Source organism: Prosthecobacter sp., from assembly GCF_044232965.1.
Taxonomy (GTDB): Bacteria; Verrucomicrobiota; Verrucomicrobiia; order Verrucomicrobiales; family Verrucomicrobiaceae; genus Prosthecobacter.
This window is the reverse complement of record NZ_JBIIKX010000050.1, coordinates 1-45485: the sequence shown is the minus strand read 5'-3', so window position 1 is coordinate 45485 and position 45485 is coordinate 1. Positions and strand designations below refer to the sequence as shown.

The 45485-nt window shown below is 60.9% G+C and carries 41 protein-coding genes; 11 read left to right on the top strand and 30 right to left on the bottom strand.

All coding sequences use genetic code 11. From position 1 onward, the window contains the following. The 5 genes from ACILSI_RS18670 to ACILSI_RS18650 all read right to left on the bottom strand — a co-directional run. On the bottom strand, positions 1-559 hold a 559-nt coding region (locus ACILSI_RS18670), incomplete at its 3' end, for a hypothetical protein (RefSeq protein WP_395723422.1). Between the two features lie 111 nt (positions 560-670). After that, complete coding sequence (locus ACILSI_RS18665) at positions 671-1861, bottom strand: sialidase family protein (protein ID WP_395723421.1); 1191 nt, start codon at positions 1859-1861, stop codon at positions 671-673. A 27-nt stretch (positions 1862-1888) separates the two neighbouring features. Continuing rightward, on the bottom strand, positions 1889-3112 hold the full coding sequence (locus ACILSI_RS18660) for an MFS transporter (RefSeq protein WP_395723420.1): 1224 nt from the start codon (positions 3110-3112) through the stop codon (positions 1889-1891). An 18-nt stretch (positions 3113-3130) separates the two neighbouring features. Next, positions 3131-3889, bottom strand: a complete 759-nt coding sequence (locus ACILSI_RS18655) for a creatininase family protein (RefSeq protein WP_395723419.1) — start codon at positions 3887-3889, stop codon at positions 3131-3133. Between the two features lie 85 nt (positions 3890-3974). After that, positions 3975-5228 (bottom strand): SGNH/GDSL hydrolase family protein, encoded by a 1254-nt coding sequence (locus ACILSI_RS18650; protein WP_395723418.1) that lies wholly within the window; start codon positions 5226-5228, stop codon positions 3975-3977. A gap of 286 nt (positions 5229-5514) precedes the next feature. Between ACILSI_RS18650 and ACILSI_RS18645 the strand changes: the two genes are divergently transcribed. Both ACILSI_RS18645 and ACILSI_RS18640 read left to right on the top strand, forming a co-directional pair. Continuing rightward, positions 5515-6456 carry a tetratricopeptide repeat protein gene (locus tag ACILSI_RS18645; RefSeq protein ID WP_395723417.1) on the top strand — a complete coding sequence of 314 codons (942 nt, stop codon included), beginning with the start codon at positions 5515-5517 and terminating at the stop codon, positions 6454-6456. 490 nt (positions 6457-6946) lie between these two features. Beyond that, positions 6947-7531, top strand: a complete 585-nt coding sequence (locus ACILSI_RS18640; RefSeq protein ID WP_395723416.1) for a class I SAM-dependent methyltransferase — start codon at positions 6947-6949, stop codon at positions 7529-7531. An 82-nt stretch (positions 7532-7613) separates the two neighbouring features. Here the strand turns inward: ACILSI_RS18640 and ACILSI_RS18635 are convergent, their stop codons facing one another. After that, positions 7614-8186 carry a hypothetical protein gene (locus tag ACILSI_RS18635; RefSeq protein ID WP_395723415.1) on the bottom strand — a complete coding sequence of 191 codons (573 nt, stop codon included), beginning with the start codon at positions 8184-8186 and terminating at the stop codon, positions 7614-7616. 148 nt (positions 8187-8334) lie between these two features. Continuing rightward, positions 8335-9765, bottom strand: coding sequence for a sulfatase (locus tag ACILSI_RS18630; RefSeq protein WP_395723414.1), 1431 nt, complete (start codon positions 9763-9765; stop codon positions 8335-8337). 82 nt (positions 9766-9847) lie between these two features. On the opposite strand from ACILSI_RS18630, the gene ACILSI_RS18625 reads away from it, so the two are divergent. Next, a complete protein-coding gene (locus tag ACILSI_RS18625; RefSeq protein WP_395723413.1) occupies positions 9848-10654 on the top strand; it encodes an alpha/beta hydrolase family protein in 807 nt (268 codons plus the stop codon). 133 nt (positions 10655-10787) lie between these two features. On the opposite strand, the gene ACILSI_RS18620 is transcribed toward ACILSI_RS18625, so the two are convergent. Beyond that, positions 10788-11717, bottom strand: coding sequence for an alpha/beta hydrolase (locus ACILSI_RS18620; RefSeq protein WP_395723412.1), 930 nt, complete (start codon positions 11715-11717; stop codon positions 10788-10790). A gap of 188 nt (positions 11718-11905) precedes the next feature. On the opposite strand from ACILSI_RS18620, the gene ACILSI_RS18615 reads away from it, so the two are divergent. Then, positions 11906-13354, top strand: coding sequence for an ATP-binding protein (locus tag ACILSI_RS18615; protein ID WP_395723411.1), 1449 nt, complete (start codon positions 11906-11908; stop codon positions 13352-13354). Here ACILSI_RS18615 and ACILSI_RS18610 read toward each other — a convergent pair. From ACILSI_RS18610 to ACILSI_RS18600, 3 genes are all read right to left on the bottom strand, one after another. Then, positions 13315-13629 (bottom strand): hypothetical protein, encoded by a 315-nt coding sequence (locus ACILSI_RS18610; protein WP_395723410.1) that lies wholly within the window; start codon positions 13627-13629, stop codon positions 13315-13317. The two genes, ACILSI_RS18615 and ACILSI_RS18610, sit on opposite strands and share 40 nt — an antisense overlap. A gap of 301 nt (positions 13630-13930) precedes the next feature. Next, complete coding sequence (locus ACILSI_RS18605; RefSeq protein ID WP_395723409.1) at positions 13931-14974, bottom strand: sulfatase/phosphatase domain-containing protein; 1044 nt, start codon at positions 14972-14974, stop codon at positions 13931-13933. Then, positions 14892-15317 carry a sulfatase-like hydrolase/transferase gene (locus tag ACILSI_RS18600; RefSeq protein WP_395723408.1) on the bottom strand — a complete coding sequence of 142 codons (426 nt, stop codon included), beginning with the start codon at positions 15315-15317 and terminating at the stop codon, positions 14892-14894. Before ACILSI_RS18600 ends, ACILSI_RS18605 begins: the two co-directional genes overlap by 83 nt. A 73-nt stretch (positions 15318-15390) precedes the next feature. Here ACILSI_RS18600 and ACILSI_RS18595 point away from each other — a divergent pair, with 73 nt between their 5' ends. Next, on the top strand, positions 15391-16908 hold the full coding sequence (locus ACILSI_RS18595) for an arylsulfatase (protein WP_395723407.1): 1518 nt from the start codon (positions 15391-15393) through the stop codon (positions 16906-16908). Positions 16909-16921: 13 nt separating this feature from the next. Here the strand turns inward: ACILSI_RS18595 and ACILSI_RS18590 are convergent, their stop codons facing one another. The 9 genes from ACILSI_RS18590 to ACILSI_RS18550 all read right to left on the bottom strand — a co-directional run bounded on the left by ACILSI_RS18590 (position 16922) and on the right by ACILSI_RS18550 (position 24872). Further along, positions 16922-17986 (bottom strand): lactonase family protein, encoded by a 1065-nt coding sequence (locus ACILSI_RS18590; RefSeq protein ID WP_395723406.1) that lies wholly within the window; start codon positions 17984-17986, stop codon positions 16922-16924. Then, positions 17983-19593 (bottom strand): sulfatase, encoded by a 1611-nt coding sequence (locus tag ACILSI_RS18585; RefSeq protein WP_395723405.1) that lies wholly within the window; start codon positions 19591-19593, stop codon positions 17983-17985. Before ACILSI_RS18585 ends, ACILSI_RS18590 begins: the two co-directional genes overlap by 4 nt. Positions 19594-19603: 10 nt before the next feature. Next, a complete protein-coding gene (locus ACILSI_RS18580; protein WP_395723404.1) occupies positions 19604-21388 on the bottom strand; it encodes an arylsulfatase in 1785 nt (594 codons plus the stop codon). A gap of 33 nt (positions 21389-21421) precedes the next feature. Further along, a complete protein-coding gene (locus ACILSI_RS18575; protein WP_395723403.1) occupies positions 21422-23278 on the bottom strand; it encodes a protein kinase domain-containing protein in 1857 nt (618 codons plus the stop codon). An 8-nt stretch (positions 23279-23286) separates the two neighbouring features. After that, positions 23287-23829, bottom strand: coding sequence for a hypothetical protein (locus ACILSI_RS18570; RefSeq protein WP_395723402.1), 543 nt, complete (start codon positions 23827-23829; stop codon positions 23287-23289). After that, positions 23772-24029 (bottom strand): hypothetical protein, encoded by a 258-nt coding sequence (locus ACILSI_RS18565; RefSeq protein ID WP_395723401.1) that lies wholly within the window; start codon positions 24027-24029, stop codon positions 23772-23774. Before ACILSI_RS18565 ends, ACILSI_RS18570 begins: the two co-directional genes overlap by 58 nt. 82 nt (positions 24030-24111) lie before the next feature. After that, the gene (locus ACILSI_RS18560) at positions 24112-24354 is read right to left on the bottom strand and encodes a hypothetical protein (RefSeq protein ID WP_395723400.1); all 243 of its coding nucleotides are present in this window, start codon (positions 24352-24354) and stop codon (positions 24112-24114) included. Between the two features lie 36 nt (positions 24355-24390). Next, the gene (locus tag ACILSI_RS18555) at positions 24391-24660 is read right to left on the bottom strand and encodes a hypothetical protein (protein ID WP_395723399.1); all 270 of its coding nucleotides are present in this window, start codon (positions 24658-24660) and stop codon (positions 24391-24393) included. Positions 24661-24707: 47 nt separating this feature from the next. After that, the gene (locus tag ACILSI_RS18550) at positions 24708-24872 is read right to left on the bottom strand and encodes a hypothetical protein (protein WP_395723398.1); all 165 of its coding nucleotides are present in this window, start codon (positions 24870-24872) and stop codon (positions 24708-24710) included. A 255-nt stretch (positions 24873-25127) separates the two neighbouring features. Between ACILSI_RS18550 and ACILSI_RS18545 the strand changes: the two genes are divergently transcribed. Next, the gene (locus ACILSI_RS18545) at positions 25128-25622 is read left to right on the top strand and encodes a hypothetical protein (protein WP_395723397.1); all 495 of its coding nucleotides are present in this window, start codon (positions 25128-25130) and stop codon (positions 25620-25622) included. Positions 25623-25633: 11 nt separating this feature from the next. Here the strand turns inward: ACILSI_RS18545 and ACILSI_RS18540 are convergent, their stop codons facing one another. The 6 genes from ACILSI_RS18540 to ACILSI_RS18515 all read right to left on the bottom strand — a co-directional run bounded on the left by ACILSI_RS18540 (position 25634) and on the right by ACILSI_RS18515 (position 32464). Further along, on the bottom strand, positions 25634-27199 hold the full coding sequence (locus tag ACILSI_RS18540; protein WP_395723396.1) for a WD40 repeat domain-containing protein: 1566 nt from the start codon (positions 27197-27199) through the stop codon (positions 25634-25636). Positions 27200-27274: 75 nt separating this feature from the next. Then, on the bottom strand, positions 27275-27622 hold the full coding sequence (locus tag ACILSI_RS18535; RefSeq protein WP_395723395.1) for a hypothetical protein: 348 nt from the start codon (positions 27620-27622) through the stop codon (positions 27275-27277). 104 nt (positions 27623-27726) lie between these two features. Further along, positions 27727-29133 (bottom strand): sulfatase-like hydrolase/transferase, encoded by a 1407-nt coding sequence (locus ACILSI_RS18530; RefSeq protein ID WP_395723394.1) that lies wholly within the window; start codon positions 29131-29133, stop codon positions 27727-27729. A gap of 5 nt (positions 29134-29138) precedes the next feature. Then, positions 29139-30602 carry an arylsulfatase gene (locus tag ACILSI_RS18525; RefSeq protein WP_395723393.1) on the bottom strand — a complete coding sequence of 488 codons (1464 nt, stop codon included), beginning with the start codon at positions 30600-30602 and terminating at the stop codon, positions 29139-29141. A gap of 58 nt (positions 30603-30660) precedes the next feature. Then, positions 30661-31053 carry a thioredoxin family protein gene (locus tag ACILSI_RS18520; protein WP_395723392.1) on the bottom strand — a complete coding sequence of 131 codons (393 nt, stop codon included), beginning with the start codon at positions 31051-31053 and terminating at the stop codon, positions 30661-30663. 40 nt (positions 31054-31093) lie between these two features. Further along, positions 31094-32464: a hypothetical protein gene (locus tag ACILSI_RS18515; RefSeq protein ID WP_395723391.1), complete on the bottom strand. Its 1371-nt coding sequence runs from the start codon at positions 32462-32464 to the stop codon at positions 31094-31096. Positions 32465-32601: 137 nt separating this feature from the next. Here ACILSI_RS18515 and tkt point away from each other — a divergent pair, with 137 nt between their 5' ends. Together tkt and ACILSI_RS18505 are read left to right on the top strand one after the other, a co-directional pair. Next, positions 32602-34578, top strand: a complete 1977-nt coding sequence (tkt, locus tag ACILSI_RS18510; RefSeq protein ID WP_395723390.1) for a transketolase — start codon at positions 32602-32604, stop codon at positions 34576-34578. Positions 34579-34671: 93 nt separating this feature from the next. Further along, on the top strand, positions 34672-35277 hold the full coding sequence (locus ACILSI_RS18505) for a hypothetical protein (RefSeq protein WP_395723389.1): 606 nt from the start codon (positions 34672-34674) through the stop codon (positions 35275-35277). A gap of 7 nt (positions 35278-35284) precedes the next feature. Here the strand turns inward: ACILSI_RS18505 and galT are convergent, their stop codons facing one another. Both galT and metK read right to left on the bottom strand, forming a co-directional pair. Next, positions 35285-36283 carry a galactose-1-phosphate uridylyltransferase gene (gene galT, locus ACILSI_RS18500; RefSeq protein ID WP_395723388.1) on the bottom strand — a complete coding sequence of 333 codons (999 nt, stop codon included), beginning with the start codon at positions 36281-36283 and terminating at the stop codon, positions 35285-35287. Between the two features lie 131 nt (positions 36284-36414). Continuing rightward, on the bottom strand, positions 36415-37635 hold the full coding sequence (metK, locus tag ACILSI_RS18495; protein ID WP_395723387.1) for a methionine adenosyltransferase: 1221 nt from the start codon (positions 37633-37635) through the stop codon (positions 36415-36417). A 261-nt stretch (positions 37636-37896) separates the two neighbouring features. Between metK and hisG the strand changes: the two genes are divergently transcribed. From hisG to ACILSI_RS18480, 3 genes are all read left to right on the top strand, one after another. Further along, entirely contained in the window at positions 37897-38781 is an 885-nt protein-coding gene (gene hisG, locus ACILSI_RS18490; protein WP_395723386.1) for an ATP phosphoribosyltransferase, read from the top strand. 29 nt (positions 38782-38810) lie between these two features. Further along, positions 38811-38915, top strand: coding sequence for an AURKAIP1/COX24 domain-containing protein (locus tag ACILSI_RS18485; protein ID WP_133796641.1), 105 nt, complete (start codon positions 38811-38813; stop codon positions 38913-38915). A gap of 97 nt (positions 38916-39012) precedes the next feature. Next, entirely contained in the window at positions 39013-40743 is a 1731-nt protein-coding gene (locus tag ACILSI_RS18480) for a tetratricopeptide repeat protein (RefSeq protein ID WP_395723385.1), read from the top strand. Positions 40744-40787: 44 nt separating this feature from the next. On the opposite strand, the gene ACILSI_RS18475 is transcribed toward ACILSI_RS18480, so the two are convergent. Together ACILSI_RS18475 and ACILSI_RS18470 are read right to left on the bottom strand one after the other, a co-directional pair. Beyond that, positions 40788-42077: an MFS transporter gene (locus tag ACILSI_RS18475; protein ID WP_395723384.1), complete on the bottom strand. Its 1290-nt coding sequence runs from the start codon at positions 42075-42077 to the stop codon at positions 40788-40790. Between the two features lie 86 nt (positions 42078-42163). Continuing rightward, a complete protein-coding gene (locus ACILSI_RS18470; protein ID WP_395723383.1) occupies positions 42164-45133 on the bottom strand; it encodes a TIR domain-containing protein in 2970 nt (989 codons plus the stop codon). Positions 45134-45485: the final 352 nt, after the last annotated feature.

The window sequence follows — 45485 nt, the reverse complement described above, 5'->3', positions numbered from 1 at the left end:
GCAGCCAGTACTCGCCCGGCGGCACGTTCTTGAGCGTGAACTTGCCGCCTGCGTCCGTGGTGGCGAACCACGGTGTGTCGAGCACGAGCACAAAGCAGCGCATGTGCTGATGAATCTCGCAATAGATCTTCACCACACCAGGCTTGTCGAAGAGCACTTCTGGGCTCGCCTCGTCCTTGCGGAAGCGTCCCAAGTCAAAGCGCTTCGTCTTCGAGTAGGAGAACACGTTGTGAAACTCGTCGTCCATGTTGGGGAAAGTCACTTTCGCGCCTGCCTGCACCGCCACTATCGGCGGACGAAACTGATAACCCTCCTGGCGGATGCGCACGATCTCACCTGCGCGGGTGCGTGGATACTTCTCGTCATCGCGCTCCAGATAGACGATCGCAGGCGCGGTGTCAGGCCTCTGGACCGGCTTCTTCGTCTGCGGCGCCACATAACCGGGGCGGGATGGCGCGGGCTTCATCGCCTCCACTGTCAACGCTCCCTCTACTGTGCCCCCAGCCATGGCGGCCGCGTTCATGCCGAGAAAAGTGAAAACAAAAAGTGCGCGGCTCATGAAAGGGCAAGGAAGCTAAATTCATCCCCATGATGATGGAAATCTCGATCTTTGCCAAGAGCGGCGAGAAAAACCTTCGTCAAGCAGACGCGCAGGCCGTTGGGGCATGTTCTATCGGGCATCCTTCCACAAAATGCGCGCGGCGAACACGCTGTTGTCCGCGCCATAGGAGTTGTCGGGCTTGATGACGATGTCCGGCCCGTTTTTCTGCATCCACTCGGCCACGGTGACCCAGGTTTCATTCTCGCTCACCTCGCACACGGCGAAGTTGCCGAGCCTTGCGCCACGCTCTGGCACAAGGATGCGCTCCGTGTCCCGCTTCACCGTCAGCGTGGCCTGATCCACTTCCGCCATGAACAACGGGGCACGGTGGCGGAAGACATGGTCGTTGTTGGCGCCTCTGCGGGTATAGACGAGGTAGAGGCGATCTTTGTGCGTCACCCAATGCTGCTGTGTGTTGTAGTTCCCCAAGTCGCTGCCGTCGGTCCAGCACCACTTCTTCGGCTCGGAGAAATGCAGGCCGTCATCGCTCACGCTGACGTATCCGGCGGTGTCGTTGCGCAGCGTCAGGTAAAACCGGCCCGCGCAACGAGTCAGCGACGGCTCATACACGCCGCGACCGGATTCGAGGCCCAGATCATTGCCTTGTTCGAGGTAGCGCAGCGTTCTGCCGTCAAAACCACAACGCAGCACCGTCACGCGGTAATATTTGTCCTCTTTCGCTTTGAAGTAAATCGGCAGCAGGATGTCGCCGTTCTCCAAATCGAAGCGTTGCACACTTCCCGCGCCCGCATTGAAAAATTTTGCCTCCTTCGGCATGTCCATCATCTGCCACGGCGTCCAAGTCGATGTCTTCGGATCAAACACCGAGAAACACGTCTCGCGAGGTCGGTCGTGGATCACCTTGTCTCCCTGGTAGCGCACCGTGTGTCCGGTGCCGAGCAGCTTGCCGGTTTTCGCATGCCATTTCGGTGTGAAGTCGCACGCGGCCACGATCACACCGCCCGGTTCCTCGCGCCGTCCCAGCGTTTCACCATGCTCGACTGGCTGGGTCCACGTCTGGCCGAAGTCGCTGCTGCTGACGTGGTTGAGCGCGTAAAACACATCGCTGCCGGTGAGCAGCAGCTTTTGCATGGTCATCACCACCTGTGGAGTCGGGCCGGGAATCGCGCCCGCGCGCGGATGCACCCAGCAGGTCTTGCCATCATAGCCACGCGTGACGGTTTCGAGCCGCAGCTCGTAGGGTTCCGCGGCGCGAAGCGTGGCAGAAAGGGCGAGCAGAAGAAGGGAAAGGCGGGTCATGCGTTTTCAACGCGATGAAGCGCCCCTTTACTGCGCTTTTCTATCCCACAGCAGCTTCATCGCGATCACGCCCAGCCACGGGGCCAGACCGGCCATTGCCATGCCCATGTCGAAGGATTTCGTCTCATCGACCATCCTGCCGAAGAGCTTGTGCATCGGCGATGACACCGCCCACACCCAGGTGCTCAGCAAGCCCGTGAGCCTTCCCACATGCCGGTCTGAAAGCTCCTGCACAAAGCTGTAGTAGCATGGAAACAAGGCCAGTGCCCCGGCACCCACGACGAGGATCGCTCCCATCAGCGGCCAGCCTTTCGGCAGCCACAGCAGCAGCACGCTGAACGACGTCATCACGCACGCTCCCGCATAGACCCAGCGGCGCGCGCCATGCGCCGAGATGGCAAACCGCCGTGCCAGCCACAGCGAGATGAAGCCCGCCGCGATGCAACCGATGTCTGTGCCGATGTAGTAGGCCGAGTTGAACGTCAGCGCCTCCGTCTCCGAGTAGCCACGTCCTTCCTGCATGAACTTCGGCAGCCACACGCGGAACAGATGCCAGCATGTTTGTGCCCCGAAGATCAACGCCGCCAGCGCCCAGAAGCGACGGCCCAACAGGATGTCCCACATGCCTTCACGCTTGGATGGATCATCCGGCACCACCACATCCAGCTCCGTCTTGCGGATCGAGAGGAACCACACCACCACCCAGAGCAAACCAATGCCGCCAATGACCTCAAAGGCGAAGCGCCAGCTCGAAATGTCGTCCGTCATCAGCCAGATCATCATCGGCGGCGTCACCACCGCGCCGATGGACGCCCCGCTTTGCAGCACGCTGTTGCCCATCGTGCGGTCCTTCGGGTCCAGCAGCGCGAAGGTCGTCTTCAGCGCGCACGGCCAGTGCCCCGCCTCAAAAAATCCCAGCAGCACCCGGCACGTCAGCAACGGCCAGTAGCCTTCGGTGTGTGCGGAGGCGATCCCCATCAACGACCATCCTGACAGCACTACCGGATACAGCCAGTAAACACGAAACCGATCCGCCAAAAAGCCAAACACCAACGACCCCACCGCAAATGCCCAGCCAAACGCCAGCTCCAGGTCCCCGTACTGTTCCTGCGACAGCTTGAACTCCTTCGTCACCCGCACCGCCGCGTTCGCCAGCGTTTGACGGTCCATGTAATTGATCGTCGTTGCTAGCAGCAGCAGGCCGCAGAGATACCATTTCCAGAGTGGGGAGCGTTTGGATTCTGTCGGCATGATTTCGTGTTCTATCGGTCAACCTTCCCAGCTCACGCCGTCCCATGCGATCACACGCTCCAGCATCTTCACGACTTCCTCGGTGAAGCAAGAGAACAGCACCTCGCCCTTCTCTGCCGTCGCAGAACGCGGATCGCCGACGTGGCCAGGTTCGCTGCGGTCGGTCATGATCCAGCCGCGTGAAGCTGGCTCGAAGGCGTTGCCGAAGGGCACGTCGCTGGTTTTCGTGAGATCGCCGACGAGTTCGGGGCGCAGGCGCAGCACCATGCTGGTCTCCCATTCACAGGCGTGGCCCATGACGCGTTGTTTGATCGACGGATCACGCGTCCAGGGCTCGGCACCGAGATTCCAGTAAGTGGCGAAGAGCAGCAGCAGGTCTTTGCGGTCGCGGTATTTCTGCCGCGTCTCGAACACGGCCTGCTTGCCGGGAATGTCATTGCCGCCGTGGCCGTTGAGGAAGACGAGGCGCTTGAAGCCGTGGGCGATGAAGTTGTCCATCAGTCCGTTGAGCAGATCGAGGTACAACCGCGGTTCGGCCGACAAGGTGCCGGGGAAATCCATGTGATGATGCGAATTGCCCAGCCAAGTGAGCGGCGCGATCAGCACACGCTCACCCAACGCCGCCTCGGTGCGGCGGATGAGTTCGTTCGTCAGCATACTGTCGGTGAAGACCGGCATGTGCCGCCCGTGCTGCTCCAGCGCGGCCACGGGGAAGATCACCGGTGTGTCGCGGCTCAGCGCATCCACCTCGTTCCATTTCAAATCGGCTAGCTGCATATCATCAGAATTTGATCCACAGATTTCGCAGATGACGCAGATGGAATCCAATCTGTGAAATCTGCGCCATCTGCGGACGAGTGTTTCAGTGGATTTCCTCGACCTTGATCGTGTGGGTGACGGGTTTGATCAGCTTGCGCACGTTCGCGTCCAGCTTGGCGTGCTCATCGGCGAACTTCTTCTTCAGCTTCGCCAGTGCGGCGGCCACTTTGGGTTCCTCGGCGGCCTCAGCAGCTACCACACGCATGTGGGTGACGAAGCTTTTGATCAGCGTCGTCTCATAGGCCTGCTTTAGGGCGATGGCGTTGATCAGATTGGCAAACGCGGCATCAAACGGCGTCTGGGTGAACTCGGCGGCGAGATTGACGCCTGCTTCGAGCTGCTCGCGGCTGAATGCCTTGCTCTGCGCACCCCAGGTGACCTTTGCCTTCGCGGAGCCGAGGTTCTTCACCTGAAGCGTGAGACGGTTGAGGTCCTGATTGAAGCTGGTGAAGGGCAGGATGCTGCGATTGCTGCCCGCCGACTTCGGATCGGCATCGAAGCAGAACGGCCACTTCGAGCTTTCCAGCTCCACGCTGCCGCCTTGGCCACTCTTGACGACGTGGCCGTTGCTCGCAGTGGCTTGTCCCTTCAAATCGACCGTGATCGTGCCGATCTCGCCATCGAAGCCCAGCGCTTTCAGAAAAGCCTGTGCCATGAGGAGCTGGCCCGCAGGAGCGGGATGGAAGCCGTCGCCACCGAAAGGACCGTAACCTTTGCCAAGCGCGGCCTTCGACTTCGTTAGGGCGCTCATCATCGTGTCATGCACGTTCGCGAACGGCTGCTTGTTCTCCTCCGCGAGTTTCTTCGCGATGTCGCGGAGCTGGGCGAGGTTTTCGTTGTAGATCTCGCCCTTGATCGTCGGACGAGTGAAGAAATCCGGATCGACGCCGCCAGGTGAACCCACCGCCACCAGCTTCACGCCGACTTTTTTGAAGCCCGCCAGGATGGCGCGCATGTTCTTCTCATATTCGGCGCCGATCTCAGGCACGTAAGCCTTGTAGCTGCCATCGTTCATGCCATAGCAGGTCGTGGCGACGTTCGGATTGAACACCGCGAGGTCATTCTCAAGCCGCGCCGCAAATCCACCCGCCCGCTCGCCGCTCCAGCCGAATTGGAACACTTTGATGTCACTGCGGCCCGTGCAGGCCAGCAGGTAGGTCTCGATGTACTTGGAATAAATCTTCTGCTCCGTGATGCTGTCGCCAATCACGGCGACGCGAGCGCTCGGGGGCAGCAAGGATTCAGCCCGCAGGCTGGTGGCAACGAGAAGGAGAGGAAGAAGCGAGAAAAGACGCATAGAGGTTGTTCATACCGCCAAAAAGCAGGCGTTCTGGCAAGGATTTGTTTTCTTCCATCTTCTGAGTGGGGAAACTGGGCCGGCATTCCAGATGAGGGCCTCTTTGAAGACGCAGACCAAGTTGTTCCAGCGAGCGCATGAAGTGGATCACTGTGGGGCCTGTGACTAACTTAAGGTGCTATGACTCACGAGGATTCCGGCCCATCGTAGAAATAAAGCGTGCGCTTTGACTCGCTCATGACTTTGGCCTTGTGCCTGCTATGGCATCGTCATTATAGTTTCGCCCATGAAAAAAATTCGCCTATATCTGGCGTGTTGGCTGCCAGTTTTGCTGGTTTGCTTCAACGTGAAGTCCGAGGCGCAGGAACAAAGCGTCAAAGACAGGACGGCTGTTCAAAATCAGGAACAGGTCCTGCTGGCCCTGCATCAGCAGCATCGAAAGGCGGCGGATATGACCGCCCAGGGCAGGCTGACGGAGGCCGAGGCCGAGCTGCGGCAGATCGTCTCCACCTGCCGCCAGGTGTTTGGCAAGAAACACCCGGACACCCTGATCAGCCGCAGCAATCTGGCCGCCACGCTTGCCGAGGAGGGGAAATATGCCGAGGCGGAAAAGGAAAACCGCGCCGTGCTGGCCATCCGCCAGGAAGTGCTGGGCGCGGAGCATCCCGACACGCTGCTGAGCCGCAACAACCTCGCGGCCGCGCTTCAGGAATTGGAACGGCATGCCGAGGCCGTGCGCGAATATCGCGCGGTGCTGGCCGTGCGCCTGCGGGTGCTCGGCGCGGAGCATCTGGACACCTTGGACTGCCGCAACAACCTTGCCACCGCGCTGAACGACCAGGGCAAGCATGCCGAAGCGGAAAAAGAACACCGTGCGGTGCTGGCTCTGCGCGAGCGACTGCTCGGGGCGAAGCACGCCAAAACCCTGGCCAGCCGCAACAACCTGGCCGCGGTGCTTCAAGAGCAGGGCCGTCATGCCGAGGCCGAGCGGGAGCACCGCACGGTGCTGGAGCTGCGCCAGCAGGTCCTGGGAGCCAGGCATCCTGATGTCTTTCTGAGCTGCTTCAACCTCGCCCTGTGCCTGGAGGCGCAATCCAAGCTGGATGAGGCGCTGTCCTGCATGCGCCGCGCCCAGACGGGCTTTCAAAAACTCCTCGGAGCGAATCATCCCCATGCGCAGTTCGCCGCAGAATCCGTGCAGCGCATCGAGGCGGAGATGAAACCGTGATCGGTTGGTGAAAAACAGCCGGCGCGAGAGGTGTCGCCAACGGCAGCACTTCTGGGTTCATGGAGCATTCGCAGCGCCCATCGAAGCTCCCCTCACCTAACCTCTCCCCGCAAAAGATGGCAGACCAAGCGCAGGCATTGCGCGGGGAGAGGGACTTGGTAGGCACGTTTTCCGGTCTGGCGGTGAAGATGTCGCCCTCTTTTTCAGTCCCTATCCCCGCTGTGGATACCCCCATGATCTGAAGCATGCTGCGGGGAGAGGTTAGGTGAGGGGGCGCATAGCATTTCGCCCGGCAGAGACCGCACAAAGCAGCCGGATGAACCACCTCTGACTGCTGACCTCTAACTTCTTACTCCTTTCTTCATGGGCTGTTCATCTGGCTGTTCACCCACGATACCAAGGGGAAGATGCCCTCAGGTTGTCAGCGACTTTCCTCTCGCCGCTGAAAGCCCTCGCACTCTCGCATTCAGTGGCTAGCATCCGCCCCCGAATGTCCGCCGCCACCTTCCTCAAAGAATTCTGCCGCAACTGGCAGACCGTCGGCGCCATCGCGCCTTCCAGCCCGGCTCTGGCGGAGCGCATGATGGAGGCCGCCGGTGTCTGGCAGGCGAAGCGTGTGCTGGAGCTCGGCCCTGGCACCGGAGCCTTCACCGACGCCATCTCAGACTCGATGCCGCACGGAGCCGATTACCTCGGCATTGAACTGAACCAGACCTTCGTCCAGCAGCTCACCCCGCGTTTTCCCAAGATGCGCTTCGAGTGTGCCGGGGCGCAGGAGTTTGATTTCAGCCAGGTTCTGCCGCCTGGCGAAAAATTCGACACCATCATCAGCGGCCTGCCCTGGACGGCCTTCCCACGCGCCTTGCAGGAGGCCATTTTGAACAACGTGCTGCCGCATCTCGCGCCCGGCGGCTGCTTTGCCACCTTCGCTTACTTCGGCTTTCACAAGCTGCCCAGCGGCCTTCGTTTCCGCAGCCTGCTGCATGAGCTGACCCACGGCGTCGAGACCAGCCGCGTCGTCTGGCGCAATCTGCCGCCCGCGTTCGTTTACATCGCGCGAAAGCCTGCTGTCTGAACGACTCTTGCCGACGTGGACTTCCTGCCCAGAACTTTGAACGTGTGACGCGGCGGACATCGGGCGTCCAGACCGAAGCAAACTAGAGGCGTTGTCCGCCGCTACCGACACTGGCTTGTTCGGTAATGTATGTGTTGACCAACTTACATCGAAGATCATTCCACGGGAAGAATACACCCTCTATTACCACTCCTTCCTTCGAAATAGAATCAAGAGCCCATGCATACCAGAAGCTCGGCTCGCCATCGCGCAATCCAGCGCGTGTTCGGTTGGCTGTAACGACATCGAAAAGACGGGCAACACCACCTCTAATAAACAGCAATCGCCGTGAAATCCATTCTCCGCCGCAACTTTCCTGAAATCCGATGATCTGATTGGATTTGGAATAGACCTGATATACTTCGCAGCTCTCACGCATGGGTATTCCGTCAGTACCAGGCTTGCTTGGGAGATAGACACAAGTGGGAATCCTCCAATAGCGACCGTCATCCACCCGGATTTCATAAAAGGCTGAATCTGTCGAATCCTCCACGACTTGAATTTGGGCGGCAATCGGACCGCGGTCGGCAAGACGTGGGGACACCTGCGCGGAGTCTTCCGGAAGCGAAGCGCATCCCGCTAGGAGGGTGCAAACGCCAAAAACGAAGCGGTTCATTATTTTGCCGAAAATTAAGCCACATCGAACTGTGAGCAAACCAGATTCGCACACAGTTTTTCGAGAAGCCAGCTCTCTTCAGATTCTACGCGGCTTGCCCAAAAGCTTCGAAAGTTAAGGCTCGGGTATTGAACCCGGTGCTCGGATCTCACTCCGCCTGCTTCTTCTTTTTGCCTTTGCCCTTCTTCTTGGGTTCGGCACCGGTTTGAGGCGTGTTTTTCACCGGCATCGGCGCTTTAACGGACTCACGCCACGCGATCATCTTCGCGTGCAGTTCCTTCGCCTTGTCCGGCATCTCGGTGGAGAGGTTTTTCGACTCGCCGATGTCATCCTTGAGGTTGTACAGCTCCAGACGGCCGTCCTCGAAGAACTCCATCAGCTTCCACTCGCCGCTCTGGATCAGGCCAACCGGTGTTGTGCGCCAGGTGTCCGCCCCGGCGCCGAGATAACCCGGAAAGTGCTGATAAATCGCCTCCCGCTTCAAACGGGCGGTGGGATCGCGAAACAGCGGGGCCAGACTCTCACCATCGAGCGGCTGGCCTTCGGGTGCGGACGCTCTGCCGATCTCCGCGAGGGTCGGGAACACATCCACATGGATCGTCGGCACATCGCAGCTCGATCCTGCCTGCGTCACGCCCGGCCAGCGCACGATGAAGGGCACGCGGGTGCCGCCTTCATACAGGCTGCCCTTGCCGCTGCGCAGCGGGGCGTTGTCCGTGGTGTCGCCGCTTTTTTTGATGCCCTCGCGCGTGTAACCGCCCACGCCGCCGTTGTCGCTGGTGAAGATGAGCACCGTGTTCTCCGCCAGCTTCAGTTCATCCAGCGCCGCCATTACGCGGCCCACGCTTTCATCCACGCTCGCGATCATCGCCGCGTACTTCGGGTCGTGGTGGCCGCCCACGGGTGCCTTGTCCTTGAACTTCGCGATCAGCTCCGGCTTCGCCTGATACGGCGAATGCACGCCGAAGTGCGGCAGGTAGAGGAAGAACGGCGCGTCCTTATGCCGCTGGATGAAATCCACCGCCTTGTCCGTCAGAAAGTCCGCCAGATACTGCCCCTGCGGATACTCGGTCTTGGGATTGGTTTTGAAGTCGAAGTGCTGGCCCGACGATGAAATCGCCTCGTCGAAGCCGCGCTTGGCGGGATGGTGATCGCCGCTCTCGCCCAGGTGCCATTTGCCAAACATGCCCGTGGCATAACCCGCCGTCTTCATCGCCTGCGCCACAGTCTTCTTCTCCAGCGGCAGTTGGACCACATTGTCCACCGGCCGCAGCGGACGCGTGCTCCAGTCAAAGCGGTCGATGCCGCCCACCGTGTAAACCCCCGTCCGCGCCGCATACTGGCCGGACATCAGCGCCGCACGCGTCGGCTGGCAGTTCTGGCAGTGGTGATGACTCGTCAGCTTCATCCCTTGTGACGCCAGTTTGTCGATGTTCGGTGTCTCGTAATACTTGGAGCCAAAGCAGGCCAGATCCGTGTAGCCCAGATCATCGGCCATGATGAAAATCACATTGGGCTTGTCTGAAGCGGCGCGGACAAAGGACGAAAGCAGCAGGAGAAAAAGGAAACAGCGGGTCATGCGCCCGTGAACGCCGCCCAGACCCGCCGGATTGCAGCATTCTCAGCATGACAGAGGTCGCGTGCGTCGTTTGGCTCGTCCCATGCTTCGATTCGTCCTGCTTTTCTGCCTCTGCGCCGCCTTCGGCCATGCCGCCGATCTTAAACCCGGCGTCCGCAGTACGATCACCTTCCAGGAATCGCCGCCGCACTCCGATGCGCTCGAACTCAAGCTGCGCCTCAGCGCTGCCGAGACACCGCCGGCCTACGATGTGAAAAAAGAGACCTTCGACATCCTCCTGCCGAAAAACTACCGCGCCAGCGAGCCGCACGGCCTGTTCATTTGGATCAGCGCTAGCGACAAACCCGTCATCCCGGCGGAATGGGAGGCCGTCTTCGCCGAAAAGAAGCTCATCTTCATCGGTGCGCACAAATCCGGCAATCCGCGCAGCGTCTTCGACCGCATGCGCCTGGCCATCGACGCGAATTTCAACGTGCGAAAGCTCGCCAACATCGATCCCGCCCGCGTCATCGTCTCCGGCTTCTCCGGCGGTGCCCGCGTCGCCAGCATGCTCGGTGTTTGTTACGCCGACATTTTTCCCTCCACGATTTGCTGCATGGGCGTGAACTTCTACACCGACATCTCCTCCGCCGACGGCAAACAGACCTTCCGCCTCGGCTACCTCCCGCACGACGACTTCGTGAAAATCGCGAAGTCCGAGTGCCGCTACGTCCTCATCACCGGTGAGAAAGACTTCAACCTCGGGAACACTCAGGCCGTGTTTGAGAACGGCTTCAAGAAAGAAGGATTCAGAGCCGTCGAGCTCATGAACATCCCCGGTCAGGGCCACTCGCCTCCGAAAGCCGAGTGGCTCAAGAAGGCGATCGAGTTTCTCGATGCGGGGAAGTAAAGAGTCAGATCACCGCTTGCGATCAAGCAGCGCAATATTCACGGCCACTTCGCCAGCACCTTCCCGTCGGCGGCTTTGAGCGTGTGGCCTTTGGTCTTCACCTTGCCTTCACCGGCTCCGCCGTGTGTTTTCCTCAGCGAAAGTGCAGCGGCACGCTGTTGAGCTTCAGCGATTCGACGTGGAAATCGAACCAGGTGGCTTTGCGGCCGTCGATCATCTTCTTCTGGTTGTGATCGAGTCCTTCGACTTCGAAGTAGCTGTGAGGCATGCCCGCCTTGGTGAGTGCCTCGTGGTATTCACGGACGGTTTTGAGATGCTCGGGATCGGCGGTGCCGCAGGCGACCTGGATGCGCAGGTTGGCTTTGATGAAGTCGAGGTTCTTCGTGAGGTTCAGGAAGGCGTCGTTGTCACGCAGGCGCTGCGGATCGTCGCCCAGGTAGGCGTTTGGCAGGTTTGCAGCGTCGGAGACGTGATAGACGTTGCCGCTTTGGTTGAAGAGCGAGCCAAAGAGCTGCGGATGCTTCATGGCGAGGTTGGTGGAGCCGCGTCCGCCCATGCTGAAGCCCTCGATGCAGCGCGCCTTGCGATCCGCGATGGTGCGATAGGTGGCGTCGATGTGCGGGATGAGTTCCTTGATCATCATCGTCTCCGCCATGAAGCGCCCGTCGCCGCTGTCCTGATACATCGTCGAGCGTCCGCCATTCGGGAAGACCATCACGATCTCCGGCAGTTTGCCCGCGACGATGCCTTCATGCAGCACACTGGCCGAATAAACGCTCCGTGTCTCGTTCCCACCCGCGCCGTGCAGATGATAAATCACCGGATAGCGACGCTGCGTGTCTTTTTCATAGCCCGGCGGCAGGTAGAGGCAAAAACCGACCTCACGCTGCATTGAGGCACTGCGGAAGGTGTGATGCGTGACATTCGTCGGCAGCTCCGGCACCGGTGACGTGACCCACATGTCAGGGGAGTTGGCCTGATTGGCCTTCTTTTTGGCTGGTTGGGCGAAAACGGTGCAGCAGAAAAAGGCAAGAAGCAGGAGGGTCGTAGGGCAGCGAGACATGGATGGCTGGAAACGACGCGGCGGGCAACGTCTCTCAATGTCATCAACACAGCAGCACCGAATCAACATGGCGTCGATTTCGTGCTCCTGATGTAATGACTTATAACAGCACAAAATTGACCGCATGTCGATTTCGTGCTTTCTATTGCCAACCAAAACACAGCACCAAATCGACATTCCGCCTCGCCATGCCAGACGACTTTCCCTTCCACGGCCGCCGTTTCCACGCGGACCAGTTCGCCCGGCTGCTGCGTCAGACTAAACCCTCGCTCGTCGTGGTGCAGGGACGCCGACGCATCGGCAAAAGCGCCTTCGTCAGACACTGCGGGCAGACCTATGGCGATCATTATCTGAAGTTCGAGGGCCTGGGGCCGCGCGAGGGCATTGGCAAAGCGGAGCAACTCGCATGCTTTGCCGAGCAGCTCGCCGCGCAGACCTCTCTGCCAAAGATGACGCTCGAAAGCTGGCCTCAGGCCTTTCAGACGCTCGCCACCGTGCTGCCGCAGAAGGGCAAGACCGTGCTGCTTCTCGACGAGATCTCCTGGATGGCCATCGGCGATCCTGACTTCGCCGGGCATCTCAAAATCGCCTGGGACAACCTCTTCAGCCGCCGCAAAGACCTCGTCGTCGTGCTCTGCGGCTCCATGTCATCGTGGATCGAGGCAAATTTGCTCAACAGCGCCGGTTTTGTGGGCCGGTGCTCGTGGGTCTTCACCCTGCCGCCCATGCCGCTGCCGGAGTGCATCCCCTTCTGGCGTGGCAAGGCCTCGCGCATCCCTGTGCTGGAGAAGATCAAGACCCTCGCCGTCACCGGCGGCGTGCCGCGCTACCTGGAGGAGATCGATCCCGCGCAGACGGCGGAGCAAAACATCCACCGCCTGTGCTTCGATCCGGGCGGGCTGCTCTTTCGGGAGTTCGATGACCTGTTCAGCAGCGTCTTCAGCCGCCGTGCCGATCGTTACCGCGAAATCTGCCGCGCCCTGGGCGGCCCGTCGAAAACACTCACTGAACTCAGCCGTGACCGCGATGTGGGCCGCGGCGGCATCGTCACGGAGGCGCTCGCGGAACTGGAAAGCGCCGGCTTCATCACCAGCGACCTGCCGTTTGATCCCAGCACCGGCACTGAGCAGCGCAGCGCCAAGTATCGCCTGAGCGACAACTACACACGCTTTTACCTCCGCTACGTCGATCCCGAGCGGAAGCGCATCGCCAAAGGCCTGTTCCGCCAACGTGCGCTCGAGACACTGCCGCAGTGGGACACGCTCATGGGCCTGCAGTTTGAAAACCTCGTCCTCAGCAACCGGGATGCGCTCCTGCGCCTCATCGAGCTGGGCAACACGCCCATCCTCAACGCCGCGCCCTATTTCCAGGGCAAAACCCTGCGCAAGGAGGCCTGCCAGATCGACCTGCTGCTGCGCACGAAGAAGTCGCTCTACGTCGTCGAGATCAAGCTCCGCGGCCGCATCGACCATTCCTGCATCACCGACTTGCAGGAAAAAATCCGCAAGCTCAAGCTCCCCAAAGGCACGCCCTGTCGCACCGTCCTCGTCTATCAAGGCGAACTCGACCCCGGCATCGCCGACGAAGACTACTTCGATTACCTCGTGCCGTTCGAGCGGATGTTCGAGTCGGGGTGAGAGCCATTCCCGCCCGTGCCGTGCAGATCAATCACCGGGTAGCGCCGCTGCGTGTCCTTTTCATAACCCGGCGGCAGATAGAGGCAGTAACCCACCTCGCGCTTCATCGACTCACTGCGAAAAGTGTGATGCGTGACACCCGCCGGCAGCTCCGGAACCGGCGACGTGACCCACATGTCGGGGGAGTTGGCCTGATTGGCCTTCTTTTTGGCGGGTTGGGCAAACAGAGATGTGAAAACAGGCAGCAGTAGGAATGTCAGGAGTAGGCGCAGCATGTTTGGTGAACGATCCGAGGCACCTCGTCTCTCACAGAGGTTTCGTTGAGCTGTCGTCTGATGAAAAGATTGGGAGCAGCCAAGATTGCGCCAGCAAGGTAGCCATCTCGCTCCGCGAGATGAGCCTGAAGCGTGATCAGCGCTGGCGTTGACTCGCTTTGAACATTCATCGTTCTGGCGAAAACCTTGTGCTCATCTCGACGGAGCGAGATGGCTACTTTGCTTCGCCATTTCACGGCCACTTCGCCAGCACTTTGCCGTCTGGGGTTTTTAGAACGAGGCCTTCGATCCTAACCTCGCCTTAGCCGCCGCATGGATCGAGGCGCAGGGCATGCAGCGTCTTTGTTTCGTCGATGCGGAGGGTGTGCTCATGCCATTCGCCGTCGTGTTTCACAGTGAAGTCTTGGTGTTTGCCTTTGGGGAGGATGGTTTGGGGGTCTTTGGTCCAGTAGAGTTCGGCGGGGCCGGTGGCGTCGCTTTGGAGTTTGAATTCGAGGACGTAGGGGCCGGGCGCAGTGAGATTCAAATCGCTGAAGGCGAGGCCGGGGTCGTCGCCGGTGCATTGGAGGATGAGTTGATCGCCTTCGACGGTGAGCTTGGTGCCTTTGCGGGCGCGAGGGAGCGTGGTGGCGGTTGACTTGCCTTGGCGGACTTTGCCAGCGGTGAGCGGTTTGTCGTAGTCGGTCCATTCGCGGTGGCGATGATCGCCGGGAGTGGTGGAAACGGGGGCGCGTTCCTTGGGCGGGGTCATGAGCACGTGCTCGGCCATGTCGTGCCATTGTTTGATCATCCGCTGGACGACGTCGGGATGCTGTGCGGCGACGTTGTGCAGTTCGGTGCGGTCGGTGCGGTCGGTGCGGAGGTTGTAGAGCTCCCAGGGCTCGCTTTGAAAGCTGACGAGCTTCCAATCGCCATCGCGCAGGCCGCGATCACTCGAAAAGAGCAGATGAATCGGGGGACGCGCCTTCAACTCGCCTCCCGCGATGATCGGCGCGAGCGAGGTGCCGGCGAGCGGCGTGAGTTCGCGTTCAGGAAAGCTCTGGGGCAGCGTCGCACCGGCGAGTTCGGCCAAGGTGGGCAGCACATCGACGAGATGCGCGGGCGTTTCGATGACGGTGCCGGGCTTCTGCTTCAAACCGGCGGGCCAGTGCAGGATGGCAGGCGTGGAGATGCCGCCTTCGAACTGGTTCTGTTTATAAAAGCGGAAGGGCGAGTTTCGCGCCCAGGCCCAGGCGGTGCTGTCGCCCCAGTGCGTTTTGGGATCATAAGGCTCGGTGTTGGGCGTGGCACCGCCGCGATGGAAGGGACAGGCGCCGTTGTCGGAGACAAAGAAGGATGACGGCACGTTGGAGGCTCTCGTCGCCAGCCTGGCGGCTCCAGCGGCCGCTGAGGAGGCTGACGCGGCTGCTGTGGCACTTGGCGGTGTTGTAGAACTGGGAGAAGCGCAGGCCGCCAGCGGCGAGTTTGTCGAGGTTGGGCGTTTCGATCTCGCTGCCGTAGCAGCCGAGGTCGGAGAAGCCCATGTCGTCGGCCATGACGAGGAGGAAGTTCGGCTGCGCCGAAAATGACAGCCGAGGCGAAGCCGAGACAGCCAGCATCAAGGCGAAGCCGATGCTGCCCAAAGGGTGAACGAAGCGAGGCAAATGCAGAATGGCGAATGACGAAAGGAGGACGGCGAGAAGGCGCATGATTGTGCCGTGAACGCCGATTGGGATGTAAACTTCCTCGCAATGCGCCCCATCCACGGCTCGTTTGCACGCCATGTCTCGATTCCTCGCTGTCTTCCTCTTCGCTCTCAGTCCTCTGCTCTCCGCTGAAAAGCCCAACATCATCGTCATCATGGCCGATGACCTTGGCTACGGCGATGTGGGCTGCTACGGCGCGAAGGCGGTGAAGACGCCGAACATCGACCAACTGGCCGCGAAAGGTCTGCGCTTCACCAGCGGCTACTGTTCGGCTTCTACCTGCACGCCGACGCGGTTTTCGCTGCTCACGGGCACCTTTGCGTTTCGTCAAAAAGGCACCGGCGTGGCTCCGCCGAATGGTCCGGCACTGATCAAGCCGGGCACGGAGACGATGGCGTCGATTTTGAAAAAGGCCGGCTACGCCACTGCGGTGATCGGCAAATGGCATCTCGGTCTCGGCGATCCCAAACCGGATTGGAATGGCGAATTGAAGCCCGGGCCGCTCGAAATCGGTTTTGATCACTGCTTGCTACTTCCAACCACGAACGACCGCGTGCCTCAGGTCTATGTGGACGATCACCGCGTGCGCAATCTCGACCCGAAAGACCCGCTGTGGGTGGGTGACAAGGCACCGGATGAGAATCATCCCACCGGCATCACACACCGCGACACGCTGCGCATGAACTGGACGCATGGTCACAATCAGACGATCCACAACGGCATCGGGCGCATCGGTTTCTACACGGGCGGCACCGCCGCACGCTTCCGCGATGAAGACCTCGGCGATGCTTGGATCAACGAAACAAACCGCTGGATCGAGGCGCATGCGAAAGAGCCCTTCTTCCTCTATTTTGCCAGCCACGACATCCATGTGCCGCGCATGCCGCACGAGCGTTTTCAGGGCAAAACCACGCTCGGCTATCGCGGAGATGCCATCGTCGAGTTCGACTGGAGCGTCGGCGAGATCGTGAAGACGCTCGAACGCCTCAAACTGGCCGAAAACACCCTCATCGTGCTGTGCTCCGACAACGGCCCTGTGCTCGACGACGGCTACGTCGATGGCGCGGTGGAAAAACTCGGCACCCACACGCCTGCCGGGCCGTTCAGCGGCGGCAAATACAGCATCTACGAAGGTGGCACGCGCACGCCGTTCATTGTGACATGGCCTTCTCGCATTCAGCCGGGCGTTTCCGATGAGGTCGTCTGCACCGTCGATCTTGCCGCGAGCTTTGCCGCACTGACCGAAACACCTCTCGCTGAAAACGCCTGCCTCGACAGCCAGAACATCCTGCCAGCTCTCCTCGGCGAAAAAGGCGCGAAAGGCCGCGATTCGCTGCTTCAGCAGGACAACAACGGCACCAATCTCGGCCTCCGCATGGGCGAGTGGAAGCTCGTGCGCATGAAAACCAAGGGCAAATCGCAAGCCGTGGTCACGATGAAGACCCGCGACGAAAGCCAGGCCCCGCTGAATCGTCTTTACCATCTTTCCAATGATCCCGCCGAACGGAAAGATGTGAGCCTTGAGCAGCCAGAGCGTTTAAAAGCGATGATCGCCAAGATGGATGAGATCGTCGAGGCACCGACGCGGAATTAGCCGGCTCGTTTTGCTAAAACTTCACGCTCATCACCCACGCGGGGCCTTTGCCGCAATCATAAGTCTTCAGCGCTGTGAGCGCACCCGTTTCGGCATTGCGGCGGAAGACGATGAGCTTGTGCGAGCCCTCGCCGGCAGACACGACAAAATGATCGCCGGGCACGAGGCAGAACGAGCGTGGTGTTTTCTCCGTCGGCGTCTGGCCCAGCGCGGTCAGCGCGCCCGTTTGTGGATTCACAGAGAACACGGCGAGACTGTCGTGGCCTCGATTCGAGGCATAGACGAAGCGGCCATCGGCGCTGAGGTGGATGTCCGCGCAGGAGCCTTTGTCACGCCAGTCCTCGGGCACGGTGGGCACGCTCTGGCGGGCTTTCAGCGTGCCTTTCTCTGCGTCGTAATCACACAGCGTCACGCTTCTGCCCTGCTCATTCACGAAGTAGGCCCACCTACCGTTCGGGTGAAATTGCATGTGTCGCGGACCCTCGCCCACGCCACCGGGTAGATGAGGCGGTTCGTTGCGCGTGAGAGTGCCCGCTTCGGCATCAAAGCGGAGCTGCTCGACTTTGTTCAGCTCGCCTACATGCGGCACGAAGGCGAATTTGTTCGCCGGATCGACTTGGATGCAGTGCGCTTTCTTGCCGGTTTCGAGTGTGACCACGGGCAGGCCGTTCACGCGACCGTCTTTGATCGCTGACAATCCAACCACGCCCTCGCTGTAGGACGCCGCGAGCAGCCAGCGGCCGGTTTTGTCGGCGAAAACATAAGCCGCATTGAACCCTGCATCCGCGAAGGTCGGATTCGACAGCGCACCGGTTTTCGTATCGACATCAAGCGTGGCAAACTGCTTCGCCGACCGAACCGACGCATACAGATGCTTGCGATCCGGGCTGATCGAGAGGCTGCCCGGCGCGCCTGGAAGATCAGCGGCACCCGTGCGTGTGAGTTCGCCCGTGCGCTCATCCACCTGATAAATGGCGATGCGCTTCTCGCCGCTTTCAGAAACGTAGAGCATCACAGGCGCGGAGAATGACGAAGGCAGTACGGCGCAGGAAGCGAGAAAGATGAGCAAGAGTTTCATGGCAGCGGTTTGATCGGTTCGATGTCGGTTTGATTGATCCAGCCGGCTTTCATGGGCTCGCCGCGCATGAACTTCTCGTAGAAGCCGACGTTGTTCTTTGAGGCGTGTTCGTACTTGTCGAAGAGGTCGCCTTTGCCCTCCATGCGTGGATCGCCTTGTGATTTGAGCTCGGCGTGGAGCTGATCGCGCATGCTTGCGGCGCGTGGATCCGTGGGGAGATTTTTCACGAAGTCGGGATCGGTTTTGAGGTCGTAGAACTCCGTCGGTGGCCGCAAACCAAAGCAAAGCTGCCAGAACGGATCGGCGGGGTTCTTGCGATGGGCGTCGATGAGAAAGCTCTTCGTCGCGCCAGCATCACAATCCATGTAGCCAGTCTCCGGATTGCCTCCGGGCCAACGAGTGGGCTCGAAGTTCTCGATAAAGACGCTGTCCTTTGTCACGATGGCGCGAATGGGATAACCCCAATCGTTCGGGCGGCCCACATCCGTGCGCTCCTTGCCGAGAAGCACATGATCCCGCGTGTGGACGGGCTTGTTGGCAAAAAGATCGCTCAGACTGCGACCCGGTGACTCGGCCATGCCGGTGTCGCTCCATTTTAAACCAGCTACTTCGACGAATGTCGGCGCGAGATCGACGAAGCTCACGAAGTCGTCGATCACGCGGCCTGGAGCGGCGATTCCTTTCTTCCACATCGCGGCGAGCGGCACGTGATTAGCCTGCACGTTCGCGTTTCCTTTGCTGCGCGGGAAGGGCATGCCGTGGTCGGCGGTGACGATGACGAGCGTGTTCTCCAGCAGGCCGCGCTTTTCAAGCTCAGCGAGCATGCGGCCGAGATGCGCGTCGAAATGCTCGATCTCGAAGGCGTAATCCAGCATGTCATTACGGATCACATCATTGTCCGGCCAGTAGGCGGGCACATGGTCGATGTCCGTGAGTTTCTTGCCGCCCTTTTTGACACCACTGCCGAATTCGTAACCGCGATGCGGCTCAATGGCACCATACCAGAAGGCCCAGGGCTTGTCGGCGGGCGCGGCTTGGAGGAAGTCATTGAAATTGGCCGCGTAATCGCTGTTGCCGATCTCCGGCGTTGGCGGCGCCGCCTTGCGTTTGTTGTAGGCTTTGCCGGTCATCTCGCGTGGCTTGCCGCTCGCGTCTTTGGCCACGCCCGGACCCCAGCCTTTCGTTGTGTGGCCGACATTCCAACCTTTCTCCGCCAGCGCTTCGCCCCAGCCTTTGAACTCCGGCGGGAAGTAGCAGATGTGGTTCGCGGCTTCCTTAAGCTGCCAGGAGTTGCGGCCCGTGAGAATGCAGGCGCGTGAGGGTGCGCACTTCGCATTCGGCGTGTAGGCGTGATTGAAAAGCAGCCCTTCTTTGGCGACGCGGTCGAAGTTTGGCGTCTTCACCCACGGCGTGCCGTACGCGCTCGCATGCGGACCCCAGTCGTCGGCGATGGCGAAGAGGATGTTGGGGCGCTCGGCGGCGAATGACGAATGTAGAGCCGAGCAAAGCGAGACAGCCAACATCAAGGCGAAGCCGATGCTGCTCCGCAGGAGCGAACGAAGTGAGGCAATGACGAATGTAGAAAGCAGTGTGGCGAGCAGTTTCATGAGCGTGTGATTAACGGCGGGTGAGTTTGAGATGCTTCAGGTCAATGCCGGGAGATGAAAGGACTTCGAGTGTGAGCTTCGCGGGGCCGGGCTTCAGGTTGAGGGCTCCGAGCTTCGCGTTGGCCCATTGACGGTCGCGGTAGCGTGCCTTTCCATCCGCATCACGGTGGGGAAGAGGAATCTCGGGGGCTTCGGCGGCGGGGATCGGTGATTCGAGAGTTTGCGTGTCGGTGCTGAGGCGCAGCAGGGTGTTCGCGGTGGCTCCGTGGGCGAGTTCGACGTCGTATTCGCCAGCGGTGACGACATCGATTTCAAAACACACCTTCGCTTTCGCGTCGGTCCAGTTGGTGAGCCAGTCATTGGCAAAGCCGGGACCGTTGGCGAAGGTCAGCTGCTTGTCCGCATAGGCCTGCGGCGCGTGCAGTTCGACGGGGTTGTGCTCCGCGTGGCCGACGGGAATGGGGAAACGCTTCAAGCCATCGCGGGAGATGTCGGCGAACCAGGTGTCATACTTCGCTGCGAGTTCTTGGACCAGTTCAGGCTGCTCCTTTGCGATGTCTTTTTCCTCGCCGGGATCGGCTTCCATATCGTAAAGCTGCCAGGCCGTGGCGCTGGCGTCGTTGGCCTTCGCTTTGGAACCGCCGCCAGCGCCTTTGATCTCACGGACGAGGCGATGATGCTGCGTGCGCACCGCTCCGGGATACTTGTTCGTCTCGTCGATGGGATTATGCGTGAAGAGCGTGCGCTCCGGCCAATCTCCGCTGTTTTGTAGCAGCGGCTTCAAGCTCACACCATCCAGCTTCGCATCGGAGACTTCCACATCGCAGAGGTCCATGATGGTTGGAAACAAGTCGATGTGAGCCGTGATCTCCTTCACGACATGCGGCGTCCATTTCGCCGCAGGCCAGCGGATGAAGAGAGGCACACGTGTGCCGCCTTCGTGCAGGCTGGTTTTGCCGCCGCGCATGCCGGCGTTGTAGGTCTTCACGCCCGCCGTGCCGCCGTTGTCGGTGAGGAAGAGCACGATGGTGTTCTCGGTCAGCTTCAGCGTGTCGAGATGAGCCAGCAGGCGGCCCACGTTGTCGTCGATGTTTTCGCACATGCCGTAAAAGGCGGCCACGTTGTCTTCGAAGCCCTTGGCTTTGAATTGGTCGAAGTACTTGTCCGGCACCTGATAGGGCGAGTGCGGCGCGTTGTAGGCCAGGTAGCAGAAAAACGGCTCCTTTTGCCTCGCGGTGATGAATTGCATCGCCTCGTCGGTCAGCACGTCGCTGATGTAACCTTTCGTCGATTCAGGCTGCGTGCCGCGCAGCAGCGTGGCGTCGAAGTAATTGTTCCAATGACCGTTGTTGAAACCAAAGACATGTTCAAAGCCCTGCCCGCCCGGCGTGAAGGGGAACTGCTCGCCGTTGTGCCACTTGCCGATGCAGGCGGTGCGATAGCCGTTCGCCCCAAACGCCTCCGCCAGCGTGACTTCGGAGGGTTTCATGGCTTCTTTGTTGTGCGTGACTCCGTGGACGCCGGTGCGCAGCGGCCAGCGACCTGTAAGCACCGCTGCGCGTGTGGGGGCGCAGAAGGAATTCACATAGAACCGATCAAAGCGCACGCCTGTGTTGCCCAGTTTGTCGATGTGCGGCGTTTGGAGGTGCGGATTGCCGTGGATGGAGAAATCGCCGTAGCCTTGATCGTCGGTGATGATGAGCAGGACGTTCGGCGGCGCCGAAAATGACGAGCTTGCGATGATGAATGACGAAACGAGGCAGAGAAGGCGCGGCATGGCTTGGGAACGATTCATGGACGTGGTTCATTCGACAAAGACGTGTGCCGTCTATGATCCAAACACTCTCGCCGCCTTCTGAAGCAGGGGATCGTCAGGGAGGAGAGACAAACCGGAGCGGATGACATCCCGCGCTTCGGGAAGACGGTTCATCTGGGCCAGCGCGGTCGTCTTGGCGCAGTAGGCACCGGAGAGACAGGGATCAAAATCGAGCGCCTGCGATGCGGAGGCCTGTGCCTCTGCAAATCTGTGCAATTCGACGAGCGCGTTCGCTCGATTCACCCAGGCCTTGGCGTAAGCGGCGTTGAGAGCGATCGCCCGGTCGGCGCTGGCGAGTGCTTCCTCGGGACATTTCATGCGGCGCATGAGGATGGCGCGATTGTTCCAAGTGATGGCCGCGCCGGGTTGATCAGCCAGGATGGCGTCGATCACGCGGCAGGCCTGCTCGGCTGGAAGGAGATCGACGATCAGATGCGAGCTGCCGTCGAGATCGCCCATGCGCCTTGATTGGCGGGCGAGCCGCAGCGCGTGATCGATCCACGACAGAGCCTCGTCACGATGCCCCAAGCCCATGGCGGCCTGCGCAAGGTTGGTGACCGGCCCGGTCTCGTCGTCGGCAAGCTTGTGGGCCTTCATGGCGCTGCGCAGGGCGGCTTCGAACTCCCGTCGTTCCAATTGAATGCAGCTTTGGATCTGATGAGCCTTCCAGTTCGCGGGATTAAGCTTCAGCGCACGATCCACCTCGGCCGCCGCTTTGCGAGGCTGGCCGAGATTGAGCCAAGTCTGGGCGGCATTGACCCAAGCATCCGCCTGCAACGGTGAATCGGGGGCCGTTGCGCGAGGCGCAGTCGTTTCGAGCAATGCGGGAAACAATTTCTCCAACCGCATGGCGATCTCCTGAAATCCCGCAGGGCGCGACGAAGGATCGACGGCGAGGCATTGGCGCAGAATCGCCGCGAGCGGCTCCGGCATGTGCGCGGAGGTGCAAAGATCGGCCGGACGTGGCGCATCGGGATGCCGGCCGATGATGGAGCAAAGCAGGGTGACGCCAAAGGCATACAGATCGGCGGCGGTGCTGCGGCCTGAGCGGCGGGCCATCATTTCAGGCGCCATGAATCCATCAGTGCCGGCGATGACTCCGTCAGGACCGGAATCGCCACCGGTGAGCGAAAGGCCAAAGTCACTGACCTTCGCCGTGCCGTTGCTGGTGATCAAAACATTGGCGGGCTTCAAGTCTCCATGAATGAGCCGTGCCTCCGCGGCCGCATGCGCCAGCCCGCGCGCCATGTCGAGCCCGTGACGCAGTGTGGTGCGCCAGTCGGTGCGACCAGAGACGATCTCCTCCGCCAGTGTCCGTCCTCCGCTGATGTGCTCCATCACGAGAAATGGAATGCGATTGTGAGTTTCCACACCGTAGGCGAGGACGAGGTTCGGATGAGGGCCAAGCGCCACGGAGTTCACCGCCTCCAACACAAACTGATCGCAAAGATCAGGATCGTTCAAATGCCGGGGAAGCGGGCACTTCAAGGCGGCCAGCGAATCGCCTCGACGATAGTGCTCCGGCCCGAGGCTGCGGCAGAGATACACCAGGCCGAAGCCGCCATGCAGAATCTTGAGCACTTCATAGGTGCCGCCAATTCGCTCTCCCGGCTGAAAGGGCACTTCTTCCAGGAACTGGCACTTCCGCTGGATGCGCTGCAGAAGCTCGGCCTCGTTTTGCTGCTCACTGTCGAGCCCGAGCAGCTCGGCAAGTCCGCCTGGCTCAAGCGGGCCACCCTGTTCCAGACGTTGAATCATCGATCCGTCTGAGGAGAACGCCGAACGTGCCTCACGCGCGTCGATCAAGCCCCGCTTCAAGGCGGAGAGCAGATCACGCAGGTTGCGCGAGTTGGGATGCGACGTCGGCATGGAATGTTTCAAACGGGTCGGCTGAGGGTCGCAAACAGATCGCGAATCTCCGCATCCACCTCGGCGCTGTCCGCCGCATATTGGGCGATTTCCTCGCGCAACAGCCTCTGATAGGCACGGCGCGCGGTGACGAGGCGGTTGGCGACTTCTTTTTCGGTGAGTCCGCACTCCGCCGCCATGTCGCGCTGTGAAGGCGCTGGAACGCCGTCGAGAATGGGCATCAGCATGAAGCGTTTGAAGATTTCGAAATGCGTCTGCTTGCCCGTGGCACGGCATTCGCGGTCCAGAGTGTCCACCACGCGTGCGAGAAGCATGCGGGCCCAGGATTGTGTGAAGGCATCCTCAGGTGTGTGACGGTCCACGCCGAGGATGGCAGTGTTGCCACCCTCCGCCATCACCTCGTCAGCCGCGACGAATCCTCCCGCGGGCCGTCGCTGCTGTGCCTGATCATGCCGGTGGGCGTTGGCGGCGTAGTGTTGCAGTGCGGAAAGCATCAAACCGCGAAAGCGGCCGCGTTTCGTGTCTGCTTTTTCAAACAACTGATGCTGCATGGAGTGCAAAAAAAGTCCTGCACCAGATCCTCGGCCTTTTCGTGTCCGAAGCCACGGCGTGCGAGGTAGGCCAGCACCGGTTTGCGATACAGTTGGTAGAGCGTGCCCAAAACTTCGCGCTTTTCGGTGTCATCACCGGCCTTTAGGCGCGCGAGCTGTGACCAGCGCGTCTGTGGAAACATCTCGCCCTCGTTGCTCATGCCGCGCACGCTACTGGACAATGCAGCAACGGCAAGCCCGCACGAAGGAGGGCTTGCCGTTGTTTCGTCGGAGAGTTCGCCATCAGGGCGGCGGAACCGGGTTGATCTTCAGACTGCGGGAACCAGGAGCAGCGCCTGACTCCTTGTATTCTTTGATGGCCTGCTCCGGCGTGCGCGTGCTCTCGGTCACCCGGGGTGGCTGCGCCTCAATGATGCGTTCGACGACTTTCTTCGCCTGATCGAGCTTGTCGTTGGTATCAGCTGCCGTGAGAGGGCCGCTGGCGGTGACGAGCAGGAGGAACGCGAGATGGAGTTGAGTTTTCATGATGTTGGGTGTGTTTGGTTTGCTGATGGATGAATCTCACACGGGGCGTGGCGTGGTGCTGATTGGAAACGGGCGTGTGGGTTTGCCCGGCAGCTTCACGCAGCCGTCGTCCGTGCCGGTGACAGCGAGCTGACTCCAAGGATTGAATGGTGGCGGCGGTGGGGGCAGCGGATGATAGGGCTTGGGCAGTTCAGGGCAGAACGGTGGGCAGATGGGCAGCGGATGGATCATCGTGTTCGCATGAGCGGAGGGGTGGAAGGCGAGCGCGGCAACGACGAGGCAGAGATGGAGGATGGACGTTTTCATGGGATGGGAAGGATGAGGGTTTGTTTGTGCCGGGTTGGTTGGATGGTTCAGCCACGCACAGCGGCCACGGCGGTGGGAGTGCGCACGGGTGTGTGACGCTCCTGGAGTTTTTCCACGACGCGGTCGATGACCGATTTTTCGCCGGCCTGGGCGCTGGAGATGGCCGAGACGGCGGCGAGGAACAGGATGGATTGGCAGAGTTTCGTTTTCATGGGATGCGGATGTGTTTGTGTTTGTTTGATTGGCGGAATTGCCTCTCTGCATGTGGATTACCGGTCCCGGCCCCAACTCTGCGTGACGCTTGAAAAAAGTTTTCACTTCGGTTTCGGCCTGCGGCAATGGAGGCAGGAAGGGCGGTGGATTGACGAACAGCCCCGCTCCGGTTATTGAATGGCACGCGTCAGTGACGGAGCATCATCCAGCGGCAGTCGCTCCTTCGTCATTGAGCGCTCAAACTTTGACCACCCATGGCCTACGATTGGGAAGATGACCGTCAGAGGTTTTGCGACTGCGCCAGCCGTGGTCATGTGGATTCACCCGACGAAGCATGGGTGGCTGAAAAGCTGGATGCGGCAGCCGCTCACGCGAAGTCCGGCAATCTGCGCGAAGCCGCGAATTTGCTGGAGGAGATCCGGAGCCGCGTGGTTGCCGTCCGGCTTTTTCAAAGCTGGGATGATGGCATTCTTTGCTTCGGTAATCTCATTCATCTGATCCGTCACATGTCTCCTGAAACCACGGTGCCGTCCGAGTTTCAGCGATTGCTCGATGCGCGGCCCAGCCTGAAATGGGACGAGGACATGACCGGCAAACAGAAGGCCTTTTGGTATGGCTCTTCGTCGGCGGAGGCGGGAGGTGTCATGCAGGCCCTCCCATCGTCCCCCAAGTCTGGCTGCCTGGTGGTTTTGTCAGGCGTGCTGATCGGATGTCTTGGATGGGTTTCGCTGCTTGTGCTCCATCGATGATCCAGGACGAGTCAGAGTCCCGTGTCCCAAACAATCACCGCGAGATCATTCCCGCCGCTGATCACACGCCTGCCATCCGGCGTGATGGCGCTTGCGTAAACATCCTTTGCTTGTTCGTGGCCTTTCAGCCTCCGCCGGACGCAGTTCTCCGGCCCAGCATTGACCTCGATCACGCAAACCTCCGCGCCAGCGGCGGCGCTCGCCCATTGACCGCCTTGGGCGAGGTGAAATGCATCGAGACTGTCGTTTGTGTGCGCGAGAAGGCCCATCTCACGGCCCTCGGTCACATCCATCACATGCAGCTTGTAACCTGACTGCACCACGGCCTTCCACCTTTCGGGCAAAAACGAGATCGCCTTGATCGCACGTTCCGGGAAGCGGGTTTTCTGAGCCAGTTGGCCGTTGCTTGCATCCCATACCTTGACGGTGTCCGCGCACTCTCCACCGCCGGTGAGCGCCCATGCGCCGTCGGGGGACAAGGCGACCGCCTGCACGCCACCATCCAGGGTTTTGCCAAACCAGCCGCCGAACTTGCGCACATGCGTGCCTTTGCTGGTGTCCCACAAGCGCGCCGTGCCGTCGCCGCTGCCGCTGAGCAGCAGACGGCCATCAGCGGACGCCGCGAGACCGAAGACGGTGAAGGAATGCTTGCTGAGGCGATGCAGCACACGGCCGCTCGCCAGTTCCCAGATCCAAATCACGCCGCCACTTCCCGCAGCGGCAACGTGTGATTCATCACCAAGGAAGATGACCGAGGCCAGAAACCGGCCCTCGGCCTGCAATTGGCGCATTTCGCGTCCAGTCTCCAGATCCCACACCCGCACGAACGAATTCCAGCCGACCGAAAGTCCGATCCGCCCATCGTTCGAGATGGCCACCGCCTCCACGTTGTTTTCGTGGGCCTGTTCAAAACGAAAGCGCATGCCGCCTTGCGAATTCGAAGGGTGAGCCGGGCCAGAAGCTGGCGACCGCGCCACGCCGTCTTGCTGACGCTTCTCCCCCTCCAGCGCTCCGAGCGCGCTGAGAAATGCCGCACGTTTCTCCTCCACCTCGTCCACCGGCGGCTCCGGCAGGTCGTCACGCTCACGGATGTCGGAGCAGGCGATGGCAAAAGTCTCCTGGAGCCAGCGCCATGCGCGATGCCGCTTCGGCTCGGCGTCTGTTTTGCGAATTTCATCCGCCAGGGCGGAGAGCAGTTTGTCCTCGCTCTCGAACAGCATGTCGAGCGGCATGTCGGTTTCCAACACTTGCAGCGCGATCGCGCCACACTGGCCGGCCAGTGCAAAAAACTCCCGCTCGGTGTCAGCGGCACTCTCAATCTCCGTCATCAGCCGCTCGATGCGCCGGCTGACGGCGAGCGCCTTGCGCCGGCGATATTCGCTGCGCGGCTCAAAGGGGATCAGAGCATCACAACGCGGGCAGGCGAGGGAGTAATCCTCCAGCACCTTTCGTGCGTTCACCGGATCCTTCAGCGCGGACATGGAGCCGAGCAGATGCCTCGCGCTGAGTTCATCCGCGTTGAACTGCGTGGAGTGTCGGCAATGCGGGCACTTGACCTGCCATTTTTTATCAGACATCGCGTGCTTCTGGGTTGGGAGTTCACAACTGGGCTTCGCCGGGAGGAAACCTATAGAAGCATACCACGAGCGGCCTCAACGCACCACCTCGCTGATTTTCTTCACCGTGAACACCGCGACGTTGCCGCGCTCTGGATAATGTTTTGTGCCATGAACACCGCTCACAGAGACAACGAGGCCGTCCCTGATCCACGCAAAGGCTTCGACGGGCAGGAGCAGCTCGACGCGCTGCTTGTCACCATGACGCAGCGCCCAACCGGTCGTTTCTCCACCGATGGCGACCCGCTGCTCGAGTGTTCCCATCAGATGGACCTCGGCGGCTGCTTTGGGCTTGGCGCTTGAGTCTGACGGTGCTGGCTGGCCTGGAGCCAGGGAGGACATGAGGGTGGAGACGAGAAGGGCGAGAAGGAGGGTGTGTTTCATGGCAGTGTGGGGTGGTTGTGAATGATTTACCCAACAGCGGCCCAACTCTGCGCCGGTCTTTAAAATAAACGCGCGACCGCACGAGAAACACGACAACCCAGCCGCTAGCCGTCGAAAACGGTCTTCAGATCCACCTTGTCTCTCATCTCAGAGGAGAGCTTCACGAGGCGATCAAACATCTGCTTCTTCATCACCGCGTGTTCGGGTTTCATGGCGAGGTCGTGCATCTCCTGCGGATCGTTGGTGAGGTGGTAGAGGCGGAGCACTTTGGCCTTCGGATAGGCGATGAGCTTCCAGCCGTCATGCGTGACGGCGCGTTGAAGCTCCAGGTAGGCACCATAGACAGATTCGTAGCTCGATTGCTTCTGCTCGCCTTTCAGCAGCGGGCGCAGGCTGTTGTAGAAGACGTGCTTCGGCTTCTCGACTCCGGCGAGATCGAGCGCTGTTGCCATCACGTCTTGGAGGTAAATCGCAGCATCGTTCTTCGCGCCTTTTGCCACGCCGGGACCGGCGACGAGGAAGGGCACGCGCACGCTATGGTCATGCATGTTTTGTTTGCCGAACAAACCGTGATGACCGACGGCGAGGCCGTGGTCGGCGGTGAAGAAGATCCAGGTGTTCTCCGCCTGGCCGCTGGCATCCAGCGCATCAAGGATCTTGCCGATCTGAGCGTCCATGTGGCTGATGAGCGCATAGTATTCCTGGCGATGCGTCTTCACGGAAAGCTCCGTGCGTGGCATGGGCGCGAGGTTTTCATCGCGCAACGAGTGCGAGCAGCCGATGTCGTTCTTGCGCGGATACTCAGGCAGGAAATTCTGCGGCATGGCGATGCGGCTGAGCGGATACTGGTCGATGAATTCCTTCGGAGCCTGCCGTGGATCATGCGGGGCGTTGAAGGCGGCGTAGATGAAGAAGGGCTTCTCCTGCTGCTTCGCATCGGCGAGGAAGCCGAGCGTGTTGTCGCGCACGACCTCGCTCCAATGCGTGCCGCCTTCCCAGAAACCGCCGAGTGTTTTGTCGAATGGACTCCAGACATCGGTTTGATCCGCGATGGGGCGGTTGTAGGCGGTGGGAACCGTCTTCGGCATGCCAGCGCGCACGTCTTTGACCACATCGAAGCACTTCGCGGCATCGGTCTGGATATGCCACTTGCCGGTCATGTAGGTCTTGTAGCCGCCTTTCTGCATGAGCTGCGGCCAGAGCACGCCTTTTTCGCGTTCAGTGTCCGTGGTTTTATAGACTTTGTCCGCATCCCACACAATGCGGCCTGTGACGAGCATCGTGCGGCTGGCCACGCACACCGCGCCACTCCACGAGCCCATGTTGTAGGCCCGCGTGAACGTCGTGCCCCGCGCGGCGAGTCGGTCAAGATTGGGCGTGTCGATGTCGGTGTGGCCGAAGGCGCGCACCGCCTCGTAGGTGTGGTCGTCGGCGAAGAGGAAGAGGATGTTGGGCTTCGCGGCATGCAGCGAGGTGCTGAGGGAAAGGGCGAGAATGAAGTGTCGGAGCATGGCTATCATTTGGAAGCTTTGGTTTTGAAGATGACGATCTCGACATCGTTGGCCTGCTTCGCTCCAGGCGTGCTGCGGCCGTTGGCGATGCTGATTTCGAGTTGCTTCGTGAGCTTGGCGACGATGTCGGGATGCTCGGGGCTGAGGTTCTTGGTTTCGGCGATGTCGGTGCTGAGATCGTAGAGCTGCACGGCGGGCAGGCCTTGTTTGGCGGCTTCGGCATCGCCGGGTTTTCCCCAGCCGCCGGAGCCTGGGCAGAGGCAGAGCTTCCAGCGGCCCTCACGCACGGCGAAGCGGCCGTTGATGCTGTGATGGATGACCGTGCGCGTAGAAGTGCCCGCGCCACCCCACAAGGCAGGAAGCAGGCTCACGCTGTCCTCGGCGGCGGCGTTCGGCAGCTTCACGCCGAGGATTTCGGCGCTTGTGGCCATGAAGTCGGTGTGGCAGATGAGTTGGGCGTTTTGCGAGCCTGCTTTCACCTTGCCCGGCCAGCGGACGAAGAACGGCACTCGATGCCCGCCGTCCCAGATGTCCGCTTTGTAGCCGCGAAGCTGCTCGCTGGCGTAGTGGCCCTGCTGTTCGAGTTTATCGGTGCCAGCCTGGGGCGAGCAGCCATTATCGGCGGTGAAAATGACGAGCGTGTTGTCCGCGAGGCTCGCTTGATCGAGCGCCGCGAGCACATCGCCGACGATGGCATCGGTCATCATGACGAAGTCGCCGTAAGCGCCGAGGCCGCTCTTTCCCTGCCACTCGGGAGTGGGCAGGATGGGCGTGTGTGGCGAGGTGAGCGGCAGGTAGAGGAAGAACGGTTTTCCTGCTTTCGCATCCGCTGCGCGTTCCTGCACATAGCTCACGGCCCGCTTCCCGAGACGCGGCAGCATGGTGATAGGCTCGATGGTCTCGATGACACGATTTCCTTCGATCAGGGAAGACATGGTGCGCGCGTTTGAGCAGCCCCAGAAGAGATCAAAGCCACGCGTCACCGGCCCGCCGATGATCTCTGCGCCGATGGGCAGCCCGGCATTGCCCATGCCTTTCTTTTTGTCGCCCCTGGTCGTCGCGCTCTTGGATTGAAAACCAAGATGCCACTTGCCGATGCAAGCCGTGGTATAGCCCTGTGCCTTCAGCAAACCCGCCACGGTGAGCCGGTCGGCGGTGATGAGCGGCTCGTCGTTGCCGCCATCGAGCACGCCCGCCTGCAAGCGAGTGCGCCACGCGTAGCGCCCGGTGAGCAGGCCGTAGCGCGTGGGTGTGCAAACGGACGATCCGCTGTGTGCATCCGTGAAGGTCATGCCCTGTGACGCGAGCTTGTCGAGATGCGGTGTGGCGATCTTCCCGCGCTGTGGATTGAGGCACTGCACATCGCCGTAGCCGAGGTCATCGGCGAGGATATAGATGATGTTGGGCCTCTCAGCGAAGAGCATAGGGCTGAGGGCAAAGAGGGTGAGGGCCAATCCAAGACGAATCATGTTGTGGGAACGACGGACGCGGGTGGTTCCTTCGGCCAAAGGCTTCTGGCGCAAGTCTTCACAGACCCAGCAACGAAAGCATGCGCTCCTTCGGGATGCCGCCGACCTCACGACCGGTCTCTTTGCCGTTTTTGTAGGCGATGAAGGCAGGAATGCCGCGCACGCCGTGCTCGCGGGCGAGCTTTGGGTCTTCATCGACATTGATGCGGATCACGATTGCCTTGCCTTTCAATTCTTGGGCAAGCTCATCGACCATCGGGCCGACGACTTTGCACGGGCCACACCAGTCGGCGTAGAACTCGACGAGTACCGGCACCTTGGCCGTGCGCACGGCGGAGAGCGAGGACGTGCCGCCCGACGATGATCCCGGCCGGTTCATGTCGAACACGATCCAGCCGATGTAGAGCATGACGGCTCCGACGAGCCAGAGATGGAAGTTGCCCTTTTTCACATGGTACCATCCGGGCCGGTTTTTGATCTGGCAAGCAGGATCACGCCATGAACTCAATCATCGAAACGCCTTTCTCCAGCTTGAAACAGGCAAGCGTCCGGTCCTTTTCACGACACCACAATCCAGGCTCCAGTTTGAGCCTTGAATCGGCCTCCTGTAGCTTCGTCTGCGATTCAATGTGCTTGATTCGTGGCACACCTTTCGCCGTGGGCACCGACAACGTGAACTCTTCGCAGGCAAACGGTGCGTGCAGTTCCACCACTTGGTGCGTGACATCGAACTCAATTCTCGTCAGCTCCTTCGCCGCCCAGTAGCGGGCGATCTCGCTGAGCTTCATCCAGTGCAGATGATCAAAGGTAGCGTGCAGGCGCTTCACCACCTCGCGGAAGATCTCGAAGCCGATCTCCAGCCCGTTCCAGTAGATGCCGGTCCAGTGGCACACGATGATCGCGGGTTCGCCGCGTTGGATGACCTCGACCATGCGTCCGCTCTTTCCATCCGAGGTGATGAAGGCGTCCGCGCCCTTCGGCGTCACGCAATCCCAGCCGCCGGTCCAGTCACCCGTGCAGCCGAGGATGTGGACGACACAGCGCGGATCGTCCGTGTCCAAACCGGACACGTTTTGCACCAGCGGAGCGACGCTTTGCTCGCCTTTGTCATAGAGATCGCGGAAGTAGTGCGGGATCTCAGTTTGAAACACGTCGCGACAGGCCTCGAAGGTCGCCTGCGCGAGCTGTGGCCGCGCATCGCTGCCAAAGCCGCCCGGCGTCGTGACGCCCTCGCACGGCAGGCCGATGTTTTTGAGGATCGTGAGCGCGTAGCTCATGTAATCGGCGATTTCGTCCACGCTGCGCCCGCCGCACCATTTCCAGTTCTCCATGAATTTCGGGCTGATCTCCGGAAACGGGTGACCGGTCTTCGTATCGATGATGCGCGTGTGCGTGACCATCTCGGGATGGATGTCCCAGTTCGGCATGATGCGCTCGCGCACGAGGTCGATGCTGCCCTGCAGCTCCTTTTGCGTCCAACCGGGGATCTGGCGGTCGAGACGGCCCACGCAGGCGGGATAGGGCACGATGCTGTACTTGCCCTTCACGCCGTTCTCCGTGGCCCAGTCGGCGAATTTGCGCACAAAGTCGTCCGGGATCTCATCCGGCCAGCTTTTCCAAGGGTAGTGATCGTAGCGTCCCGGATTCGCCGCCGCGAACTGCGGGATGGCGAACTTGTTGAGGTTCACCAAGCAGGTCGAATCGTCGATGATGATGCTCACCGGCACCCGGTTGCGCGGATTGAGCACTTTCACGGATGCATCCTGTTTCGGGCGATCACCGGGGACTTGAGCGAACAATCGAGAACCGAGAGTAAGAGCGGAGGCTTCGAGGAATCGACGGCGGGAAGGCTGGAACGGCATGACCAATAAACGTCCGATCCGGCCCACTTTTCGGCCTTGAATCCCCCTCTTGTGCCAGTAAAGAACGCTCCCCCTGCGCCTGGCCGCCTCCGGTGCGTTTTCCCAACTCCTAGCCCTACGCTCCCAGCTCTTTGCTCATGAACAAAACTCTCCTCGCCCAAGCCGCCAATGAAGCCCGTGGTCTCGCCATGGATGCGGTGCATAAATGCTCTTCCGGCCACCTCGGTCTGCCGCTGGGCTCCGCCGAAATCGGCGCTGTCCTTTTCGGCCAGGCGCTCCAGTGCGATCCAGCAGAGCCGAAATGGCTGAACCGTGACCGTTTCATCCTCTCCGCCGGCCACGGCTCCATGTTCATCTATTCCTGGCTGCACCTGAGTGGCTATGCGGTGAGCATTGACGACGTTTCCAAGTTCCGCGTGCTGCATTCCATCACGCCGGGCCATCCTGAGTTTCATGAGACGCCGGGCGTGGAATCCACCACCGGTCCGCTGGGCCAGGGTGTGGGCAATGCGGTGGGTTACGCGCTTTCCGGCAAGATGGCCGCGGCGAAGTACAATACCGCGCAGCACACGATCATCGACAATCACATCATCGCCCTCGCTGGCGACGGCTGCTTGCAGGAAGGCGTGGCGCGTGAGGCGGTGGCCTTCGCCGCGCACAACAAGCTTGACAACCTCATCCTCATTTTCGATTCCAACGATGTGACCCTCGACGCGATGGCGAAAGTCACGCAGAGCGAGGACACGCAGGCGCTTTACACCGCGCTGGGCTGGGACGCCGTGACCATCGACGGCCATGACCTCGACGCGATCCTCTTCGCCATCGAAACCGCGAAGAAAAACGACAACGGCAAACCGAAGATCATCATCGCCAAGACCATCATCGGCAAAGGCATCCCCGAAGTCGCCGGCACGGCCAAAGGCCACGGCGAAGGCGGCGCGAAGTTCGTCGATGCGGCCAAAAAAGGCCTCGGCATCCCCGAAGGCACGCATTTCTACGTCAGCGATGAAGTGAAAGCCTACTTCGCCGATTTGAAGGCCAAGCGCGCTGCGATCCATGGCGAATGGAACAAGGTTTACCTCGCCTGGAGCGCGGCGAATCCTGAACTGGCCAAGCAGCTTGATGCCGCCCGCAACGGTACGCTCAAGGCCGAGGATCTGCTCAAAGTCGTGCCGGAATACCCTGCCGAAGGCAAGGCCGCCACGCGCAACAGCGGTGGTGAGATCTTGAATCACATCGCCAAGGCTGTGCCGCATCTCGTCACCGGCAGCGCCGACCTTTTCGGCTCCACGAAGAACTACCTCACCGGCCTGGGCGACTTCAGTCCCGCGAATCCGACCGGCCGCAACATCTGGTTCGGCATCCGTGAGCATGCGATGGGCGCGATCTGCAACGGCATCGCCTACGACGGCCTCTTCCTTGCCAGCGGTGCGACGTTCCTCGTCTTCGCCGATTACTGCCGTCCGAGCATCCGCCTCGCCGCGCTGGCGAAACTGCCTGTCACCTACATCTTCACGCACGACTCCGTCGGCGTCGGTGAAGACGGCCCGACGCATCAGCCGGTCGAAACCGTCAGCGGCCTGCGTGTGATCCCTAATCTTGACGTCATCCGCCCCGGCGATGCCGAGGAAGCCGCCGCCGCCTTTGCTGCCGCCTTCAGCCGCGCTGATGGCCCCACGTTGCTCGCTTTGAGCCGTCAGGACCTGCCGCATCAAGGCCATGCCAGCGCTGCGACCCGCCGCGAAGGCACGCTCAAAGGTGGTTACATCCTCGTGAAGGAAACCGCGCCGCTCGAAGCCATCGTCATCGCCACCGGTTCCGAAGTTCAGCACGCTGTCGAAGGTGCCAAAGGCAAGCCCGGCGTCCGCGTCGTCAGTCTGCCGTGCTTTGAGCGCTTTGACCGCCAGAGCGCCGAGTATCGCGAAAGCGTCCTCCCCGCAGCCTGCACCAAGCGCATCGCTATTGAGGCCGGTGTCTCCGCTCTCTGGTGGAAATACGTCGGCACGCAGGGCCAGATCATCGGCATTGACCGTTTCGGCATCAGCGCTCCGGGCAACACCGTCTTTAAAGAACTCGGCATCACCGCCGAGGCGGTGGCGAAGGCGCTGGCGTGATGAAACGGAGCGCGGATGCCCTCATCCGCATCACCAACAAACTCACAAAAGGAGGCTGGCGACAGCCTCCTTTTTTCATGGCATCATGCGCGCATGAAAACGCACCCGCATCTTCTCGCGCTGATGTTTGCCGCCGCCGTTTTCGCCCAAACTACCGCTGACATGAGCAAAACGAACACGATGAGCTTCTACCGCGACGCCTCGGTGCTCGATGAGCATCGGAGCCTGGGCAAACAGGTGGATGATTTTCAGCAGACGTTCCCGGCGGTGAAAATCGACCCGAAGGCCATGACAGCGGTGAAGACGACGGCGGAGTTCCGTCTCGATGGACAGCCGTTGCTCTGGTTCGCGGCGGACAAGTCGAAGGCGGTGCTCGATGAACACGTTTTTGGCGAGCTGACGATGGTGAACGTCACCACGATGGGCGAGGGAAAAACCGCCGTGGTCGGGAAAATCAAAGAACCGGGCGGCACCCTGGCCCCGAGGGCCGTGGCGTGGTTTTTGATGAGAAGTGGGATCCTGCAAACCTTTGTGCACCTCGAATCGACCGTGAAGCTTGACGGTGAAAAAAACGCTGGAGGCCGTTACGAGGCGGCTTTTTCCGGCAAACATCTCTACTACACCAATGAGCGCCACGAATCGTCCTTCCGCTTCCGGTTCATCATCGAAGAGGACGGCACGCTGCGTGTCGAGTCGTGAGCAGAAGTCAGAGGACCACGCTGCGCAGCATTTCGGCGGAGCGCTCGGGGCGCTGGCTGTTGATGTAGCTGCCGCTGCCCAGCTCGAAGCCTGCCAGCCGGTTCACTCGTGGCACGATGGTCAGATACCAGTGAAAACAGCAGGACTCGGCCTCGTCCAAGGGCGCGGAACGGATGGTGAAATTGTAGTCAGGATCACCGGCGGCCAGTTTGAGGCGGCGCAACTGCCGGCCGAGCACGCCTGCCAGCGCGTCGATGTCCGTGTCACTGATCTCATCGTAGGACGAGGCGTGCTGGCGTGGGAAAATCCACATGTGATAAGGCGAGAGCGACGCATACGGCACAAAGGCAACGAACGAGGGGCCGACCTCAATGATGCGCTCTCCCGCCGTCAGTTCCTCCTGCAACACCTGGCAGAAGAGGCAGACGCCGTTCATCTCGTGGTGTCGGCGCGCCTCCTGCAGGCGCATGCAGACCTGGGATGAGATGACCGGGGCCGCCGTGATCTGGGAGTGCGCGTGCTCCAGCGAGGTGCCGGCCTGTTCCCCGTGATTTTTGAAAATGACGATGCTTTCGACGTGCGGGTGTTTCCGCAGCGCCTGGTAACGCTCACGGTAGATGCGGAGGATGTCCGCCAGATGAGCCTGCTCCATGTCCGAGGTCGTCAGATCGTGCCGCGGATGCTCCACCACGATCTCATGATAGCCGGCGGCGGTCATGGAGCGGAAGGTGCCTTGTTTCCGCCGCCGCATATCCTCCGTCACAACGAAGGCGGAAAACTTGTTGGGGATCACCCGAACGTTCCAGGCACCGTCAGCGCTCTCAGCCCGGCAGATCTCCAGCGGGGCGAGGTGCTCGTTCCCGGCACAGAAGGGACAATCACCCCGATGGGGCGGCCGGCTTGGCTTGTTCACCGGGCCATGACGGAAATCATTCGGCTTGTGCGCCAGCTCCGGAGCCATGATGACCCATTCCAGCGTGATGGGGTTGAAGCGCATTTCAGACATGGTGGTTGGAGTACTGAACACAGCTTAACGCAGCTTTCGCCGGCAATTGCAGCATAAAAAAGCCGCGCAGGTTTCCCCGCGCGGCTTGGTGATGAGTTTGATCCAGTTGCGGCGCAACTGGGCAACTTTGATTACTTCGCGGCCTTCTTGAGCGCCTCGGCCTTGTTGGTGATTTCCCAGGTGATGTCCTTGTCGTCGATCTTGCCGAAGTGGCCGTAGTTGGTGGTCTTCGAGTAGATCGGGCGGAGCAGGTTGAGCTGCTTGACGATGTCCGCAGGCTTGAAGGAGAAGACCTTCAAAACGGCGTCGAGGATCTTGCCGTCGTCGATGGTGCCGGTGCCAAAGGTGTCGATGTGGACGCTCACGGGCAGCGGGTGACCGATGGCGTAGGCGAACTGCACTTCGCACTTCGAGGCGAGGCCCGAAGCGACGACGTTCTTGGCGACCCAGCGGCCCATGTAGGCGGCGCTACGGTCCACTTTGGACGGGTCTTTGCCGGAGAAGGCACCACCGCCGTGACGGCCCATGCCGCCGTAGCTATCGACGATGATTTTACGGCCGGTGAGGCCGCTGTCGCCCTGAGGACCACCGACGACGAACTTGCCGGTCGGGTTGATGAGATACTCAGTGTCCTTGGTGAGCATGTTCTTTGGCAGCACCTTCTTGATGACCTGCTCGATGCAGAACTTCTCGATCTCGGCGTGGCTCACATCCGCAGCATGCTGCGTGGAGATGACGACGTTCACGATGCGCGTTGGCTTGCCATCGACGTATTCGACGGAGACCTGGGACTTGGCGTCCGGGCGCAGCCACTTCGCGAGCTTGCCGGCCTTGCGGATGCGGGTCAGCTCACGGCCGAGGCGGTGGGCAAACATGATCGGCGCGGGCATGAGCTCAGGCGTTTCATCACAGGCATAACCAAACATGATGCCTTGGTCACCAGCGCCCTGTTCGGCGTGCTTTTTGCCTTCGGCTTCCGCGGCGTCCACACCTTGAGCGATGTCGGGGCTCTGGATGGTGAGGTAGTTGTTGATGAAGATCTGGTCGGCGTGGAAGACGTCGTCCACATTGGTGTAACCGATGCCGCGGACAGCATCACGGATGACCTGGCCGACGTTGATGACCTCGTCGATGGGCTTGGTGGTGCCGAGCTTCTTGTTCTGGAGCTTCGGGATGGTGATCTCACCACCGACGACGACGACATTGCTCTTCACGAAGGTTTCGCAAGCGACGCGGCTTTTCAGGTCGATCTTGAGGCAGGCGTCAAGGATGGCGTCGGAGATGGTATCGGCAACTTTGTCAGGATGGCCTTCGCCGACGGACTCGGACGAGAAGATGTAAGAGCGGGACATGGAGGTGGTCGTTTGGGTTATATGGACGAATCATGATTTGATGATGCGTCGCGGAAGCCCGGAGAGTATGCCCCAAAGCGGGGGCGTCAACGGGCTTTTCGGGTCTTCCTGGAGTGTGACGGCCTGAAAAACGGCTGTTTCGCGGGGAAGTCCCGCCAATCGGCCTGCGGGTGTCTGCCAAAGAAGCGGGTGAGTTGTCCTGAAATTCCCCTCGCCAGTAGAAAAAAAGCCGCTAGGATTCGCGCCCCCTTCCCCCCGACCATGTCCGAACCCAAGAATATTCTCCGCCTTGGACTGCCCAAAGGCAGCCTGCAGGAGCCGACGCTCGAATTGTTCAAGCGCGCGGGGTTCAACATCGTCATCTCGTCCCGATCCTACCGCCCTGCGGTGGACGATGCTGAGCTTGAGTTGCGACTGCTGCGGGCGCAGGAGATCGGACGCTATGTGGATCATGGTTTCCTGGACTGCGGCATCACCGGCCGTGACTGGATCGTGGAAAACGGCGCGGATGTCGAAGTCATCACCGACCTGCGCTATAGCAAGGCTACTTCCTGGCCCACGCGCTGGGTGCTGGTGGTACCAAACGACTCGCCGGTGCAAAGCGTGAAAGACTTGCAGGGCAAGCGCATCGCTACCGAGGCGGTCGAGATGACCAAGAAATACCTCGCAAAACACGGTGTGGAAGCCGAGGTGGAATTTAGCTGGGGTGCCACCGAAGTGAAAGTTCCGGAGATGGTCGATGCCATCGTGGACATCACAGAAACCGGCTCGTCCCTGCGCGCGAACAAGCTGCGCATCGTGGACACGCTGATGGAAAGCTACCCCCAATTTGTCTCCAGCAAACCTGCCGCCCGTGATGAATGGAAGCGGCAGAAAATGGAAACACTCGTGCTGCTGCTGAAAGGTGCGCTGGAGGCCCGTCACAAGGTGGGCCTCAAGATGAACGTGCCCGCCGCAAAGCTCGATGAGGTCGTCGCCTGCCTGCCTTCGCAGCGCTCGCCGACGGTCTCGCACCTCGCCAGCCCGGAATGGGTGGCCGTGGAAACGGTCATTGACGAGGCCACCGTGCGCAACATCATCCCGCGGCTCAAGTCGCTGGGCGCCGAGGGCATCGTGGAATACCCGTTAAATAAAGTCGTCCACTAGACCAAGCCAACACACAGGAGAACACGAACATGGGATCGCTCAAAAAGCGGAGAAAAACGAAGATCAACAAGCACAAGCGCAAGAAGCGCATGCGCGCGAACCGTCACAAGAAGCGTTTGCGCTACAAGTCGTAACCGCTAGCCTCCTGGCATGGCTTGTCTCCGCAGGGCGAATCGATGGTATCGACGCGCCGGACGTTGCGCCATGCAGTGTTGCCATCTCGTGGCCTGCATGGCCACGCTGTCCGGCGTGGGTTCGTCTCTCCAGGCGGCCGCGTCGGCGGATTTGTCACTCGGCGTCAAGGCGTCAGACCCTTCCGACCTCCGGCTTTTGCCCGGCGGCGAGGTCAACGCCGATGTCTTGGCACACTACAGCACCGCGCTTCAATTTGAAGCGTCTGGAAAGCTGCGCCAGGCGCTCGAGCACTACTTGGCCGTCTTCAAAGCCGATTCCACCAACGCGGAACTGGCCGATCACACGGCTAGCATCGCGCTCCAGTTTCAGGGCCGTCCTGCCGCGCTGAAAATTCTCGAAGATGCCGTGCAGGCCAGTCCGAACTCGCCCGCGCCGCTGCTGAATCTGGCACGTTTTTGCAGCACCTATCCGCCAGAGGATCTGTTTGAGAAGGACGAGCGCCCTGTCCAGGCAGTGACTGAGGCATTGCAGCGTTTCCCCACGCATGCCGAGGTGTATGAAGGCGCGGCGCTGTTTTATCTCACGCAAAATCAGAGGGAGAAGGCTGTGGAGGTCATGAATCAGGCCGCACGACAACCCAGTCGTGATCCACAGTTCTGGCTGGCCGCCGGCCGTACCGCCGGGCGTGTTTGGCCGCTCGGTCAGGCGGAGTTTCAGACGGAATACCGCCAGCGCGTCGCGCCCTTCTTTGAAAATGCTCTGAAAAACGTCACCAAGCGCGATGCCGAGCAGGTCACGCTCGAAGTCGCCCAACACTGCGTGCTCACGAACGATCTGGACCGCGCCCGCCAGCTCTGCGAGAAGCTGACCGCCGAGCACGACAGCCTGGAGGCCCGCAAGCTCCTCTACCGTCTCTACGGCGCGGCCGAGCAGAAGGACAAGGCACTCGCCACGCTTGAAGCCATCGTCAAACAAGCGCCGGAGGATGCCGAGCAGCGCCGCCTGCTAGCCATCGAGTATGACAAGCTCAAGCAGCCGGAAAAAGCCATCCCGCAGCTTGAGGCGGCGATCCAGAACGGCGGCGGTGAGATCGGCGACTATGTGAAACTCGGCTGGCAGCTCTACCAGACGCAGCAGTTTGAAAGCATGGTGCGCCTCGGCCAGCGCAGCGTGCGCTTGTTCCCTGATCACCCTCTGGTGCATTACCAGCTCGCCATCGGGCATCGCTCACGCGAGGACTGGGCCGCTTCGGTGAAGCACTTTGCCGAGGCGGAGCAGTACGCCGGCTCCACCCAGACGGAACTGCTCGATTATCTTTTTTACTACCAGTATGGCATCACCTTGGAGCGCTTGGCGCGTTTTGAGGACTCCTCCCGCATGCTGGAGAAATCCATCACTCTCACCCCGCGTGAGGAATCGAAGGCCGCCGCCAACACGATGAACTTCCTCGGCTACATGTGGCTGGAGCAGAACACCAAGCTCGACAAGGCAGGCGAGCTCATCACCAAGGCCAACGAACTTCTGCCGGAAACGCCCGCCTACATCGACAGTCTCGGCTGGTTCCATTACAAGAAGGGCAACTACCCAGGTGCATTGAAGGAATTGCAACGCGCCGAGGCGCTACTGGTGCCCATCGCCCCCGAAGACGCCGAAATCCTCGAACACATCGGCCTCACTCACCAGGCGCTCGGAGACAAAGTCAAAGCTCTCGATTACCTCGAACGCGCTAACGCCTTGAACACGCCTGAGCCGAAGGCTCACAAGCGCATCGAAGACGCTCTCAAAAAGCTCAAGAGCGGCGGCAAAACCGACACGGAGAAGAAGTAGGTCGGGCAAAGGGAGCGCGGACACTCCTGTCCGCAGGTTCATGTTCAGTCATGCAGCCGCTCTTCGGAATTGATGAAGAACCAGCACGCCGCGCCGAGGAAGTAGGCCACGGCAAACAGCGTGATGTTCATGCCCCAGTCATTGTTCGTGGCGGCAAGCACGAGAGGCACCACCATCGGGGCGATCGCACCACCGGCGTTGCCCATCATGTTCATGCTGCCGGAAAGCGCACCGGCATGACGCCCACCCACGTCCATGCAGGCACCCCAGGCACCAGGCATGGCCAGGTCATTGCACAAGGCCGCAAGCCCGATGGCCAGCACCGAGGCGAGCGGCGCATCCGTTTGCATCGAGATCAACAGCATCACGCCGGCAACACTCATCCCGACCACACCGAGCCAGCGACGCGTCCGCGCGATGCTGCCAAACATCTGGTCCAGCCGCGCGGAGAGCATCCCGGCAGTGATGCAACCGATGCCGCCGAAGAACAGCGGCACGCAGGCCAGCAAGGCGCGCTCCATGTCCGAGAGCGTGGTAAACTTCTCCTTCAGATAAGTCGGAAACCAGGTGATGTAGAAATACCAGGCGTAGGACATGCAAAAGTACTGCGCCCAGAGCATCCAGACCGTGCGCGAGGCCATCAGCCGCGCCCACGGCATGGCATGATCGCCCGGAGGCTCTGTTTCACCGATGTGCGCCAGTTCGGCGGCATTCACCGACGGGTGATCCTTGGGATGATCGCGGAACCACCGGAAAAACGACAGCGCCCACACCACACCGAGCAGTCCGAAGATCAAAAACACCCACTTGTAGTGCAGTCCGAGACCGACCTTCCCTTCCGTGCCGCTCGCGAGCATCCAGCCGACGAGCAACGGCGTGAAGGCCCCTCCCCAGCGCGCGCTGAGCCAGAGAATGCCCTGCGCTTTGACTCGCTCGGCCACCGGAAACCACAACGTGAAGGCCTTCGTCAGATTCGGGAAGCAACCCGCCTCCCCCACGCCGAACAGAAACCGCGAAACGACCAGCGAAACCAAGTTCCACGCCCAGCCAGTGGCCACAGTGAAGATGGACCACATCGAAACCACCCGCATCAGCACTTTGCGCGGTCCGATGCGATCACCCAGCCAGCCGCCGGGGATTTCAAACAGCGCGTAAGCCCAGCCAAACGCCGCAAAAGCATAGCCCATCTGCGTCTTCGTCAGCCCCAGCTCCTCCTGCATCATCGGCGCCGCCTGCGAGATGCACACGCGGTCGATGTAGGTGATCACCGCCAGCGTGACGGCAAAGAACAGTACCACCTGACGGGCGCGGGAGGGTCGGAGGGAGGAATCCATGGTTGGGAGTGCATGCTGCCACGCTACAGCCTTCCACGTCAACCTTGCAGGCAGATACTTCTCCGTCCCGGCTGCCGTGTCCGAACTTACGGATGTTTTGCGGATGCGTCCCAGTACAGGATGCGGCTGGTCGTGGGTGCTTCGGGCATGCTGGTGGGGAGCAGGCGCTGGCCCCCAGGACTCATGAGGACGAGCACCTCGACGGGCTGCGCCCGCGGATCGCAGGCGATGGCGTAAACACGATCCCCGTCTGGACTGATGGCGACGCTGGGATAGATCGCGTGCAGGTCCGCCGGGAACTCGATGCGCAGTTCTCCGGTGGCGAGATCCCAAAGGCGGACCTCGCCCGCCGCCGGATTGTCCATCTGCGCCAGACCGCTGGCGCTGGCCAGTTGAGTGCTGTCAGGGGAAAACGACAGGCTGCTGATCTCACGCCGATGGCCCACGAGTCTGTGGCGCAGAGATTGCGTTTGGGTGTCCCAGACCTCGATGACGTGATTCATGGCTCCCACCGCTATCATCCGGCCATCGCGGCTGATGGCCAGTGCCGTGGAATCGGCCAGCGATGCCGTGAAAGCCCACCGGCTGGCACCACCGGCCACCTCCCGGAGCTCGATCCGCCCGCCATTCAACGTCAAGGCGGAGAGTTGATTGTCGGCACTGATCGCCACGAGCTTGACCACGCCTTCCGGCGGCTTTGCCCAAGGGGTGACCTTGCCCGTGAGCAGATCGACAGTACCAAGCAGCCCACCCTTTCCGCTCCCGTCTCTAGGGGAGGCGACACCTGTCGTGCCGTCGGGTGAGGGGTGGATGGTCGGTTGATCGCTGCCGGGCGGGGAAAGTGCTGCCACGGGCTCTCCCGACCGGCTGTTGAACCGGTCCACTCCATGGCCCACGACGCTCCCTTCGCGATTGAACCAGATCCCGTTGGGCGGGAAGACGTCGCGGGTCAGAAGCTCACGTCCACCTGCTGCCTCCCACACCCGCAATTCCCGATCCAGCGAGCGACTGTAGATCACCACCCCGCCTTCGTAAATCAGGCCCCGACCGTCCTTGCTTTCACTGAGAGCGGCGACCAGCGCTCCATTGGAACTCATGGTCATCGAGTACAGGATTCTCTCCGTGGAGCAGACTTCCGTAGCCGAGCGGTGATCGAGGCTCGTGAGAAAAATCGTGTCGCCCGAGACGCAGGCCAGGGTGTTGCCTTTGGCACTCGCCGCCACTGCGGAGACCGGTGCGCTTGTTCGCAGCCGCTCGCCGAGCTGCTCGCCGGAAAGGCTGTCCCAGACCTCCACGCCGCGCTCCCCGGTGGTCAGGACCAGCCGCTCCTGCGCACCGAACGCTGGATGGAACCGGCCCGGTGTGTGTGGCAGGGCTCCCAGCAGATCCAGCGCCGAATCCACGCCGAAGGTCCGGCTCTCAGCAGGCAGGAACGGCGCGGTGCTGTGGGGAGTCCATTCAGACAGCACCTCGCCGGTGGCCGCCGTCCAGACAAACACGCTTCCGTCCTGCAACTTGTTCTTCAGGTTGTCAAAGATGCCCATCGACTGGCTGACGATGGTGCGCGCATCCGGCGTGAAGGCGATGCCTGTCACCGGACCCGGATGAGGTTTTTTGAGTTCGGCATGGCTGTGGCGCATGGTTTGCAGATGCACCTGCGTGGACCACACCACCACGGTGCCGTCCGCGTGACCGCTCGCGAAAAAGTAACCGTCATCCCGCCACGTCAGCGCCGTCACAGGCCCGTGCGCCTCGGTCATCATCGTCATGGTCGGCGCGAGGGGGTTCCGGCGGAGAGTCGTGAGCTCCCTCCGGTCCTCGCCCGAGGGGAAATTGGCCACGGAGACGACCCCATTTAGATCGCCCATGGCGATTTGATCGCCCTTGGCCGACACCGCGATGCACAGCGTTCCGGGTGCGGCAGGGAAACTGCCGACTGGGCTGCCATCCCGTGCATCCCAAATTCGCACCGTCTCCTGGGTCATCGTCCCGGTGCTTTGGTCAAAGCCGGGCGCGGAAAGGGTCACGATGTGTTTGCCGTCCTTGGTGAACTCGGCGCTGACGAAGCTCGAGGCCTGCCGGAACACCTCCTTCCCGCCCACAGCGTCCCAGACTGAAAACTGCCTCTTGCTGTCCATGGCCAGCAGGCGGGCCTCCGTGGGATGAAACTCCGCTTTCAGCCACCCAGCACCGGCCACGGTGATCTGCCGGGGCGGCGGTTGATCGATCAGGCTGCTCCAGTACTTCCACTCAAACGAACGCGGGTCGTTGCCTGCGGGCCGGTCATACTTGTGAACGATCGCGGCCAGGCCCGCAGTGTCCCCTTGCACCCAAAGCTGGCGTGCGAACGTCATGTCCTTGAGATATTCACCCTGCACGCGCTGGGAGGTGGCCGTCTCGGCCTGTTCGCCCGCCACTTGAGCCTTGAACCAGAACATTGCCAGCAGGCCCAGGACCGTGGCCGCAACTGCGCCCATCAGGAGCAGGGACTTCATCCGCCGCCGCTTCTCCCGCTGGTAGAGGTCGTCAAAGCGGATGCCCAGCATCTTCGCCAGCAGCATGAGCTTGGCATTGCTCCGCCCGTCTCCCTGCGGTCGTGCATCGGGTGATTTGGGGATCCACGCCCGCAGCGCGGGAGGGTAGCAGTTCTTCCGGCTGACGGGGCTCGGGTCGCCGTCGATAATCACGGAGAGGATGCGCTCACGGCCATGCATTTCCTCGAAGGTCTTGATCTCTGTGTCCACCCAGACGGACCCCGCAGCATTCGGCGAGCACACCACGATGAGGTAGCGTGACACCTGTAGGTTGCGCTTGATCAGGGCTCCAAGGTCATGGTCGGCTGTCATCTCCGCGCGATCCCAGAACAACGGCCGGAACCGCTTGGGGGCCGGTTCTCCGGTGGGGGTCGGGTGCTCGATCAACTGGACCGGCAGCCGGTAGGTCTCCAAAGCATCATGGAGCCACTTCGCAAAGGTGCGGTCCTTGCTGCTGTAGCTGATAAAGGCCCAGTATTGAAAGGGGTTTCGGCTCGTGGAGGGCGGGAAAGCATCAGACATGCAGAGGAGGTTTCGGCGGAAAATCGCGATGCGCGAAATGTCTTCAAGGCATCATTCCAAGTTCCAACGGAGTGCCCGCGGGTTCGCTGGACTCCCCCGTGGGTTCGCGTCCACAGCCACGGCAGCCACAGGCGGGTCTAAACGAAACGCCTTTCCGCCCACCGGCATATGCCCGGTCGGTCCCCACCTCGCCGCACCGACCGTCACCATTGCCACCAAGGCAAATGCATGATCCTGTGCGTCTTAACAGCCTGTTGAAAAACCTCTCCTCCTGGGTGATGAGAACAACCCTGCATGTTTGAGCAACGCCAAACCAAGCAACGCCAGCAGGAACTCTGGATAGTCGCCGGAG

Excerpts from the sequence above, each read along its gene's own strand:
- galT (WP_395723388.1), bottom strand. The coding sequence starts at position 36,283 with ATGTCTGAAATGCGCTTCAACCCCATCACGCTGGAATGGGTCATCATG.
- ACILSI_RS18570 (WP_395723402.1), bottom strand. The coding sequence starts at position 23,829 with ATGCAGCATCAGTTGTTTGAAAAAGCAGACACGAAACGCGGCCGCTTT.
- ACILSI_RS18560 (WP_395723400.1), bottom strand. The coding sequence starts at position 24,354 with ATGAAAACTCAACTCCATCTCGCGTTCCTCCTGCTCGTCACCGCCAGC.
- ACILSI_RS18655 (WP_395723419.1), bottom strand. The coding sequence starts at position 3,889 with ATGCAGCTAGCCGATTTGAAATGGAACGAGGTGGATGCGCTGAGCCGC.
- ACILSI_RS18665 (WP_395723421.1), bottom strand. The coding sequence starts at position 1,861 with ATGACCCGCCTTTCCCTTCTTCTGCTCGCCCTTTCTGCCACGCTTCGC.
- ACILSI_RS18545 (WP_395723397.1), top strand. The coding sequence starts at position 25,128 with ATGGCCTACGATTGGGAAGATGACCGTCAGAGGTTTTGCGACTGCGCC.
- ACILSI_RS18630 (WP_395723414.1), bottom strand. The coding sequence starts at position 9,765 with ATGACCCGCTGTTTCCTTTTTCTCCTGCTGCTTTCGTCCTTTGTCCGC.
- hisG (WP_395723386.1), top strand. The coding sequence starts at position 37,897 with ATGTCCGAACCCAAGAATATTCTCCGCCTTGGACTGCCCAAAGGCAGC.
- ACILSI_RS18485 (WP_133796641.1), top strand. The coding sequence starts at position 38,811 with ATGGGATCGCTCAAAAAGCGGAGAAAAACGAAGATCAACAAGCACAAG.
- ACILSI_RS18475 (WP_395723384.1), bottom strand. The coding sequence starts at position 42,077 with ATGGATTCCTCCCTCCGACCCTCCCGCGCCCGTCAGGTGGTACTGTTC.
- metK (WP_395723387.1), bottom strand. The coding sequence starts at position 37,635 with ATGTCCCGCTCTTACATCTTCTCGTCCGAGTCCGTCGGCGAAGGCCAT.
- ACILSI_RS18505 (WP_395723389.1), top strand. The coding sequence starts at position 34,672 with ATGAAAACGCACCCGCATCTTCTCGCGCTGATGTTTGCCGCCGCCGTT.
- ACILSI_RS18620 (WP_395723412.1), bottom strand. The coding sequence starts at position 11,717 with ATGTCTCGCTGCCCTACGACCCTCCTGCTTCTTGCCTTTTTCTGCTGC.
- ACILSI_RS18600 (WP_395723408.1), bottom strand. The coding sequence starts at position 15,317 with ATGCGCCTTCTCGCCGTCCTCCTTTCGTCATTCGCCATTCTGCATTTG.
- ACILSI_RS18580 (WP_395723404.1), bottom strand. The coding sequence starts at position 21,388 with ATGAATCGTTCCCAAGCCATGCCGCGCCTTCTCTGCCTCGTTTCGTCA.
- ACILSI_RS18645 (WP_395723417.1), top strand. The coding sequence starts at position 5,515 with ATGAAAAAAATTCGCCTATATCTGGCGTGTTGGCTGCCAGTTTTGCTG.
- ACILSI_RS18555 (WP_395723399.1), bottom strand. The coding sequence starts at position 24,660 with ATGAAAACGTCCATCCTCCATCTCTGCCTCGTCGTTGCCGCGCTCGCC.
- ACILSI_RS18595 (WP_395723407.1), top strand. The coding sequence starts at position 15,391 with ATGTCTCGATTCCTCGCTGTCTTCCTCTTCGCTCTCAGTCCTCTGCTC.
- ACILSI_RS18535 (WP_395723395.1), bottom strand. The coding sequence starts at position 27,622 with ATGAAACACACCCTCCTTCTCGCCCTTCTCGTCTCCACCCTCATGTCC.
- ACILSI_RS18480 (WP_395723385.1), top strand. The coding sequence starts at position 39,013 with ATGGCCACGCTGTCCGGCGTGGGTTCGTCTCTCCAGGCGGCCGCGTCG.
- ACILSI_RS18575 (WP_395723403.1), bottom strand. The coding sequence starts at position 23,278 with ATGCCGACGTCGCATCCCAACTCGCGCAACCTGCGTGATCTGCTCTCC.
- ACILSI_RS18590 (WP_395723406.1), bottom strand. The coding sequence starts at position 17,986 with ATGAAACTCTTGCTCATCTTTCTCGCTTCCTGCGCCGTACTGCCTTCG.
- ACILSI_RS18565 (WP_395723401.1), bottom strand. The coding sequence starts at position 24,029 with ATGAGCAACGAGGGCGAGATGTTTCCACAGACGCGCTGGTCACAGCTC.
- ACILSI_RS18550 (WP_395723398.1), bottom strand. The coding sequence starts at position 24,872 with ATGAAAACGAAACTCTGCCAATCCATCCTGTTCCTCGCCGCCGTCTCG.
- ACILSI_RS18530 (WP_395723394.1), bottom strand. The coding sequence starts at position 29,133 with ATGCTCCGACACTTCATTCTCGCCCTTTCCCTCAGCACCTCGCTGCAT.
- ACILSI_RS18470 (WP_395723383.1), bottom strand. The coding sequence starts at position 45,133 with ATGTCTGATGCTTTCCCGCCCTCCACGAGCCGAAACCCCTTTCAATAC.
- ACILSI_RS18635 (WP_395723415.1), bottom strand. The coding sequence starts at position 8,186 with ATGAACCGCTTCGTTTTTGGCGTTTGCACCCTCCTAGCGGGATGCGCT.
- ACILSI_RS18610 (WP_395723410.1), bottom strand. The coding sequence starts at position 13,629 with ATGCTGCGCCTACTCCTGACATTCCTACTGCTGCCTGTTTTCACATCT.
- ACILSI_RS18660 (WP_395723420.1), bottom strand. The coding sequence starts at position 3,112 with ATGCCGACAGAATCCAAACGCTCCCCACTCTGGAAATGGTATCTCTGC.
- ACILSI_RS18515 (WP_395723391.1), bottom strand. The coding sequence starts at position 32,464 with ATGCCGTTCCAGCCTTCCCGCCGTCGATTCCTCGAAGCCTCCGCTCTT.
- ACILSI_RS18585 (WP_395723405.1), bottom strand. The coding sequence starts at position 19,593 with ATGAAACTGCTCGCCACACTGCTTTCTACATTCGTCATTGCCTCACTT.
- ACILSI_RS18615 (WP_395723411.1), top strand. The coding sequence starts at position 11,906 with ATGCCAGACGACTTTCCCTTCCACGGCCGCCGTTTCCACGCGGACCAG.
- ACILSI_RS18650 (WP_395723418.1), bottom strand. The coding sequence starts at position 5,228 with ATGCGTCTTTTCTCGCTTCTTCCTCTCCTTCTCGTTGCCACCAGCCTG.
- ACILSI_RS18540 (WP_395723396.1), bottom strand. The coding sequence starts at position 27,199 with ATGTCTGATAAAAAATGGCAGGTCAAGTGCCCGCATTGCCGACACTCC.
- tkt (WP_395723390.1), top strand. The coding sequence starts at position 32,602 with ATGAACAAAACTCTCCTCGCCCAAGCCGCCAATGAAGCCCGTGGTCTC.
- ACILSI_RS18640 (WP_395723416.1), top strand. The coding sequence starts at position 6,947 with ATGTCCGCCGCCACCTTCCTCAAAGAATTCTGCCGCAACTGGCAGACC.
- ACILSI_RS18625 (WP_395723413.1), top strand. The coding sequence starts at position 9,848 with ATGCTTCGATTCGTCCTGCTTTTCTGCCTCTGCGCCGCCTTCGGCCAT.
- ACILSI_RS18525 (WP_395723393.1), bottom strand. The coding sequence starts at position 30,602 with ATGATTCGTCTTGGATTGGCCCTCACCCTCTTTGCCCTCAGCCCTATG.